The organism is Lentibacter sp. XHP0401, from assembly GCF_025751535.1.
Taxonomy (GTDB): domain Bacteria; phylum Pseudomonadota; class Alphaproteobacteria; order Rhodobacterales; family Rhodobacteraceae; genus Lentibacter.
Map to the genome: position 1 here is coordinate 164,949 of NZ_JAOWLC010000001.1, position 54,718 is coordinate 219,666.

58 protein-coding genes (2 of these 58 only partly in view) are annotated in these 54,718 nt (G+C 56.5%); 25 read left to right on the forward strand and 33 right to left on the reverse strand.

Annotated features, from left to right (window positions below):
- On the forward strand, positions 1-228 hold the 3' end of the coding sequence (recN, locus tag OE750_RS00875; protein WP_263760401.1) for a DNA repair protein RecN. It extends 1,419 nt beyond the left edge of the window; 228 of the gene's 1,647 nt are visible here — the last part of the coding sequence; the start codon falls outside the window, past its left edge; it ends in the stop codon at positions 226-228.
- Here the strand turns inward: recN and OE750_RS00880 are convergent, their stop codons facing one another.
- Positions 229-1,605: an FAD-binding oxidoreductase gene (locus OE750_RS00880; RefSeq protein WP_263760403.1), complete on the reverse strand. Its 1,377-nt coding sequence runs from the start codon at positions 1,603-1,605 to the stop codon at positions 229-231. It abuts the gene before it with no gap.
- A gap of 111 nt (positions 1,606-1,716) precedes the next feature.
- On the opposite strand from OE750_RS00880, the gene OE750_RS00885 reads away from it, so the two are divergent.
- Positions 1,717-3,396, forward strand: a complete 1,680-nt coding sequence (locus OE750_RS00885; protein WP_412176184.1) for a chloride channel protein — start codon at positions 1,717-1,719, stop codon at positions 3,394-3,396.
- A 6-nt stretch (positions 3,397-3,402) separates the two neighbouring features.
- Here OE750_RS00885 and OE750_RS00890 read toward each other — a convergent pair whose 3' ends face one another.
- From OE750_RS00890 to cobS, 4 genes are all read right to left on the reverse strand, one after another.
- Complete coding sequence (locus OE750_RS00890) at positions 3,403-3,747, reverse strand: DUF427 domain-containing protein (RefSeq protein ID WP_263760405.1); 345 nt, start codon at positions 3,745-3,747, stop codon at positions 3,403-3,405.
- 61 nt (positions 3,748-3,808) lie between these two features.
- Positions 3,809-5,611: an aminopeptidase P family protein gene (locus tag OE750_RS00895; protein WP_263760407.1), complete on the reverse strand. Its 1,803-nt coding sequence runs from the start codon at positions 5,609-5,611 to the stop codon at positions 3,809-3,811.
- Positions 5,612-5,774: 163 nt separating this feature from the next.
- On the reverse strand, positions 5,775-7,652 hold the full coding sequence (gene cobT, locus OE750_RS00900) for a cobaltochelatase subunit CobT (RefSeq protein ID WP_263760409.1): 1,878 nt from the start codon (positions 7,650-7,652) through the stop codon (positions 5,775-5,777).
- Between the two features lie 9 nt (positions 7,653-7,661).
- A complete protein-coding gene (gene cobS / locus OE750_RS00905) occupies positions 7,662-8,648 on the reverse strand; it encodes a cobaltochelatase subunit CobS (RefSeq protein ID WP_263760411.1) in 987 nt (328 codons plus the stop codon).
- A 132-nt stretch (positions 8,649-8,780) separates the two neighbouring features.
- Here cobS and OE750_RS00910 point away from each other — a divergent pair, with 132 nt between their 5' ends.
- The 5 genes from OE750_RS00910 (at position 8,781) to OE750_RS00930 (ending at position 11,761) form a co-directional block, all read left to right on the forward strand.
- Positions 8,781-9,329: a sigma-70 family RNA polymerase sigma factor gene (locus OE750_RS00910; protein WP_263760413.1), complete on the forward strand. Its 549-nt coding sequence runs from the start codon at positions 8,781-8,783 to the stop codon at positions 9,327-9,329.
- Positions 9,326-9,997, forward strand: a complete 672-nt coding sequence (locus OE750_RS00915) for an anti-sigma factor domain-containing protein (RefSeq protein WP_263760415.1) — start codon at positions 9,326-9,328, stop codon at positions 9,995-9,997. Before OE750_RS00910 ends, OE750_RS00915 begins: the two co-directional genes overlap by 4 nt.
- Before the next feature lie 133 nt (positions 9,998-10,130).
- Positions 10,131-10,676 (forward strand): fasciclin domain-containing protein, encoded by a 546-nt coding sequence (locus OE750_RS00920; RefSeq protein WP_263760417.1) that lies wholly within the window; start codon positions 10,131-10,133, stop codon positions 10,674-10,676.
- 90 nt (positions 10,677-10,766) lie between these two features.
- The gene (msrB, locus tag OE750_RS00925; RefSeq protein WP_263760420.1) at positions 10,767-11,234 is read left to right on the forward strand and encodes a peptide-methionine (R)-S-oxide reductase MsrB; all 468 of its coding nucleotides are present in this window, start codon (positions 10,767-10,769) and stop codon (positions 11,232-11,234) included.
- A gap of 95 nt (positions 11,235-11,329) precedes the next feature.
- Positions 11,330-11,761, forward strand: coding sequence for a hypothetical protein (locus OE750_RS00930; RefSeq protein ID WP_263760422.1), 432 nt, complete (start codon positions 11,330-11,332; stop codon positions 11,759-11,761).
- Here the strand turns inward: OE750_RS00930 and OE750_RS00935 are convergent.
- Complete coding sequence (locus tag OE750_RS00935; RefSeq protein WP_263760424.1) at positions 11,754-12,377, reverse strand: J domain-containing protein; 624 nt, start codon at positions 12,375-12,377, stop codon at positions 11,754-11,756. The genes OE750_RS00930 and OE750_RS00935 overlap by 8 nt on opposite strands.
- 75 nt (positions 12,378-12,452) lie before the next feature.
- Here OE750_RS00935 and OE750_RS00940 point away from each other — a divergent pair, with 75 nt between their 5' ends.
- Complete coding sequence (locus OE750_RS00940; protein WP_263760426.1) at positions 12,453-12,704, forward strand: BolA family protein; 252 nt, start codon at positions 12,453-12,455, stop codon at positions 12,702-12,704.
- Here OE750_RS00940 and OE750_RS00945 read toward each other — a convergent pair.
- The 4 genes from OE750_RS00945 to OE750_RS00960 all read right to left on the reverse strand — a co-directional run bounded on the left by OE750_RS00945 (position 12,677) and on the right by OE750_RS00960 (position 16,503).
- The gene (locus OE750_RS00945; RefSeq protein WP_263760428.1) at positions 12,677-13,051 is read right to left on the reverse strand and encodes a DUF4177 domain-containing protein; all 375 of its coding nucleotides are present in this window, start codon (positions 13,049-13,051) and stop codon (positions 12,677-12,679) included. The two genes, OE750_RS00940 and OE750_RS00945, sit on opposite strands and share 28 nt — an antisense overlap.
- A 79-nt stretch (positions 13,052-13,130) precedes the next feature.
- The gene (locus OE750_RS00950) at positions 13,131-13,646 is read right to left on the reverse strand and encodes a thioesterase family protein (RefSeq protein ID WP_263760430.1); all 516 of its coding nucleotides are present in this window, start codon (positions 13,644-13,646) and stop codon (positions 13,131-13,133) included.
- Positions 13,615-15,129, reverse strand: coding sequence for an Asp-tRNA(Asn)/Glu-tRNA(Gln) amidotransferase subunit GatB (gene gatB / locus OE750_RS00955; protein ID WP_263760432.1), 1,515 nt, complete (start codon positions 15,127-15,129; stop codon positions 13,615-13,617). The genes OE750_RS00950 and gatB overlap by 32 nt, the downstream gene beginning before the upstream one ends.
- An 87-nt stretch (positions 15,130-15,216) precedes the next feature.
- Positions 15,217-16,503 carry a hypothetical protein gene (locus OE750_RS00960; protein ID WP_263760434.1) on the reverse strand — a complete coding sequence of 429 codons (1,287 nt, stop codon included), beginning with the start codon at positions 16,501-16,503 and terminating at the stop codon, positions 15,217-15,219.
- Between the two features lie 185 nt (positions 16,504-16,688).
- Between OE750_RS00960 and OE750_RS00965 the strand changes: the two genes are divergently transcribed.
- Positions 16,689-17,642 carry a transglycosylase SLT domain-containing protein gene (locus OE750_RS00965; RefSeq protein ID WP_263760436.1) on the forward strand — a complete coding sequence of 318 codons (954 nt, stop codon included), beginning with the start codon at positions 16,689-16,691 and terminating at the stop codon, positions 17,640-17,642.
- Here OE750_RS00965 and OE750_RS00970 read toward each other — a convergent pair.
- Genes OE750_RS00970 through pepN form a run of 3 tightly spaced genes read right to left on the reverse strand, consistent with a single transcriptional unit; the run spans position 17,639 to position 21,158 of the window.
- Positions 17,639-18,073 carry a hypothetical protein gene (locus OE750_RS00970; protein WP_263760437.1) on the reverse strand — a complete coding sequence of 145 codons (435 nt, stop codon included), beginning with the start codon at positions 18,071-18,073 and terminating at the stop codon, positions 17,639-17,641. The two genes, OE750_RS00965 and OE750_RS00970, sit on opposite strands and share 4 nt — an antisense overlap.
- A complete protein-coding gene (locus tag OE750_RS00975; protein ID WP_263760439.1) occupies positions 18,070-18,600 on the reverse strand; it encodes a hypothetical protein in 531 nt (176 codons plus the stop codon). Before OE750_RS00975 ends, OE750_RS00970 begins: the two co-directional genes overlap by 4 nt.
- A 5-nt stretch (positions 18,601-18,605) precedes the next feature.
- On the reverse strand, positions 18,606-21,158 hold the full coding sequence (gene pepN, locus OE750_RS00980; protein ID WP_263760441.1) for an aminopeptidase N: 2,553 nt from the start codon (positions 21,156-21,158) through the stop codon (positions 18,606-18,608).
- Between the two features lie 198 nt (positions 21,159-21,356).
- Between pepN and OE750_RS00985 the strand changes: the two genes are divergently transcribed.
- A complete protein-coding gene (locus OE750_RS00985) occupies positions 21,357-23,498 on the forward strand; it encodes a malate synthase G (RefSeq protein ID WP_263760443.1) in 2,142 nt (713 codons plus the stop codon).
- Here OE750_RS00985 and OE750_RS00990 read toward each other — a convergent pair.
- From OE750_RS00990 to OE750_RS01015, 6 genes are all read right to left on the reverse strand, one after another.
- On the reverse strand, positions 23,495-24,823 hold the full coding sequence (locus OE750_RS00990; RefSeq protein WP_263760446.1) for a lyase family protein: 1,329 nt from the start codon (positions 24,821-24,823) through the stop codon (positions 23,495-23,497). The two genes, OE750_RS00985 and OE750_RS00990, sit on opposite strands and share 4 nt — an antisense overlap.
- Positions 24,823-25,611, reverse strand: coding sequence for a 3-oxoadipate enol-lactonase (gene pcaD / locus OE750_RS00995; RefSeq protein WP_263760448.1), 789 nt, complete (start codon positions 25,609-25,611; stop codon positions 24,823-24,825). Before pcaD ends, OE750_RS00990 begins: the two co-directional genes overlap by 1 nt.
- The gene (locus OE750_RS01000) at positions 25,608-26,825 is read right to left on the reverse strand and encodes an endonuclease/exonuclease/phosphatase family protein (protein WP_263760450.1); all 1,218 of its coding nucleotides are present in this window, start codon (positions 26,823-26,825) and stop codon (positions 25,608-25,610) included. The genes pcaD and OE750_RS01000 overlap by 4 nt, the downstream gene beginning before the upstream one ends.
- 69 nt (positions 26,826-26,894) lie before the next feature.
- A complete protein-coding gene (locus OE750_RS01005; protein ID WP_263761176.1) occupies positions 26,895-27,866 on the reverse strand; it encodes a threonine/serine dehydratase in 972 nt (323 codons plus the stop codon).
- Positions 27,863-28,681: an alpha/beta fold hydrolase gene (locus OE750_RS01010; RefSeq protein ID WP_263760452.1), complete on the reverse strand. Its 819-nt coding sequence runs from the start codon at positions 28,679-28,681 to the stop codon at positions 27,863-27,865. The genes OE750_RS01005 and OE750_RS01010 overlap by 4 nt, the downstream gene beginning before the upstream one ends.
- Positions 28,674-29,372 carry a haloacid dehalogenase type II gene (locus OE750_RS01015; protein ID WP_263760455.1) on the reverse strand — a complete coding sequence of 233 codons (699 nt, stop codon included), beginning with the start codon at positions 29,370-29,372 and terminating at the stop codon, positions 28,674-28,676. The genes OE750_RS01010 and OE750_RS01015 overlap by 8 nt, the downstream gene beginning before the upstream one ends.
- Before the next feature lie 175 nt (positions 29,373-29,547).
- Here OE750_RS01015 and OE750_RS01020 point away from each other — a divergent pair, with 175 nt between their 5' ends.
- Together OE750_RS01020 and OE750_RS01025 are read left to right on the forward strand one after the other, a co-directional pair.
- The gene (locus OE750_RS01020; RefSeq protein WP_263760457.1) at positions 29,548-29,976 is read left to right on the forward strand and encodes an FKBP-type peptidyl-prolyl cis-trans isomerase; all 429 of its coding nucleotides are present in this window, start codon (positions 29,548-29,550) and stop codon (positions 29,974-29,976) included.
- 112 nt (positions 29,977-30,088) lie between these two features.
- Positions 30,089-30,784: a DUF1223 domain-containing protein gene (locus tag OE750_RS01025; protein WP_263760459.1), complete on the forward strand. Its 696-nt coding sequence runs from the start codon at positions 30,089-30,091 to the stop codon at positions 30,782-30,784.
- On the opposite strand, the gene OE750_RS01030 is transcribed toward OE750_RS01025, so the two are convergent.
- The 3 genes from OE750_RS01030 to OE750_RS01040 are packed head-to-tail and all read right to left on the reverse strand — an operon-like array spanning position 30,785 to position 32,662.
- Entirely contained in the window at positions 30,785-31,837 is a 1,053-nt protein-coding gene (locus OE750_RS01030) for a YeeE/YedE family protein (protein WP_263761178.1), read from the reverse strand. It abuts the gene before it with no gap.
- A gap of 44 nt (positions 31,838-31,881) precedes the next feature.
- Positions 31,882-32,220: an ArsR/SmtB family transcription factor gene (locus OE750_RS01035; RefSeq protein WP_263760460.1), complete on the reverse strand. Its 339-nt coding sequence runs from the start codon at positions 32,218-32,220 to the stop codon at positions 31,882-31,884.
- 34 nt (positions 32,221-32,254) lie between these two features.
- Positions 32,255-32,662, reverse strand: coding sequence for a thioredoxin family protein (locus OE750_RS01040; protein ID WP_263760461.1), 408 nt, complete (start codon positions 32,660-32,662; stop codon positions 32,255-32,257).
- 72 nt (positions 32,663-32,734) lie between these two features.
- Here OE750_RS01040 and OE750_RS01045 point away from each other — a divergent pair, with 72 nt between their 5' ends.
- The 7 genes from OE750_RS01045 to soxB all read left to right on the forward strand — a co-directional run bounded on the left by OE750_RS01045 (position 32,735) and on the right by soxB (position 38,252).
- Complete coding sequence (locus OE750_RS01045) at positions 32,735-33,475, forward strand: cytochrome c biogenesis CcdA family protein (RefSeq protein WP_263760462.1); 741 nt, start codon at positions 32,735-32,737, stop codon at positions 33,473-33,475.
- 49 nt (positions 33,476-33,524) lie between these two features.
- Positions 33,525-34,088 carry a thioredoxin family protein gene (locus OE750_RS01050; RefSeq protein ID WP_263760463.1) on the forward strand — a complete coding sequence of 188 codons (564 nt, stop codon included), beginning with the start codon at positions 33,525-33,527 and terminating at the stop codon, positions 34,086-34,088.
- 159 nt (positions 34,089-34,247) lie between these two features.
- Positions 34,248-34,724, forward strand: coding sequence for a sulfur oxidation c-type cytochrome SoxX (gene soxX / locus OE750_RS01055; protein WP_263760464.1), 477 nt, complete (start codon positions 34,248-34,250; stop codon positions 34,722-34,724).
- 44 nt (positions 34,725-34,768) lie between these two features.
- Entirely contained in the window at positions 34,769-35,185 is a 417-nt protein-coding gene (gene soxY / locus OE750_RS01060) for a thiosulfate oxidation carrier protein SoxY (RefSeq protein WP_263760466.1), read from the forward strand.
- Positions 35,186-35,203: 18 nt separating this feature from the next.
- Entirely contained in the window at positions 35,204-35,533 is a 330-nt protein-coding gene (soxZ, locus tag OE750_RS01065) for a thiosulfate oxidation carrier complex protein SoxZ (protein WP_263760468.1), read from the forward strand.
- A 61-nt stretch (positions 35,534-35,594) separates the two neighbouring features.
- The gene (gene soxA / locus OE750_RS01070; RefSeq protein ID WP_263760470.1) at positions 35,595-36,446 is read left to right on the forward strand and encodes a sulfur oxidation c-type cytochrome SoxA; all 852 of its coding nucleotides are present in this window, start codon (positions 35,595-35,597) and stop codon (positions 36,444-36,446) included.
- Positions 36,447-36,554: 108 nt separating this feature from the next.
- Positions 36,555-38,252 (forward strand): thiosulfohydrolase SoxB, encoded by a 1,698-nt coding sequence (soxB, locus tag OE750_RS01075; protein ID WP_263760472.1) that lies wholly within the window; start codon positions 36,555-36,557, stop codon positions 38,250-38,252.
- 193 nt (positions 38,253-38,445) lie between these two features.
- On the opposite strand, the gene OE750_RS01080 is transcribed toward soxB, so the two are convergent.
- Positions 38,446-39,285, reverse strand: a complete 840-nt coding sequence (locus OE750_RS01080) for an AAA family ATPase (protein ID WP_263760474.1) — start codon at positions 39,283-39,285, stop codon at positions 38,446-38,448.
- A gap of 182 nt (positions 39,286-39,467) precedes the next feature.
- Between OE750_RS01080 and dksA the strand changes: the two genes are divergently transcribed.
- Complete coding sequence (gene dksA / locus OE750_RS01085) at positions 39,468-39,890, forward strand: RNA polymerase-binding protein DksA (RefSeq protein WP_263761180.1); 423 nt, start codon at positions 39,468-39,470, stop codon at positions 39,888-39,890.
- A 74-nt stretch (positions 39,891-39,964) separates the two neighbouring features.
- Entirely contained in the window at positions 39,965-41,152 is a 1,188-nt protein-coding gene (locus OE750_RS01090) for an FAD-dependent oxidoreductase (RefSeq protein WP_263760476.1), read from the forward strand.
- A 147-nt stretch (positions 41,153-41,299) separates the two neighbouring features.
- Here OE750_RS01090 and eno read toward each other — a convergent pair whose 3' ends face one another.
- From eno to OE750_RS01110, 4 genes are all read right to left on the reverse strand, one after another.
- A complete protein-coding gene (gene eno, locus OE750_RS01095; RefSeq protein ID WP_263760478.1) occupies positions 41,300-42,574 on the reverse strand; it encodes a phosphopyruvate hydratase in 1,275 nt (424 codons plus the stop codon).
- Positions 42,575-42,778: 204 nt separating this feature from the next.
- The gene (locus OE750_RS01100; protein WP_263760480.1) at positions 42,779-43,669 is read right to left on the reverse strand and encodes a DMT family transporter; all 891 of its coding nucleotides are present in this window, start codon (positions 43,667-43,669) and stop codon (positions 42,779-42,781) included.
- Positions 43,670-43,794: 125 nt separating this feature from the next.
- Positions 43,795-44,208, reverse strand: coding sequence for a Fur family transcriptional regulator (locus OE750_RS01105; RefSeq protein WP_263760482.1), 414 nt, complete (start codon positions 44,206-44,208; stop codon positions 43,795-43,797).
- 267 nt (positions 44,209-44,475) lie between these two features.
- Positions 44,476-45,258 (reverse strand): DUF4394 domain-containing protein, encoded by a 783-nt coding sequence (locus tag OE750_RS01110; protein ID WP_263760484.1) that lies wholly within the window; start codon positions 45,256-45,258, stop codon positions 44,476-44,478.
- Between the two features lie 256 nt (positions 45,259-45,514).
- Between OE750_RS01110 and OE750_RS01115 the strand changes: the two genes are divergently transcribed.
- Both OE750_RS01115 and OE750_RS01120 read left to right on the forward strand, forming a co-directional pair.
- A complete protein-coding gene (locus tag OE750_RS01115) occupies positions 45,515-46,084 on the forward strand; it encodes a sigma-70 family RNA polymerase sigma factor (protein WP_263760485.1) in 570 nt (189 codons plus the stop codon).
- Entirely contained in the window at positions 46,081-46,800 is a 720-nt protein-coding gene (locus tag OE750_RS01120) for an anti-sigma factor domain-containing protein (RefSeq protein ID WP_263760487.1), read from the forward strand. Before OE750_RS01115 ends, OE750_RS01120 begins: the two co-directional genes overlap by 4 nt.
- A gap of 34 nt (positions 46,801-46,834) precedes the next feature.
- Here the strand turns inward: OE750_RS01120 and OE750_RS01125 are convergent, their stop codons facing one another.
- The 6 genes from OE750_RS01125 to OE750_RS01150 are packed head-to-tail and all read right to left on the reverse strand — an operon-like array spanning position 46,835 to position 53,532.
- A complete protein-coding gene (locus OE750_RS01125) occupies positions 46,835-47,590 on the reverse strand; it encodes an ATP-binding cassette domain-containing protein (RefSeq protein ID WP_263760489.1) in 756 nt (251 codons plus the stop codon).
- Between the two features lie 38 nt (positions 47,591-47,628).
- On the reverse strand, positions 47,629-48,498 hold the full coding sequence (locus OE750_RS01130; RefSeq protein WP_263760491.1) for an ABC transporter ATP-binding protein: 870 nt from the start codon (positions 48,496-48,498) through the stop codon (positions 47,629-47,631).
- A complete protein-coding gene (locus OE750_RS01135) occupies positions 48,495-49,346 on the reverse strand; it encodes an ABC transporter permease (RefSeq protein ID WP_263760493.1) in 852 nt (283 codons plus the stop codon). Before OE750_RS01135 ends, OE750_RS01130 begins: the two co-directional genes overlap by 4 nt.
- Positions 49,339-50,349, reverse strand: a complete 1,011-nt coding sequence (locus OE750_RS01140; RefSeq protein ID WP_263760495.1) for an ABC transporter permease — start codon at positions 50,347-50,349, stop codon at positions 49,339-49,341. The genes OE750_RS01135 and OE750_RS01140 overlap by 8 nt, the downstream gene beginning before the upstream one ends.
- 60 nt (positions 50,350-50,409) lie before the next feature.
- A complete protein-coding gene (locus tag OE750_RS01145) occupies positions 50,410-51,936 on the reverse strand; it encodes an ABC transporter substrate-binding protein (protein ID WP_263760496.1) in 1,527 nt (508 codons plus the stop codon).
- Positions 51,937-51,963: 27 nt separating this feature from the next.
- On the reverse strand, positions 51,964-53,532 hold the full coding sequence (locus OE750_RS01150) for a phytoene desaturase family protein (protein WP_263760497.1): 1,569 nt from the start codon (positions 53,530-53,532) through the stop codon (positions 51,964-51,966).
- Positions 53,533-53,646: 114 nt separating this feature from the next.
- Here OE750_RS01150 and OE750_RS01155 point away from each other — a divergent pair, with 114 nt between their 5' ends.
- Complete coding sequence (locus tag OE750_RS01155; RefSeq protein WP_263760499.1) at positions 53,647-54,438, forward strand: cyclase family protein; 792 nt, start codon at positions 53,647-53,649, stop codon at positions 54,436-54,438.
- Between the two features lie 3 nt (positions 54,439-54,441).
- Positions 54,442-54,718: the beginning of a phytoene desaturase family protein gene (locus OE750_RS01160; protein ID WP_263760501.1), read on the forward strand. The gene runs 1,286 nt beyond the window's last position; the window shows 277 of its 1,563 coding nt (coding positions 1-277); the start codon lies at positions 54,442-54,444; its stop codon lies beyond the right edge, outside the window.

The window sequence follows — 54,718 nt, forward strand, 5'->3', positions numbered from 1 at the left end:
TTACGTGCCTTGGGTGAAGGCGGGCAGGTGCTTGTGGTGACACATTCACCGCAGGTGGCTGCCCTTGGCCAGCACCATTGGCGCGTGGAAAAGAACGTGAAAAACGGTCAGACACTGTCAACGGTGAAGCCGCTGGGCGAAGCCGAACGGGTGGATGAAGTCGCGCGGATGATCTCGGGTGATATTATCACTGCCGAGGCGCGCGCGGCAGCTAAAGCCCTGCTGTGATCAGTTTATCGGCGGAACGAGCTTGTCTGGATTCATTATGTTCTGCGGATCAAGCGCACGTTTTATATCGCCCATGATATTCCATGCGTCCCCGTGTTCACGTTCCATGTAGTTGAGTTTGCCGATGCCAATTCCGTGCTCTCCTGTGGCTGTTCCTCCCATATCCAAAGCGCGAGAGACCATGCGTTCCGAGGCCGCTTTTGCGGCCTCGAGCTCGGCGGGTTTGTTTGGGTCAAACATCAGGATCGCGTGAAAGTTTCCATCGCCGACATGGCCGAGGATGGGACCATAAAGGACCGAAGCAGAGATATCGGCTTGTGCCGCAGACACGGCTTCGGCGAGGCGCGAGATTGGCACGCAAACGTCAGTTACAAGTGAACGGCAGCCAGGGCGGGATTGAAGGACGGACCAAAAGGCATGATGGCGCATGTGCCAGAGCGCTGCGCGATCTTCGGGGCGCGCGGCCCACTCAAAACCCATGCCGCCATGATCTGTGGCGATATCGCCGAAGGTTTCGGCCATTTCCTGAACGCTTGATTCTGTGCCGTGAAATTCCAGCATCAGGTGTGGCGTCTCGGGCATTGAGGCGCCTGCAACCGAGTTGAATGCGGCAACTGTAGCGGTATCGACGATTTCGATACGCGCCATGGACAGGTCCATCTGGATTGTGTCGGTGACGCAGGCGACCGCGTTGGCGACGCTGGGAAAGGCACAGATCGCGGCTGTGATGGCCTCGGGCTGGCCACGCAAGCGCAGGGTGAGCGCGGTGATAAGACCGAGCGTGCCTTCAGCGCCGACAAAGAGCCCCGTGAGGTCATAGCCCGCCGCAGATTTGCGTGCCTCTGTACCTGTGTGGATGACGCGACCATCGGCGAGAACAACCTCAAGGCCAATGACATTGTCACGCATGGTTCCATAGCGCACTGCGGTTGTCCCGGATGCCCGGGTTGAAGCCATGCCACCGAGCGAGGCGTTGGCCCCAGGATCAACAGGAAAGAAAAGCCCTGTGGCGCGCAGTTCTTTGTTGAGTTCTTCACGGGTGATACCTGCTTCGACGACGGCGACCATATCTTCCTGTGCGAGGCGTCGGATGGCTTTCATATGGGAGAAATCAACGCTGATGCCCCCTCGGGTTGGCTGGGTCTGGCCCTCAAGGGAGGTGCCCGCGCCAAACCCGATAACGGGGCAGCCTTCGTCTGCGCAAATGGTCACGATTTGCGCCACCTCATCTGTGCTGCGCGGAAAGGCGACAGCATCTGGCGGTGTTGGAGGGAAATATGTCTCGGACAGGCCATGAGTTTCAAGAACGGGCTTGGAGAGACTGAGACCTTCGCCTAGTAATGAAGTTAACCTGTGAATGGCGTGTGTGATACTCATATTGGCCCCTTGGCTGCACATCTGTCACAGGTTAGGGCTTTGGAGACGCTTGGGAAAGCGGAGTAAGTTAATATTTTACTAAAATGCTCCATAAATGAGTGAAGGCGTAAGATGGCCACGGAATTTTCCAAACAAAAGCTACGCGAGATGGGTGATGAACTTGCCCGCGCGCTTCGTGTGTTGCAGGAAAAGGGGCCGAGCCAGATCCAGTTTTGGTTTATTGCTCTTGCGATCGGGGTCGCGGCGGGTTTTGCCTCCCTGCTTTTCCGCAAGGGCATCGAAGGTTTACAGGCCTGGGCTTATGGCACAGCGCATGTTGGCCATCTTTATGGTCTGACCCGCGAGATCAGCTGGTATTGGGTGTTTCTTATTCCTGTGATCGGCGGATTGATTGTCGGGCAGATATTGCACCGTTTTACACCAGACGGGCGGGTGCGCACGGTTGCCGATGTGATCGAGGGGGCGGCCCTGATGGACGGACGGGTTGAGCGACGCGAGGGCATTGCCTCGGCATTCGCCTCTCTTATCACGCTAGGCACGGGTGGCTCTGCGGGGCGGGAGGGCCCTGTGGTGCATATGGCGGCGGTGATTTCGACTTGGGTGTCGGACAAGTTGCGAGCAGATGGCATCACCGGGCGCGATTTGTTGGGCTGCGCCGTTGCGGCGGCTGTTTCGGCCTCCTTCAACGCGCCGATTGCAGGAGCGTTGTTTGCGCTTGAGGTGGTGCTACGGCACTTTGCGGTGCATGCTTTTGCACCAATTGTTATTGCTTCTGTCGCAGGCACTGTGATCAATCGGCTGGCTTTTGGTGATGTGACAGAATTTACTTTGCCTGTTAGTTCGGCGCTGGCGTTTTATGTCGAACTTCCTGCTTTCCTAATTCTCGGATTGTTGTGCGGCCTTGTGGCGGCAGTGTTTATGCGCGCGGTCTTTCTGGGCGAGGATATTGCCAGCCATATACAGGGAAAATACCGCATTCCGCGCTGGCTGCGCCCTGCGATTGCCGGTGCGATGCTGGGCGGATTGGCGCTTGGGTTTCCGCATATCATCGGCGTTGGCTACGAGACAACTTCGGCTGCGCTCACTGGACAGCTGCTCATGTGGGAGGCGGTTTTATTTGCTGTGCTCAAGGTTGTGGCCGTGGTCATCACGATGGCGGGGCGCATGGGGGGGGGCATTTTCTCGCCCTCTCTGATGATCGGGGCGTTGACAGGGTTGGCGTTTGGCTGGATTGCCACCAGCATTTTCCCCGAAGTGTCCGGGGCGAGCTCCCTCTATGCACTGGCGGGTATGGGGGCAGTGGCCGCGGCCGTTTTGGGCGCGCCGATTTCGACAACCCTGATTGTGTTTGAGATGACAGGAGACTGGCAAACCGCGATTGCCGTAATGGTGGCGGTGAGCATGTCAACGGCGCTTGGCTCGCGGTTGGTGGATCGCTCGTTCTTTCTCACACAGCTTGAAAGACGCAATGTGCATCTGGCCGCAGGGCCGCAGGCGTATTTGCTGGCAATGTTCCGTGTGGCCAAGCTGATGCGCGAGAAAGACGCCGAAAACTGCCCTGCAGAGGATGACCTGTGGGAGCTTGTTGAACAGGGTGTCTATGTAGATGGCAACGCCACATTGGAAACTGCGATGCCGCTGTTTGAACGCACGGGGGCACGCTTTTTACCTGTAGTCAGCCTGTCGGGAGAAGACGCGCCGCCCGAACTTTGGGGCGCACTTATGCAAGTGGATGCGCTTAAAGCCTATAACCGCGCTCTGGCAGCAACGGCAGCCGAGGAGCATAGCTGACGCGCTTCAGACACGCTCGACAGCAACGTCAGAGGATGGGTAAAATGCGAGGTAGCCTTTGATTTTGTCCACTGTGGCAAGTGGAGCTTCATAACTCCAAACAGCATTTTCGATCGTTTTGGATTTGGTCACAATAGAATAATAGCTTGCATCGCCTTTGTGAGGGCAATTGCTTGTGCGCTCGCTTGGATCGAGAAAGGCTGTCGCGATATCACTGCGGGGGAAGTAGATTACAGCGGGGTAATCGCCTTCACTCAGCTCCAGCGCGTTTTTGCTTTCGCCCAGAACAGCACCACCGGCGCGGACAACCCATGTGCCTGTGGCAGGTGTGATCGTTATTTTGGGCGGCATGGGTATATCCTTCGAATGCGGTTGCGCACCACAAATGGCGGCAAACTGTTACAACATCATGTCAAATTGCTTGAGTTGCGCGACTTAACCACATCTGCGCGTCATGTGAAAGTCTTGGCGCAACTTTCTCATAGCAGGCTGCGTGATAGGCGTTGAGCCATGCGCGCTCACCTGTGCTGAGCATGTCCGCTCGGATCAGGCGTAAATCAAGCGGCACGAATGTGAGCGTGAGGAAGTCAAACATGGGCCTGTCATCTGCGCCTGAAAGCTCGGCGGCCTCTTGAACGACGATCAGGTTTTCAAGGCGAATACCGAAAGCGCCTTCACGGTAGTATCCAGGTTCGTTTGAGAGGATCATGCCAGCCTCAAGTGGCACCTCAGAGACACGTGAGAGCCGCTGCGGCCCTTCGTGAACGCAGAGATAAACCCCGACGCCATGGCCTGTGCCATGGTTGAAATCCAACCCAGCAAGCCAAAGCGGATAGCGCGCGATGGCATCAAGATCGCGGCCAGCGAGGCCCTGAGGGAAGCGGAGGCGGGAGATACCGATCATACCTTGCAGCACCCGGGTGAAAGCGGTTGTTTCTTCTTCCCCAACCTGACCCACAGGCAAAGTGCGGGTGATATCGGTTGTCCCGTCAAGATACTGCCCCCCTGAATCGAGCACAATGATCTGGCCGTCTTTGAGCGGTGCGTCTGTTTCACGGGTCACGCGGTAGTGCATGATTGCGCCGTGAGGGCCTGTGCCTGCGATAGTTTCAAAGCTGATGTCGAGAAGTGCACCGCTGTTACGGCGAGTTTCTTCTAGCTTGGTCACCACGTCGATTTCAGTGAGTGTCCCTGCAGGTTGGGCATCAAACCATGCGAGGAACTCGACCATAGCCGCAGCGTCGCGTAGGTGTGCCTCTTGTGTCCCCGCAATTTCGGCTTTTGTTTTGCGTGCCTTGGGCAAGATGCAAGGGTCATCCCCCCAAGCCGGGGTGGCGTGGCTTTCAGCCAATTCCAGAGACAATTTGACAGGAGCGGTCTTGGCATCAATGCGCACCGTGCCTTGCAGAGAGTGCAGCGCGGGTAGAAAGGCTGAGGGCGGGCGCAGAGTGATGTCTGGACCGAGATGTGCTCGGAGTTCATCGCTTGTCTTTTCGGGTGCGACAAAGAGCGTTAGCTGGCCCGTGGCGAAGAGAATGGCGAAACTGTGGGGGACAGGGTTACGGGGGATATCCGAACCACGAATATTGAGCAGCCAGGCAATAGAATCGGGCAGGGTTAAGACAGTGGCGGATTGGTTGGCTGCCTGCAAGGTTTTGGCTATTCGCGCGCGTTTTGAGACGTGGCTTTCGCCTGCCAGAGCCTCTGGATAAGGCGTGATGGGGCCTTGGGGCGGGGCAGGTTGATCAGGCCAGATTTTGTCAACCAGATTGGTTGTGGGATGAAACGTGAAACCTCTGGAGGCGAGCGCCTCTTCGAGGTCTTCAATCTCGCTCGCGGTGTGAAGCCATGCGTCATAGCCTATCACGCCGCCTTTTGGCAGAGCCTCTGCGAGCCAGTCTTTAAGCTTTACCTCGGGCCATGGAACGGGTGTGAAAACGGCCAGATCAACTTGTTCCTTTACTTGCGTGCGATAGCGACCGTCGATGAATACGCCGGCTTTTTCATTGAGAACAGCGCAGAATCCGGCAGAGCCTGTGAACCCGGTGAGCCAAGAGAGCCGTTCGTCATGCGGGGCACAATACTCGCCCTGGTGGGCATCGGCACGGGGAACGAGAAAGCCGTTTAACCCCTCTTTTTCCATGATGCTGCGCAGGGCCGACAAGCGGGGGCGGCCTTGGCTCGGATCTGCGCGATTTTCGAAACTTTGGAACATGTTATCTCCCTCAACTTATCTGTCAGGTTAAGAGAGAAAACGCGGTGTGGAAAGAGCAATGACGATCAAATTCTGCTTTGCAAAGTTCGACCCGTTGGGGGCTCTGCCCCCCAAGCCCCCAGGATATTTTGGGCAAAAAGAAAGGGCAGATTTGGAGTCTTGATTACATAGCCCGTTTGATACCCAAGAAGCGGGCACGGGCGCGCGGGTCGCTATCAAAGAGCGAGGCGAGTTGTTCTGTCATGGCGCCTGCGAGTTGCTCGACATCTGTGATGGTTACGGCGCGGTTGTAATAACGCGTTACGTCATGGCCGATGCCGATGGCCAGCAGTTCGACCTGGCGCTTTTTCTCGACCATGGCGATCACATCGCGCAGGTGCTTTTCGAGATAATTTGCAGGGTTAACCGACAGAGTTGAGTCATCCACGGGGGCACCATCGGAGATAACCATAAGAATTTTGCGCGCTTCGGGGCGCCGGTTCATGCGGCGGTGCGCCCATTCTAGGGCTTCGCCGTCGATGTTTTCCTTGAGCAGCCCTTCTTTCATCATCAGGCCGAGGTTTGGCCGTGTGCGGCGCCACGGGCTGTCGGCACTTTTGTAAATGATGTGGCGCAGATCATTGAGACGGCCGGGCTGTTGCGGGCGTCCGTCGGCAAGCCATTTTTCGCGGGCAAGTCCACCTTTCCAGGCACGTGTGGTGAAGCCTAGAATTTCGACCTTCACTGAACAACGTTCGAGCGTGCGGGCCAGAACATCGGCGCAGATGGCTGCGATCGAGATCGGGCGGCCGCGCATGGAGCCGGAATTATCGATGAGCAATGTCACAACAGTATCGCGGAATTCTGTGTCTTGCTCGACCTTGAAGCTGAGTGGAGTTGTCGGGTTGGCCACAACGCGGGCGAGGCGGCCTGCGTCGAGGATACCTTCTTCCTGATCGAACGACCACGAGCGGTTCTGTTGCGCTTGCAGACGGCGCTGGAGCTTATTAGCAAGGCGGCTCACCGCGCCTTTAAGTGGCTCAAGCTGCTGGTCGAGATAGGCGCGCAGGCGCTCGAGCTCGGCGGGTTCGGCCAGTTCTTCGGCGAGAATTTCTTCGTCGTGGGTATCATCGTAAATGAGGTAATCCGGGTCTGCATCGGAGACAGGCTGTGGGGGCGGCGGCTCAAGCGGTGCCTCTCCATCAGGCATTTCTGCCTCGTCGCCAAGCTCTTCATCGGCCATGTCGTCCATGGATACCTGCGCTTCAGCGGCGTCTTGGGTCTCTTCCTGCGATTGTTCGGCACTGGCTTCGGACTGGTCATCATCAGACTCGTCCTGCCCTGTGCTGTCGGGCTGGTCTTCGTCTTGTTCGGCCTCGTCCTGGCTATCGTCACTTTCCTCGTCGGGCGCGTCAGGGTCATCGCCGAGTTGGTCGGCGTAGCCAAGATCGGAGATCACACGGCGGGCGAAGCGGGCGAAGTCTTGCTGGCTTTCAAGCCGCTCGGATACATCCTCGAGCGCTTCGCCGGCTTGTTCTTCCATGAAACCTTGCCAAAGCTCCATCACATTGCGCGCCCCTGCGGGCAAGTCACGGCCCGTCGCGAGGTGACGCACGAGGTAGCCTGCGGCTGTGGCCAGAGATGCATCGGCGCGGTCGGTGATTTCGGCGTAGCCTGCGCGGCGCGCGTCTTCGGCTATTTTGGCATCAATGTTACCAGCCGTTCCGGGCATGTCGCGCGCGCCCATGGCTTCGCAGCGAGCAGTTTCCATGGCTTCGTAAATGTCGCGTGCCAAGTCTCCTGCAGGCGCATAACGGGCGTGGGTGGCTGTGTCGTGATACTTATGTTTGAGTGCCAGAGCGTCGGCTGTGCCGCGGGCCAGCAATACTTCCTCGCGGCTCATGCGCCGTGAAACCTGCGGCAAGCGCATGTTATCGCCCGACATGCCTGAGGGATCGACCGAATAGCTGACCGTCAGTTCGGAATCGTTTGCCATGACCTTGGTGGCCTCGGCAAGTGCCTTTTTGAACGGATCGGCGGGGTTATCGGCGGGCTTTGACATCTCGCACGATTATCCCAAGCTCAAGCTTGCGGCGCTTTCGGGCAGTTCTTCGTCAAAAAGGCGCTGGTAGAACTCGGCCACGGTCTGGCGTTCGAGTTCGTCGCATTTGTTCAGGAACGTCAGACGGAAAGCGTAGCCGATGTCGCGGAAGATTTCGGCGTTTTGGGCCCATGCGATGACCGTGCGAGGGGACATGACGGTGGAAAGATCGCCGTTCATGAAGGCGGTGCGCGTGAGATCGGCGACCTGAACCATGTGTTTGACAGTCTTGCGGCCCTTGTCGGTGTTGTAATGCGGGTTTTTGGCCAGAACGATGGATGTTTCGGCATCTATCGACAGGTAGTTGAGTGTCGCGACAAGCGACCAGCGGTCCATCTGGCCCTGGTTGATCTGTTGTGTACCGTGGTAGAGGCCCGTTGTGTCGCCGAGGCCGACAGTGTTTGCTGTTGCGAAGAGGCGGAAGTAGGGGTTGGGTGTGATCACTTCGTTTTGGTCAAGAAGCGTCAGCTTGCCGTCAACTTCCAGCACGCGCTGGATGACAAACATTACATCGGCGCGACCTGCGTCGTATTCATCAAACACAATCGCGGTCGGGTTGCGCAGGGCCCAAGGCAGGATGCCTTCGTGGAACTCTGTCACCTGTTTGCCGTCTTTCAGTTTGATTGCATCTTTGCCGATCAGGTCGATCCGGCTGATGTGACTGTCGAGGTTTACGCGCACGCAAGGCCAGTTGAGACGGCTTGCGACCTGTTCAATGTGAGTCGATTTACCTGTGCCGTGATAGCCTTGGATCATGACGCGTCGGTTATGCGAAAAACCAGCAAGGATTGCCATCGTCGTGTCGGGATCAAACTTATAGGTGTTGTCATTTTCTGGCACGCGCTCGGTGCGCTCGGCAAAGGCCGGCACTGTCATATCCGTGTCGATGCCAAACACGTCACGGACAGAGACCTTCTCGGTGGGTTTCGCATTGATGTCGATCATACCGTCGGCCATTGCCAGATTCCTTCATATCTCGAAAAATGTTGTAGGTGTGGTGCATCAATTTGCGGGCGAGGGCAAGTCAAAGCCAGAAGATTGCTGTTCTGGCTTGGCGAATCCGTTAGGCTGGCCATAAGGCGGCATAAGATGACAACACGAGACGCGTTAGAAAACTGGATTGCACAGCTGCCTTTGGGCAGTCGGGATGCCTTTGACGCGTTATATTCTGCAACCTCGGCGAAACTTTTCGGAGTAATCCTGCGTGTCTTGAATGACCGTGGCGAGGCCGAAGATGTTTTGCAGGAGGTGTTTGTGAAGATCTGGCACAATGCGGGGCGCTATCAGGCGGGAGGCTATAGCCCGATGACCTGGCTGATCACGATTGCCCGCAATGCGGCGATTGACCGGTTGCGGAAGCGTCAGCGCAGGGAGGCAGACATGACAGGGGCTATTGAGGACACGCTCGTTGACCCGCGGCTGGGCCCCGAAGCTTTGGCCGTTAACGCATCAGGGCGCGAGCAGCTCGTTGCTTGCATGGGCGAGCTTGAGGCAAAGCGTGGTGAAGCGGTGCGCCGCGCGTATTTGCAAGGCGAGACATATGCCGAGTTGGCCGCGCATTTTGACGTGCCGCTCAACACGATGAGAACGTGGCTGCGCCGCAGCCTGATAAGCCTGAGGGAGTGTCTGACCAGATGAGTGACACACCAGATCATGATGACGAGCGCGTCCTTGCGGGGGAGTATGCTCTTGGCTTGATGGAGCCTGAAGAGGCCCAAGCTTTCGCAGTGCGCCTCAAACAAGAGCCTGCTTTGGCGGCGCTTGTGGCGGGTTGGCACGAAAACCTGGCAGGGCTGACTGACGAGATTGACCCGGTAGCGCCGCCTGCGGCTGTCAAACAGGCGCTAGATGCGCGGCTCTTCGGGGGGCGGACAAGTGCGCCAAAGCTTGGCTGGATGCGTCGCGTTTTGGGCGGACTGGCCCTTGTAGCGGCTCTTTTCGTCGGAGTGTTGTTTTTTAGCCCTGACGACAGCGCTGACATGCTGGCCGAGATTGCGGCGGACGATGCGTCGTTTGTTTTGGTGGCGAGTTACTTTGAAGAAGAAGGCTATTTGCAGCTTGAGCGCAGAACCGGAGAGGCCCGCGAAGGCCGTTCGCTGGAACTCTGGCTGATCGAGGGAGATAATCCGCCTGTTTCTCTGGGGGTAATGGCGCAGACAAGCCGCAGTATTCTGACCGTGCCTGAAGAATTCCGTGCGAAGTTGGCCGGAGCCGTTCTTGCCGTTTCGGACGAACCAAGCGGCGGCTCGCCGACGGGTGCGCCAACAGGAGATGTTCTGGCAACTGGACTAGTTTCAGGTGTCTGATATTTTACTTATTCTTGTCAGTGGCTTAGAAGAAAACTTCAACTTTTTTCGGAGTATTTGAAACTCTTGCGAAGCGCGCTGCGTGTCTTTCGTAGCTTTGGCACTCAGGCCAGAGAGAAAACGGAGATATGATATGCTTAAGACAGTTATGACGAGCGCCCTTGCTTTGGGTATTGCAACATCGGCTATGGCCGAGAACCCTATGGTTGGCGGGGCAGAGATGCTTGAGACACGCAACATTGTCGAAAATGCTGTAAACTCGGAAGATCATACAACCCTTGTTGCAGCTGTTAAAGCAGCAGGCCTTGTCGAAACTTTGCAAGGCGAGGGGCCATTCACCGTATTTGCGCCAACCAACGCAGCCTTCGCTGCGCTTAAAGCCGGCACAGTTGAAGACCTGCTCAAGCCCGAAAACAAAGACATGCTGACAAAGGTTCTGACCTGTCACGTTGTGGGCGCCGATGCTATGGCCAGCGCAATCAAAGGAATGATTGATGATGATGGCGGATCCCATGTTGTGCCGACGGTCGGCGGGTGCAAGCTGAACGCGACTTATTCGGGTGATAAAATCATGCTCGAAGACGAGCGCGGCCGTACAATTAACGTGACGATTGCGGATGTTGCGCAATCCAACGGTGTCATTCATGTGGTGGACACGGTGATCTTGCCTGCAATGTAACGGCCCGATCACGTGAAGTTGCGGGCCGTCGCCTGTCAGGCGGCCCGCAATTAAGGTATGTTAAACCCAAGCAAACGAAAGGAATGACTGATGAAAAGACGGATGTTCATGGCAGTAGCTCTGGGTGCGGGAGCGAGCCTTCCGTTTGTGAGGGGCGCTTGGGCAAAGAGTTTTGAAGTGAGCCGGAGCGATGCTGAATGGCGCGCAATGCTGACGCCTGCACAATACAAAGTCATGCGAGAAGAAGGAACAGAGCGTGCAGGCTCTTCTCCGCTCGATAAAGTTTATGACGCGGGCACATATCACTGCCGCGGCTGCGATCTGGCTGTTTATTCTTCGGAACATAAATTCGATAGCGGCACAGGCTGGCCTAGTTTTTATCAAGCGCTCCCCGGTGCGATTGAAACAAAGACTGATTATAAAATGATTTACCCGCGAACGGAGTGTCACTGCCGGCGCTGCGGGAGCCACTTTGGCCACATCTTCAATGACGGGCCGAAGCCGACAGGCAAGCGGCATTGTCTCAATGGGGTGAGCCTTGTGTTCAAGGCAGCCTAAAGCGCAGCCAAGTTACATAAAATCTGCACGAACGCCCTGCAAAACCTGCGGGGCGTTTTAGGTTTATGGAGGAGGATAAACCAAGGAGAATGAAAATGAGCAGTGTGATGAAACTGAAGGAACAGAACTGGAAACTTCGGGGGGCAATGGCGGCTGGTGTGGGCGGCGGCGGTGGCCTTGTTGCCATCGGGAGTGTACTTGGCTTTGGCCACATGATCACCCGACATGTTGATGCGCCTGTATTTGTCGCCGTGGCCCTGTTGAGCGCAGGATTGGCAGGATTTCTGCTTGGCCCGCTTATGGGCAGGAGTGGCTGGCGCGGGGCCCTTTTGTCATTTGTCGCATTTTTCGGCGCTACCATTATGGGCGCTTACGTTGCCGGTGCGCTGGCCTTGCCGTTTAGAGATATTGGCCTCGTGACAGTCTGGCTGTTGTTTAACTTTTTCACGCCCTTTTTTATCTTGTGGTTGCTGATTTGTGCTGGGCTGCATTGGTCAGGGCACAGCTTGCGCCGCCGCTTCACTTGAAGCTGCGGCTTGCTTTGATCTGATCCCAAGCCCAGACAACCTCTTGCAACTGTTCTTCTTGCGAGCGGTCCCCGCCGTTCATATCGGGGTGAAGGACCTTGATGAGCTTTTTGTAAGATTTGCGAATCTCGGTTTTGGACCAGTGATCCTTCGCTTCGAGAATTTCGACTGCACGGCGCTCGGTGGGGGGGAGGCGGCGTCCGCCACCGCCGCCTTTTCCGGGGTTCTTTGTCGCGTTTGCGCCCAAGACCTGATGAGGATCCTCGATGCCCAGACGTGCCCAAGCGCGGGCTTCGGGGTCGCCGATCGGCTTTGTCTCGCGTTCCCAAACTTTGTCTTTAGATTGCTGTGCGTTCATTTCGGCTTCTGTTGTGCCGTCAAAGAAGTTCCATTTGAGATTATATTCGCGGATGTGTTCTTTACAGAACCAAAGAAATTCGTCGAGCACATCGGGTGCGCGGGGGGCACGGTATTTGCCTGCTTCTTCACACCCCGGGTGCTCGCATACACGTGTCGAGGTTTCCGAGGCGCCGGACATACCACGGCGGCCACGCGGGTTTTTCTTTTTGGCGGATGACACTGACATGTCAAAACCGAAAGGATCGTGCTTGGGCATAGGAACTCTCTTTTCGTGACTGGCGTGGCAGTCTACCGTATTTGCAATCAGGGGAAAGAGGAAAGAGTGCAAAAAATGAAGATGGAAGCAAAAATCCGCGAAGCTTTAGAAAGTGTTTTTCAGCCGGAAATACTGGAGGTGATCAACGAGTCTTCTCAGCACGCAGGGCATGCTGGCGATGATGGAACGGGAGAGAGCCATTTTCGGGTACGTTTGAAGACAGCCGAGTTTGCCAGCATGAGCCGCGTGGCGCGACACCGGGCAGTCCATACGGCGCTTGGGCCGATTACCGAAGAGATTCACGCTTTGGCGCTGGAGCTTTCATGATCGTCTTGTTCCAAAGGCTCAGCCTCTGCTGCATCTTCGTCTAGAGGGGCTTCGTAACGCACAGGCGCTGGCTCAGGTGCCTGTTCGTATGCAGCTGCCTCATCCGCGGTGTCATTCGCCAGAAGCGGGCGGCGGAAGACCAGGACGGAGCGGTAGACTACATTAGTTGAGCGAAAGCCCGAGCGTTCTTCACTGGGGAGCGTTTCGGCACGGCAGAACTCCCAGCCCTCATAGGCCTCTGTGTTCATAAGCTCTTCAAGCGCATAGGAAAAGCGACTCTCCAGGGTTTTAAGCCCCTTGGCTTTTGTCCCTTTGCGGGGGGCTGGGATAACCTTATATTCAAACACTGCTCTGCCCTCTTTACTGTTTTTTGCCTGAGCGAACCTAACAGGCGCCCGCGACGGTTTCTATGTTTTGTCTGCTGGCTCAGGTTTTTCGGCGGATCCCCATCGGGCGGCCTACGAAATCCGGTACCGAAAGTTTGGCGTGTTCGGCCTGCATGGACCGGAACGATGCCAGAATATCTTCTGGCATCGGAGCTACGCGGGGGCCTGACTGATCAATATGCAGGCAAATCCCCTCGCCACCTGCCGAGCGCCAGCCATCTTCGTGAATGAGCTCCTGGCAGAAGTGAATGCGCTTCTCGTCCATGTCGAGGATTTGAAAGGTCGAGCACAGGCGCTCACCTTCATGAACTTCGCGAAAATAATGCATGTGGTATTCGGCAGAATAGGTCGTGAAACCAGTGCGCTTGAGGTAGTCGCCGCCAAGGCCAATCTCTTGCCATAGCGCATCTACACCATTGTCCATCAGCACGTTGTAATACGCCATATTGAGGTGACCGTTGAAGTCGATCCATTCGGGACGCACTGTCATCAACTCGGAGGTAAAAGGCTTTGTCATAATGCGTTCAGCCACCCAATTTGGCTTGGACCAGATCATTCACGGCTTTCGGATTGGCTTTGCCACCGGTGGCTTTCATGACCTGTCCGACAAACCAGCCAGCGAGCTTGGGGTTTTCACGGGCTTTCTCGACTTGCGCGGGATTGGCAGCAATGATCTCGTCAAGCGCGGTTTCGATTGCGCCTGTGTCTGTCACCTGTTTCATGCCACGTGCTTCGACGATCTCGGCGGGGTCCCCGCCTTCGGTGTAGACAATCTCGAAAAGGTCTTTGGCGATTTTGCCAGAAATCGTGTCGGCTGCGATGAGGTCGATGATACCGCCAAGTTGGGCAGGGGAGACGGGGCTTTCGCTGATGTCTTTGTCACCGTCTTTTTTGAGGCGACCGAAGAGTTCGTTGATCACCCAGTTGGCGGCGATTTTGCCATCACGGCCCGTGGCGACATCTTCAAAGTAGCTCGCGTTTTGCACTTCGGCGGTTAGAACCGAGGCGTCGTATTCTGTGAGTCCGTAGTCAGACATGAAGCGTGCGCGTTTGGCATCGGGCAGTTCAGGCAAGCTGGCTGCGATATCATCGACCCATGATTGCTCGATTTCGAGCGGCATCAGGTCAGGATCAGGGAAATAGCGGTAATCATGCGCTTCTTCTTTGGAGCGCATGGAGCGGGTCTCGCCTTTGTCCGGATCATAAAGGCGAGTTTCCTGAACAATTTCACCGCCTTCTTCGAGAATTTTGATCTGACGGCGCGCTTCATAGTCGATGGCTTGCTGGATAAAGCGCATCGAGTTCATGTTCTTGATTTCGCAACGTGTGCCGAGGTGGCTGAAGTCCTGCGTTTCCATGTATTTCTCATACTGGCCTGCGCGACAGACCGAGACATTCACATCGGCACGCAGGTTGCCGTTTTGCATGTTGCCATCACATGTTCCAAGATAGCGCAGGATCTGGCGCAGCTTGACCACATAGGCCGCAGCCTCCTCAGGCCCGCGAATATCGGGGCGCGAGACGATTTCCATGAGGGCAACGCCTGTGCGGTTGAGATCGACGAACGACATGTTCGGGTCCATGTCGTGGATGGATTTGCCAGCGTCTTGCTCAAGGTGAATACGCTCGACGCGTACGAGGCGTGCGACACCGGGAGCCATATCCACAAGAATTTCGCCTTCGCCCACGATCGGTTCGTAGAGCTGGCTGATTTGGTAGCCTTGCGGCAAGTCGGGATAAAAATAGTTCTTGCGGTCAAACGCGGATTTGAGGTGAATTTCGGCCTTAAGGCCCAAACCCGTGCGCACAGCTTGCTCGACGCAGAATTCGTTGATCACAGGGAGCATTCCCGGCATAGCGGCGTCAACGAAGGCGACGTTGGAGTTTGGCTCGGCACCAAACTTGGTGGAAGCGCCGGAAAAGAGCTTGGCCTTGGAGCTGACCTGCGCATGGACTTCCATGCCGATCACCAGCTCCCAGTCATATTTTGCACCGGCAATCACTTTTGGCTGCGGTGTTTCATAGGCCAGATCGAGCATCGCCCTCATCCTTTATACATTTGTGCAAAGTCGAGGTGCGTTTTAGGCCAGCCAAAGAGGCGGGGCAAGGGGGAGTTCCGCCAGTATCTAGCCTTGAGGAGAAAGCGTCAGCCCGTCTTTGCTGAAATCGAGGATTTTGCCACTGATGATATCGCTTTTGAAATGGATGGCGATTGCGTTGAGGGCTGTATCGCGTCCTTTGCGTAAAAGCGCGCCGCGTGGTGGCAGATATGTGCCCAGATCGGGACCAAGGTCGGCTTCAGCCCAGAGAAGCGGGTGAAGTTCGCGCAGGTTTTCGCGCAGGATATGGTCAAACATTGAATGAATTTCGCGGCGCACATCTCGTACAACGTCGGGAGCTTCAACAGGCGTGCGGGCCGGTGACATGGTAATACCAGTATAGGCCGCAAGCAAGTTGGCAATGTGTTGGTCGGGTTGCAAGTAGAGGATATCACGCAGGCCATCGACGAAGAAATCAACATCAAGCGCGCGGGATGCGCCCTGATCAACGCGCAGAGCGTCAAGAAAAACCCAAGTATAGCCGCCATTGCCCCAGACAGAACTGCAACGCGCGGCGGTACGGCGGGCCTCAAGTTCTAGCGCGTCATAAGTGCCAAACCAACGCGGCAGCAGGAAGTTGCCAAGGCTGCGCATAGGAGCCGTGTTGACAGGGTTTAGATCAATCAGGCGCTCGTAAGCATCGGCGATGTGCATTGCGGGCTTCGGCTTGGCCACAACCAGAGCACATTGTGCCGCGGCCAGAAGGGGAGAGGCCAAGGCTGTGCGTGAGAAGCAGCCGAGAATGTCTGAAGCACGCTCAAAATGGGCGTGAAACAGGGCAAGATTGCGCTCGGGGATTTCGTGAGACCAGTTGGAGCCGCGCCATGACCAGCCAATATCCATGTGGGACTGGGCAACAATCTCGGCAATGGCATAATCATCGGGAAACTCGGCCAATACGTCTTCGAGCGCTTCAATCCCTTGCAAGCCAGGAGTGAAACCGTCAGCTATGGCGTGTTCTGTTGCTAGCACCACATCGGTGCGCGCGCCGAGGCTCAGGAGATCGGCGTGCGGCATGCCGCAATGGGTTGCGGCTTTGCGATTGTCCGCCGCGCGTATCAGGCGGCTGAGTTCTTCCCAACGTTCCTGGCGAGCGAGAAACTGTCCTTTGTCCTGCACTCGCACGCGCGTGCTTTCTTCTGGAGGCTCCGAAGCTGTCGGGATGAGCAGTTGCTCCTGTATCCGGCTTGCCAGTTGGCGCGGAGCACTTCTTTCTTCGGAGGCGGCTTGGGCCGCACGCTTCGCGCGAGGGATCCGAACGAGATTGTCGCGGGCCTGTGCTGCAAGTTCCGGAAGATTGGACAGAAGAGCCATGTTTGATTCGTTCCTTATTCAGGCCCTCTTTTTGGTTGAGCATTCGGGCTAAAAGACGACAATTAAGCGATGAACCTTGGGAAAAACGGGCCAGATTTGGTGAAATGTCGCCGACCGCGAAACAATGGGGCTTCTGGGCGCGAAACGTTTGCATAAGGACAGTTAATCGGCTTATCTGCTGCGGGATGTTTAGTCTGCTGCGCCATAAACTCGTGTTTGCGGCTCTTTTGCTTGTTACAAGTAAGGGAGCTGTTCTGGCGTCTGAGACGGCTTCAGCCGAGGCCGCCGCTGCACAGATTGCTGCGCAAGCGCTTGAGGTTTTAACCCAAGATTCACTTGGTCGTGCGCCACAGGCGATGACAGAATCCTCGTCTGAGGAGGCAACTGGCGAACTTGTGGCGATGAAGCCTGAAGCTATGGACGAAGACGTAAGCCCGCCGGGAGCAGAGTTTGCCAAAATCCGCCCCAAGGCGCGCAAGGCGTCTTACAGCTCTGCCGCCGAGGCACGGTTGTCGCGGATTAGGCCCAAAGGACGGCCCTATGAATTTGTGCTGCCCAACACTCGTTGGGAGCACCGCCCCGGCAATGAGAAGTGGACGCATGTGGCCATGAAGGCAGTTTTGTCGCACGGCAAACCGTTGACCAGGACGGTGCCGTCCGATTACCGCGAGTGGTGCCCTGCTTATGCAGAGAATGACGAGTTTCGCCGTGCAATGTTTTGGGTCGGGTTTATGTCGGCTTTGGCCAAGCATGAAAGCACCTATCGCGCCGATGCTGTTGGCGGAGGCGGGCTTTGGTACGGGCTGCTTCAAATTTTGCCGTCAACGGCACGGCTTTATAAGTGTCAGGCCAAGACGGGTGAAGCCCTCAAGGATGGCGGCCTAAATCTGAGCTGTGCGACGCGCATCATGAGTAAAACCGTTGCGCGTGACCAAGTGATTCACGGATTTTACCCCAACAAAAAGCGTAAATATCAAGGTGTAACTCAAGATTGGGGGCCGATGCACTCCTCGAGTAAGCGTGCAGAAATGGCCGCTTGGACCCGTAAACAAGCCTATTGTGTGTCTCATAAGACGCTTCGGCCAAAGCTGCGCCCTGATAATAGCCCGGTGCAAAAAAAGGCTAAGACTTCGATCTAGCCAATCAGTGAGAAATGGTGCCGCTCGGTTTTTATTCCGAGCTTTTGAAAGGCATCTTCCAGTGCTTCATGGGGCGGGGTACAGGCATGGGGCAGGCGCAGCTTACGGTTATCCTTGAGAAAAAGTGTGACCTTGACGGAAAGATCGAGCCGCGTGTCAAACCTAGCGCGCAAAATGAGGAGCGGCGGGATGGCGTCATTGATCGCGGGCGTGCTCCAGCGCATCTGATTTTCTGTCAGTTCAAATGTGCTGACAGGATTTGACCAAGCTTCCCAAAGCGCTGGCAAAGTGAAAAGGGCAAAGAAGGCTGCGATAAAAGGGCTGAGGTCAATCAAAAAGACCAGAGTGACAAGCGTGCCGTAAACGCCAGCAAGCGTTAGAAGTGCTGCGCGTGAGCGCCCATAGCTCGTGTGCCTCAGCGGCAAGTTCATTTGATACGGAAAGCGCGCTTTACATCATCGAGCGCTTCAGTTTGCTTGAGGTTGAGCCCGCCTGAAGACGATTTTGCGACCGTGTTACTGACAAGCGCAAGGAGCGGGCTGAGACCTTGCGGGTCAAGGCGGTAAAGCTTGCGGCATAGCCGCGAGATGGCAGCATCGGCCCCGCCACATTCCGACACCATCCAGCGGCCCAGAATGCAGAGTTCATCTGCGTCGGCCTTGCTGACTTTGAGCGTTTCTGTCATCTCCCAAGCCAGTGCTTCGCGTTGGTCCGATGTGGGCAGATCATCCAGCTCGAGAAAAGCCGAGGCAATACCGGAAATAGCGATGTTGGGCTCCTCGATGCTTTCGGCGGGATGCAGATTGGTTTGCCTTCGAAAACCGAAACGGCGGGCAGCGAGCCGCACATCATTGGCTACATCGAACAATTCTACAGCCGCGTTAGAGGCGTTGCGCGCCCTGAGAATGAAAAAGAGAAGGCCGGTTATTGCAGCGACAACAGCGAGGATGACGGGCATGAACGTTAATCTTTCAAAATACGGGTAACCATTTCTTCAGTATCGCGGCTGAGACCTTTTGTGGCAAGGATACGTTCCAGCTGTGCTTTGGCAAGTGTGCTGTGGGGCGCGTCATAGCGCGCATAGGTTTGGTAAGCAGCACACATGCGGGCGGTTGTTTGCGGGTTGATCGCATCAAGCTTGATAAGCCAGTCTGCCAATAGCGCATAACCTTTGCCGGATGCATGGTGAAAGCCCGCGTGGTTCATTGCCAATGCCCCAAAGACTGCGCGGAAGCGGTTGGGGTTTTTCATGTCAAAAAGCGGGTGGGTGGTTAGGGATTGGGCCACCAGTGCGGCTTTTTCTGGTGCTGCAAATGCGACTTGGGTTGAAAACCACTTGTCCATGACAAGCCTATCGCCTTTCCACTGCTCAAAAAAAGCGAGAGTTTCTTGGGAGCCTGTGTCTTGTGCAAGCAGTGCGTTGAGTGCGGCAAGTTGTTGGGTCATGTTGTCTGCCGCGCTAAACTGTGCGCGTGCTCGTGTGCCACCGTCCATCCGCGTGATCATGGATAGAATGCGTGCATTGAAAGCGCGTTTTCCTGCGCCCTCTGCATCAGGTGTATAGGGGCCACTCAAAGTGCTGTCCGCATAGAGGCGTGGGAGGCTATCGGCGAGATGATGGGCTAGGCTCTGGGCCATTGTTTCGCTGGCGTCATAGATCGCCTGAGGATCGGGGGTATTTCCAATGCTGTGCAACTCCTGCGCGAGATCATCCTGCCCGACGGATTGCAAAACGAGCGCGCGGAAGGCTGGCTCAAGGCTGTCATCGCGCGCCACACGGGCCGCGGCATCGAGAAATGCGCTGTCGGGCGCTGAGCCGGTAGTGATGCTTGCTATCAGGCTTGCGCGGCGCAGAGCTTGACCTGCTTCCCATTTATTGAACGGGTCGGTGTCATGCGCCAGAAGGAAGGCGCGTTCAGTGTTGCTGGTTTCTCGCTCGAGGATAACAGGCGCCGAAAAATCACGCAATATTGATGGGATAGGCTTTGAAGTTAATCCATCAAATGAAAATTTTTGCTGGCGCTTGGTCACCTCCAGCACGGTTGTTGGCTGCACCTCGTCGCCATTTGGGCCGAGCAATCCTAGGGCGATTGGAATGACGCGCGGCTTCTTTTGCTTCTGGCCGGGCGTTGGTGGTGTTTCTTGTTTGAAAGTAAGGGTATAGCGTCCATTCTTGAACTTCTCTTTTACCTTAAGACGTGGTGTGCCTGCTGACGTATACCAACGCTTGAAACGTTTAAGGCTGCGCCCGGTGACGTCTTCAAAAACTTTAAGCCAGTCTTCAATCGTGGCAGCGTCGCCATCGTGGCGGGTGAAGTAGAGGTCGAGCGCTTTGTAGTAATCCTGATCGCCCACAAGACGCTTGAGCATGCCGATGATCTCGGCCCCTTTTTCATAGACGGTGGCGGTGTAGAAGTTGTTGATTTCGACAAAGCTGTCAGGCCGCACCGGGTGTGCCAGCGGGCCGCCATCTTCGCGGAACTGGCGCCCGCGCAGGTCAATCACATCGTGGATGCGTTTGACGGGGGCGGAGCGCATATCGGCGGTAAACTGGCTGTCACGGTAAACGGTGAGGCCTTCTTTGAGGCAGAGCTGGAACCAGTCGCGGCAGGTGATGCGGTTGCCTGTCCAGTTGTGGAAATATTCATGCGCAATGATTGCTTCAATGCGCTCGAAGTTGTCGTCTGTGCTGGTTTCAGGGGATGCCAGAACGCAGGAAGAGTTGAAAATGTTGAGGCCTTTGTTTTCCATGGCGCCCATGTTGAAATCATCAACCGCAACGATGTTGAAGATGTCGAGGTCATACTCGCGGCCATAGACCTTCTCGTCCCAGAGCATCGAGGCTTTCAGAGCCTGCATCCCGAAAGCACACTTGCCTTCGTCGCCTTTACGGACCCAGATGTTGAGTTCGATATCCTTGCCCGAACGGGTCGTGAAGCTGTCGGGGTGATTGACAAGATCACCCGCCACCAGCGCAAAGAGGTAAGCGGGCTTTGGCCAAGGGTCATGCCATTCTGCAAAGCCGTCGCCGTTTGAGCTTTTGTTGCCGTTGGAGAGAAGCACAGGCTCGCTCCCTTCAACGCGCACCGTAAAGGTGCTCATCACATCCGGGCGGTCGGGGTAAAAGGTGATCTTGCGAAAGCCCTCTGCCTCGCATTGGGTGCAATACATGCCGTTTGACATATAGAGCCCTTCAAGTGCTGTGTTGGTCTCGGGGCTTATCTCGACTTCGGCCTCAAACACGAAGCGGCCCGCTGGAGCTTCGACGGAAAGCCCCTCGGCCGAAAGGTCCGGTGCGCAGGGCTGCCCGTTGATCATTGCGCTTACGAGTTTGAGGTTTTCACCATTCAAGAAGAAGTTTTGCATAGGCGCATCAGGATTGGGGGCAAATGTAATGCGGCTGATGACACGCGTTTCTGTCGGATGCAGGCGGAAAGTCAGGTGCACGTTTTCCACGATCCAGCCGAAAGGCGTGTAATCCTTGAGGTAAATCGTTTCCGGGCTGGATTGTGTCATGGTGCTGTCCTTCTGGCTATGTTGCGACGGTATGCGCCTGTGCTTGGGGCTTCAATAGGGGATCCCGCACCTTGGCAAATTGATTATCTTGAAAATCCTGAAGGTTTTTATGGCCTTCTTGATCATCCGGAAGATTGCGCGCTCTCGCCTGTGCGCGTTACAATTGACAGGATAGAACTTTGAAAGCAGGGGCATGGCATGACCAAGCGTGTGGAACGGGCAGGACTACAAGTGGATGCGGTGCTTGCGCGCTTTCTTGAAGATGCGGCATTGCCCGAAACAGGGATAAGTGCTGCGGCGTTCTGGAGTGGATTTGCCGCGATGCTCGCTGATTTGACGCCAAAGAACCGTGCGCTTCTGGACACACGCGAGAGCCTTCAAAACCAGATAGATGCCTGGCACATGAAGCACCGCGATGTGCCGCATGATCATGAAGCCTACAAGGCGTTTCTAATCGATATCGGCTATCTGCTGCCTGAGGGTGAAGATTTTGAGATTGATACACAGAATGTAGACCCCGAGATTGCTTTGATACCGGGGCCGCAGCTTGTGGTTCCGATCACCAATGCGCGCTATGCGCTGAATGCGGCCAATGCGCGTTGGGGCAGCTTGTATGATGTGCTCTACGGCACCGATGCGATGGGCTCAGAGCCGCCATCGGGCGGATACGAGCGCGGGCGGGGCGCAAGGGTTGTTGCGAAGGCGCGCGTGTTTCTGGATGAGGCCTTTCCTATCGAAGGTACATCTCACGCAGATGCGCGACGCTATCATGTGCAAGATGGCCAGCTTTTGGTGGATGACAGGCCGCTGCAAAGCCCCGAGAAATTTGTGGGTTACAAGGGTAACCCGAAAGCGCCAGACGCGGTTTTGTTGAAAAACAATGGCTTGCATGTGGAGCTGGTATTTGACCGCGCTCACCCAATTGGCAGCCACGATCAGGCGCTTTTGGCTGATATTCAACTTGAAAGCGCCCTGTCGGCGATTATGGATTGCGAAGATTCGGTGGCCTGTGTGGATGGTGAGGACAAAACGCTCGCCTATTCAAACTGGCTTGGGCTGATGAAAGGTGATCTCTCCGCTGAAATTGCCAAAGGCAGCAAAACAGTGAGCCGCCGCCTTGCGGAAGACAAGAGTTTTACCGCGCCTGACGGCAGCGAACTTGTGCTTAAAGGGCGCGCGCTGATGTGGGTGCGCAATGTCGGGCATCTGATGACCAATCCCGCAATACTCGACGCTAAGGGCGATGAGGTTTTCGAAGGCTTGATGGATGCGGCGATCACCACTCTGATCGCGATGCATGACCTCAAGCGCGAGAGCGGAAACTCGGTGCATGGTTCGGTTTACATTGTGAAACCGAAGATGCACGGGCCAGCAGAAGTGGCCTTTGCCGACGAAATATTCGCCCGCGTTGAAGCTTTGCTTGGCTTGCCTGCGAATACCGTCAAAATTGGAGTAATGGATGAGGAGCGCCGCACTTCGGTGAACCTAAAAGAATGTATCCGCGCGGCGAAGTCGCGGATAGCTTTCATCAACACGGGTTTTCTCGACCGCACAGGAGATGAAATCCACACTTCGATGGAAGCTGGACCGTTTAGCCGCAAGGATTTCATCAAGCGCAAGGGCTGGATCGGGGCGTATGAGAACCTAAATGTCGATATCGGCCTCGAATGCGGCTTGTCGGGCAAGGCCCAGATCGGCAAGGGCATGTGGGCGATGCCTGATTTGATGGCGGCGATGTTGGAGCAAAAAATAGAACACCCGAAAGCGGGCGCAACCTGCGCTTGGGTTCCTTCTCCCACGGCGGCCACGCTGCATGCGCTGCACTATCACAAGATTGATGTGCTCGCGGTGCAAGCGAAGCTACGTAAAGGTGGGCGGCGAGCGCATGTGGACGGGATTCTGGAAATCCCGCTGGCGACGCATCGAAAGTGGACGAGCGATCAAATAATGCGCGAGGTTGAGAATAATGCGCAGGGCATACTCGGCTATGTTGTCCGCTGGATCGATCAGGGGATCGGTTGCTCGAAAGTGCCTGATATCAATGACGTAGGCTTGATGGAAGACCGTGCAACCTGCCGCATTTCGGCGCAAGCGCTGGCTAATTGGCTGCACCACAGCGTTGTGGATGCGCAGGCCGTAATGGTGGCCATGCGCAAGATGGCCGAGGTGGTAGACGGACAAAATGCCGGGGATGCTTCATATACCCCGATGGCGCCGGGCTTTGACGGAATTGCCTTTCAGGCGGCTTGCGATCTTGTTTTCAAAGGGCGCCAGCAGCCTTCCGGCTATACCGAACCAGTGCTTCATGCGCGCCGTATTGAGCTGAAAGCCTCGCTCTAAAGCGCGCGGACAGCCGCTGCAAAAGCGCGGGCCTCCTGCGGGGCCGCGCCAAGCTGTGCGCTCATGTTGAACACTTCTCCGAGCTCGACCTCTGGGTAGGCCTCTGCCGCGACTTGAGCGAGGTTTTTGCCTGTTTTGAGAGCAGTCGTGCAGAGTTCTTTGGTTTTATTCTGGGCTTCGGGCCGCGGCATATGGTCGGCGAGTGCGAAGGAGAGCGCCTCGGCAAAGATCATGCCTTGGCCGCTCTCAATATTGGCCTTCATCCGCTCGGAATTGGGCGATAAATCAGAGGCAAGCCGTTCAGCATGAACCAGCGCAGCTCCTGTGCCAAGCACGAGTTGGGGCAGCGTAAGCCATTCGGAGATCCAAGCTGCGCCATCGCGCTGTTGTTTGTGGGCTGCGGCACCTTGCAGAACGGAGTTGAGGGCGGTCACATGGGCGGCGAGTGCCATGATGGCCCCCGCACCAACAGGATTTTGCTTTTGCGGCATGGTTGAAGAGCCACCAGCGCCGCCAAGCTGCACTTCGCCAAGGTCCGTCATTGTGAGTTCTGCGAGATCGGCGCCCATTTTCGCGAGCGTGTTTGTCAGCCGTGTGGCCCATGCCGCGAGGGTTGTGACGGGTGTTCTGTCATTGTGCCAGCTATAGGCAGGGTTGTGCAGCCCGAGGGCTTCGGCGAGGCCGGCCCGTATCTGTGCTGCCTTTGGGCCAAGCGCGCTGCTGGTGCCTGCCGCACCCGAGAGAGAGACCCAGAAGCCTGCGTCTTTCCGCGCGTCCATTTCATTGTAAAGCGCAAGCAAAGGGCGCCCCCAAGTCGCTGTGAGAGCGCCGAAACTCGTAGGGGTAGCGTGCTGCCCCCATGTGCGGGCAGGAAGTATGGTTTCACTATGCTGTTCAGATAATTCAGCAATGATATTAAGCTGGCGCTTTAATGTGGATAAGATGTGGGTAAATGCCCTTTTGAGGCGCAACATCAAGGCCGTGTCGATGATATCTTGCGAGGTTGCCCCCCAGTGCAAATATTGCGCGTGCTCGGGGGCTTCGAGAGTTTTCCTCAAGGCGGCGACAAAGGCGGGAATGCTGACACCGTTTTGCGCGGTGGCTTCTGCAAGCCCCGCAGGGTCAATCTGCACTTCCATCGCAGCTCGGTGCAAAAACGCGCCACTGATTTCCGGGATCACGCCAAGTTCGCCTTGCACCTTGGCAAGTGCGCCCTCGACCAAAAGCAAAGCACGCATTTCGGCGCTGTCGGTGAAGAGTGCGGCAAGATCGCCTGTTTGGAAGAGTTTGGAGAGGTGCAGGCTGTCAAAGACGGAAGCGGCCATTAGATGTGTCCGATTTCGGTTAGGAAGGTCGATAGAAGGGCGGCGTAGGCCTCGGGCTGCTCGACGCAAGGTAAATGCCCTGCGCGACGGATGATCTCGAAGCGCGAACCCGGAATGAGCGCGGCTGTTTCGCGTACGAGGTCTGGGGGCGTTGAGCCGTCTTCCGAACCCGCAATCGCCAATGTGGGGAGGCGCAAACCTGATGTGGGGGTGATGAAATCAGTTCCCGCGATAGCCGAGGAGCAACCGATATAGCCAGCTTGTGGCTGACGAATGAGCATGTTGCGCCAAGCGGCGAAGGCATCGTTTTTGCGAAACTCGGGGGCAAACCAGCGTTCAAGGATATTATCGGCCAGCGCCTCTATTCCTCCGGAACCAACTGCTGAAATGCGGTCCTGCCACATCTGGCGTGTGCCGATTCTGGCCGCCGTGTTGGAAAGCACAAGCCCGCGCACCAGATCAAGCCGCTTGACGGCCAGCCCCTGAGCGATCATTCCGCCTATCGAAAGGCCGACGAAAACGCAATCTTTCACTTCCAGATGATCGAGCAGCGCCTCGGCATCACGTACAAGCGTGCCCATAGCGTAGGGCGCGGGCGGGCAATCGGATAGGCCATGGCCGCGCTTGTCATAGCGGATGAGGCGCAGGCCAGCGGGCAGAAGGGGGAGAACATCGTCCCACAGCCGCAGGTCGGTTCCGAGGGAGTTCGAAAAGACAACGGCAGGGCCATCGCGTGGGCCTTCGTCTTTATAGTGCAGGTTGATCTCGTCGAGTCTTGCAATTCTCATGACTGTTGGTCTTCCTCAAAGAGCGACATATGGGCGATAATCTGGCCGTGGTCCGAAGCTAGTTTGTTATAGGGCGCTTCGGCGTGGGAGCCATCGGTGATGTGGTCATTGAAGACAGAGAAATATTCCATCTGTCCTATCTGGTCGTGACCCCCGGTGACAAAATGACGGGACATATAAATCTGGTCGATCGATTCATAAACGCCGGCAAAGGCAGAAGTATAGACCATGTCACGCAGGCTTTGGCGCACGAAGAGTTTCTCGGCGGAATGAAGGCGCATTTGCTCGACTTGGGCGGTGATGGCCGCGTGTTCCTCAGCGGAGTAGCGGTCGCCATAGTCCTTGGCGTCGTGGCGCAACATCCATTGGTAGTTTTTAAAGGGCACTTCACCTGAAATTATCTCGGAGCTGACAGCATGTTCGCCATCGTTAAAGTCGCCTAAGACCATAACGGGGTTACCAGCCTTAAGTTCTTCAATGATCTCGCGGCGTAAGACCCAAGCCTCGGCCATGCGTCGAGTGGCAGCACGCAAAGAGCCGAGCGCGCGGCCGATTGGGTCATAATCCGTCAGGTTTTCCTCAGGCGCAAACTCGGCCCCTTTGGGGCGGATAAACTCGCCAAGCTTTGACTTGAGGTGGGAGTTGAACACGGTGATGATTTTGTCACCAATCGGGATGCGTGCCTTGATTACAGGGCGGGAAAGGCGGCGGATACGAAAGTAACCAGCATCGCCTGCCTCCAGCCCGCGCAGAGGCTGAAAAGGAATATCGAGCGGCGTTTCAAGGTCTTGCAGCACTTCGGGTTGTCCGACAAAGCCGAAGCGTGACAGAATCGCGAGGCCTGGGCGGCGCTGGCCTGGTGTGCCGCTGTCAGCAGAGTTGGGTGCAAAGGCCAGCGTGCCGCTTGCATAGGTCTCAACCGCGAGTTTTCGAAAGATGACTTTACGGTGATAACGCTTTGATTTATCAGGGATTGTGGCAGCATTGAGCGCGGTGGCGCGGGCATTGGCTTCCTCGATCACGGCTTGCAACGCGTCTTCGTCGAAAATTTCCTGAAAGCAGACAATATCGGCGTCCATTGATAGGAGCTGATCCGCGAGCCAGTCTTCCTTCCAAGCGTATTCCTCAGGCGTATAGGTCTGGAATTCGTAATATTCCTGATCAGGGCCGATAAGGTTTTTGACGTTGAACGAAGCGATTGTGAAGCGGGTCATGGTCGGCCTTTATGTGCGCAAATGCCTGCCCATGGTTGGGCAGGGTTCAGGCTGTGTCAAGTCAAGGGCTTAGCTGAGGGTCGCGAGCGCTTGTGAGAAGACGTCAGCATCGACATTACCGCCTGTGGCCACGGCGATGAGCGCGGGGGCGTCTGTTTTATCGGCGTGAAAGAGCGCCGCCGCGAGGCCGACCGCACCACCAGGTTCAACCACAATTTTGAGGCGCTGATAGGCGAGGGCCATAGCTTTGAGCGCTTCTTCCTCACTCACAACCATCCCTGCGCCGCAGTGTTCGGCCATGATCGGGAAGGTCAAATCACCGGGCTGCGGCGTGATGATCGCATCACAAAGCGAGCCTGAAAGCTGCGCGTTACGCTTGATTTCTCCAGAGGCAAGCGAGCGGGTGACATCGTCAAAGCCTTTGGGTTCGCAGGGGCGCACTTTAAAGGCAGGCGCATCTGCCGCCAAAGCCAGCGCAATGCCAGAGGTAAGGCCACCACCGCCACAGCAGACCAGCACTTCAGCTTGTGTTATGCCTTCCTCCGTTGCTTGTTCGGCAATTTCGAGCCCTGCTGTGCCTTGGCCTGCAATGACCAATGGCTCATCGTAGGGCTTGATCAATGTCAATCCGCGCTCCTTGGCCAGTCGTGCTCCGATAGCGTCGCGGTCTTCTGTCGCGCGTTCATAAAGCACAACTTCAGCGCCTAAAGCACGGGTGTTGGCGATCTTTAGGCGCGGGGCGTCAGAGGGCATGATGATGACGGCAGGAACGCCATGAAGCGCTGCGGCGTAGGCGACTCCCTGAGCGTGGTTGCCCGACGAAAATGCAATGACACCGTTCTTGCGCTCGTTTACGGGCAAGCCTGATAAGGCTGACCAGCCGCCACGAAACTTGAAAGACCCTGTGTGCTGGAGGCATTCGGCCTTCACAAAGACAGGCTTGCCAGCGATTTCGTCAAGGAACGGAGAGGAGAGCAGGGGCGTGCGGCGGCCATGGCCTTTGAAACGCTGTGCTGCGGCGCGGATCATGTCGATGTTCATAACAGGTCTGTCCATTTTAGAAGGGTGGTGAGGGATTCTGGCTCGTCAAGATACGGCACATGGCCGCGATCGGGGATCTCCGCGGCAATCATATCTGGGCGACGATCCTGCATTTTGAGGAAGGTAGTCTTGGCGAGCAGGTTCGAGTTTTCTCCGCGCAGGGCGCAAAGTGGCAAGCCTGCAAGCGCTTCAAACATTGGCCAAAGATCGGGCAGTTCTGCATCAAGGGCGGCAAGGACGCCCGTGCGCAGGGCGGGGTCATAGGTCAGCTCAAGACCCGTATCACCTTGGGTGTAGAGCCGCGTTATTTCTTCCCGAAACCGGCTGGTAGGGACATTGTAAAACCCCTGAGCCAAGTCGGGCCAGATTTCGAGTAAGGCATCATAGCTTTTGAAGGCTGGCCTTTTTCCGATATAGCTTGAAATGCGCTCAAGTCCCGCGCGATTTAACTCGGGGCCGACATCGTTAAGCGCGACGCCAAGCAGTCTGTCTTTGACCGTGGCGGCAAGGGTCATAGCGATGAACCCGCCGCGCGATGTGCCAAGAATTGCGACTTTGGGGAGGGCGAGATGGTCTATGAGTTCAACAACATCACGCGCCTCGATGAGGGGGGTATAAGTTGCAGGGTCGGCCCAGTCTGATTGTCCGCGACCGCGATAATCAAGCCGTATCATGCGCAGATGCGAAAGATGAGGCGCAACAAAATCAAAGTCGCGCCCGTCGCGTGTAAGGCCTGCGAGGCACAATAGCGGCGTACCTGTTCCTTCGTCCGTATAGTGAAGCGCAAGCCCGTCTGATGTCTGAAAGCTAGGCATGGTTTCTTTCGGCGACCAAAGCGGCGAGTGTGCTGAGATCTGATAATGTGTGTTGGGGCGTGCCTGCAAGCCTATCCATCGGAGCCTTGAGACGGTTGACCCATGCGGTTTCAAATCCAAAGCCCGAAGCACAGCCTGCATCCCATCCGTTGGAGGAGACAAACAGCACTTCGTCACGCGCCACATCAAGCGCGGTTTCGATCATAGCGTAGACTTTGGCGGCAGGTTTGAAGATGCGCACGTCTTCAACCGAGAGCACAGCGTCAAACTGACCTGTGAGGCCTGCCGAGACGATCGCGCCGCCAAGCATATCGGGCGAGCCGTTTGAGAGAATCGCGGTTTTCAGGCCGCTTGCGCGCAAATCTGCCAGCATGGCAGGCACCTCGGGGTAAGCTGTGAGATTGAAATAAAGCTGCAAAAGCCTCTCGCGCAACTCGAGGTGTCCAGCTAGGCCCGTGGCCTCAAGCGCATAGTCGAGGCCATCTTGGGTGACCTGCCAGAAATCAATATGATCGCCAGTGACAGCGCGCAGCCATGTGTATTGCAGCTGCTTGTCACGCCAGAGTTCAGCAAGGCTTTGCCAAGTGCCGGCAAGCTCGGGGTAAGCTGGCTCGTTCGCAGCTTCTCTTGCGGCGGCCGATACGTCAAATAATGTTCCGTAAGCGTCAAAGACGCAGGCTGAAACTGGCATCGCATCCCCCCAAAAAGATGTGCTGGATAAACTCTCGCGCAGGGGCCGGTAAAGGTCAATGCCAAGGGCTGTTTGCAATCAGGCGCTTGGGTGTTTATCTTGCGCCAGAGCCTGAGAACCTGCGCAAAAGAGCGCGGCCTCTAAATTCACATTCCCCAATAGAACTGGATATACGATGAGCGAAGTTAAGAGCGGTGATACCGTGCGTATTCATTATACTGGCACATTGAGCGACGGCTCTGTGTTTGATTCAAGCCAAGGCAGCGAGCCTTTGGAATTTGTAGTCGGATCCGGCCAGATCATTCCTGGCCTTGATGTTGCTTTGCCCGGTATGACCGTCGGCGAGGAAAAGCGTGTCGAGATCGCAGCAGATGATGCTTATGGCCCGCACCACGCAGAAGCACGCCAGGAAGTGTCACGCTCCGAGATTCCTGCGGATATTCCGCTTGAAGTTGGCTTGCAGCTTCAGGCCAAAAACGAGCGTGGCGAGATTATGCCCCTCACGGTTGCCGAAGTGAGTGAAGAAACCGTTGTGCTGGATGCCAATCATCCGCTGGCGGGCAAAGACCTGGCGTTCGAGATTGAACTCGTCGCTATCAACTGACGAATACGGGCGGGTTTGAAACAAAACCCGCCCAAGTCTCGCGAAACCTTGATTGGTGAGTGAGAGCCTCTTTGCGCTATGTCTTTCGGGACCAGACCAAAGGAGGCGGCCCATGTGGCGCAGCATAGCACTCGCACTTTTGATGCTCTCAGGAATTGCCGCACAGGCTGACGCCCAAGAGCGTAAGCTTATTGTTGTGGAACTTTTCACCTCGCAGAGTTGTTCAAGTTGCCCGCCTGCCGATGCTTTCTTACATGAGTTGGCGGGGCGCAATGATGTGCTCGCTCTGGGGCTGCATGTTGATTACTGGGATTATATCGGCTGGAAAGATACATTCGGCCAGCACGCCTTTTCCGAGCGTCAGCGGGCCTATGCGAAAGTCGGCGGGCGGCGCTCGGTTTACACTCCTCAGATGATTGTGAATGGCGAACAACATGTTGTGGGAAACCATCCTAAGGAAGTGAATGCGCTGATCAAGCTGCATCAGTCGCAACCCGAGAGAGCCCGCATCGAGGTGCGCCGCGATGGCGGCCGTGTGCAGATTGCAGCGCAAGCGGAAGGAAACGGGCAGGCGGCAGTCTTGCTGGTGAGTTATATGTCAAATGGTGTCGCCAATATTCATAAGGGCGAGAATGAGGGTAAAGAACTCAACTACGCAAATATCGTTACTGACATTAAAGTGCTCGAAATCTGGGATATGAAACGTCCGCTTGAATTGAGTGCTCGCGCGCCTGACGCCGAGAACCTTGCCGTTGTCTTGCAAAGCCGTGGCCACGGACCAATCCTTGCCGCAGCGCGCGTAAAATAACTATTCGGCGGGCTGAAAGCCTACGATCAGCTGTCTGAGGCCAAAAGCGGCGCCTGCGTAGATGGATACAAAAGTTACCGGAGCTGAAAAACTGAGCGTAGAGAATGCCGAGAGGCCTTGTCCGACTGTGCATCCCATCGCCAGAACCGCACCGATGCCCATACAGACCGCGCCAACAATCTGGCGGCGCAGCTCGCGCGGGTCTTCGCAGGCTTCCCAGCGGAAGTGGCCCTTGATTAGAGAGCCGATAAACGCCCCGATGAGGACACCGCCGACAGAGCCAACTGCAAATGACGGCATGCCGACCGAAGCGGTCATTGTGTAAAGCAGCGCTTCGCCCACGGGTGCGCTATAGCTGTGTGACACGACAGGAAATGCGCCAAATCCGTAGTTGGCAATATAGCCCGAGGCGGCCCAGCCGCTGACGATTGCCGCGGCAACGACAAGCGCCCAAAAGGCAGAGGCGGGGCTTTTGCGAAAGGCGGGAGAGGCCAAAGCCACCGCTGCTATAACAAGGCCAAGGATGATGCCGAGCGCGTGCACGCCAAAGCCTGTTTGCGCAGCAATTAAATGTGCAATGCCGGGAGGTGTTACTGCATCAGTCTGAGGGAAGGCCAGCGCACGCAAGTAGGCCAACGGACCTGAAAGCACCGCATAGGCTGACACGCCCATCACAAGCACCACAACGAATGCTCGCATATCGCCGCCGCCAAGCCGCGCGAGCGCGCCGTATCCGCAGCTGCCGGTGAGCGCCATACCATAGCCGAACAACAAGCCCCCGAGAACAGAAGCAAGCGGCATCCATGTGATGGAAAGATAGAAGCTTTGCTCCAGCGGGACCAGCCCTGCGCCGGCCAGCGCAAATGTCCCTGCAATCGCCGCTCCGATGGCGAGAATCCACATCCGCAATCGAAGGGTGTCCTCTCCGTAGAGTGTGTCTTCGATCGCGCCTAATGTGCAGAAACGGCCAAGGCGTGCGGCAAGCCCCAAGAGGACCCCTCCGAACACACCCGCAAGTGTCACAAATGTGCTTTCCGACATATATTCCAGCATCATCAGCCCTCCCAGCGTCGATGCGTTTCTCTTTTAGTGACGCCTTAGCTATCGTCGTCGCAGAATAACTCGTAGACAAGCTCCAAGATGCGCTTGGGGCGGTTGTCTGCGAGGCGATAGAAGATAGCTTTGCCGTCACGGCGTGGCACAACGAGACCTTCCATGCGCAAGCGCGAAAGCTGCTGGCTGACGGCAGCCTGACGCGCGGACAGGAGGCTTTCAAGCTCGGTTACAGATTTTTCGCCCGTCACCAGGTGACACAAGATCATCAAGCGCCCTTCGTGGCTGACTGTTTTGAGGAAATTCGACGCTGTGGTGGCATTGTCCATGAACTTGTCGAGTTCAGCGTCGCTAAGATCGTCGGTGAATTGTGGAAGTCCCATTGGGTATCCTTCTGGTGGGGCTTGTCGCCTTCTTTTAATTGCTGACAGCCGCTTTGTCAGGCTTTTCAAAGTCTGTTTTGGCTTTTAGCATCATTCCGAGCAAACCCCAGAAGAAATCTTCCCCCGGGTAGCCTTCAATTCTGCCGATTTCGGCACCTTCATCCACAAGGATGAAGGTTGGTGTAAAGGTCGCAGGGCGGGCAAATGTGATGCCCTCGGGGGCGCCAGCCGAAATGTTTACTATACGCAGCGGTGCAAATGCGCCCTCAGGGGATTTTGGGTAGATCGGGCCGATTTCGCTGAGCCACTGCTCGCAATACTGACAGCCCTTTTGCTCGACCATAATAAGCTCGACGGCAAAGGCCTGACTGGTGGACAAAATGGCGAAGGCCGCAGCGCTGGCCGCGGCTCTGGCTGTTGAGGAAAAAAGACGCGTTAGCATGGTCTTATCATTGACTGTTTGAGTTACCCACAACATAATCTGAATATGTTAATTTGACAAGGATTGCGGGCCATGCTCGGAGAGATTACATACTGGGGCGCGGCGCTGGCAGGGTTTGTTGCGTTTTTCACGCCCTGCATCTTGCCCATGGTCCCGTTTTACCTGAGCTATATGGCGGGCATTTCGATGTCGGAGCTGAGAAGCGACGGCGATATTGCGCCGGGTGCACAAAAGCGCCTCGTTATATCAGCCATTATGTTTGCACTGGGTGTCACGACGATCTTCATGCTGATGGGGATGGGGGCGACGGCACTCGGCACTGCCTTTGCGCAATGGAAAGGCGTGCTAACCTATGTGGCGGCGGCTGTGATCTTTGTTTTTGGTCTGCACTTTCTGGGGGTTATCCGTATCGGCTTTCTGTATCGCGAGGCACGAATGGAGAGCAAGGCGGACCCTTCAACCGTGTTTGGGGCCTATGTTATGGGACTGGCTTTCGGGTTTGGCTGGTCGGCTTGTGTTGGCCCGGTCCTCGCATCAATCCTAATGGTTGCAAGTGTGATGGGTGAGGTCTGGCGCGGCGGGTTGCTGCTTGCGTTTTTTGGAATTGGGATGACCGCCCCTTTCGTTGTGGCGGCTTTGTTTGCCAAGCCGTTCCTGAGTTTCATGGCAAGGTTCCGCAAATACCAAGGCCACGTCGAGAAAGTTATGGGCGTTATGCTGATTGTCTTTGCGATACTGATTGCCACCAACACCGTAAATGTAATTGCCAACTGGATGCTCGAGGTTTTCCCCAGCTTTCAGTCACTGGGTTAAACACACCGGGTTAAACTCACTGGGCTAAATACAAAAAAGGGAGAAGAAGATGAACAAGCTACTCGCAATCGTGACAGCGCTTTTTGTAGCGCTGCCTGTCTATGCCGCCGAACTGGGCGATGATGGCCTGCACAAGGCCGAGTGGATGCGTGACACCTTCAAGGATCTTCGCGAAGATCTCGCCGAGGCCAATGCGGAGGGGAAGCGTCTTGCCGTTATCGTTGAGCAGCGCGGTTGCATTTACTGCAAGCAAATGCACGAAGAGGTTTTTGTTGACCCGGCCATCGACGCTTACATCAAAGAGAACTACTTCTTTGTTCAAATTAACATGTTTGGCGATGTTGAGGTGACGGACTTTGACGGCGAAACTCTTCCCGAGAAAGATATGGTGCAGAAGTGGGGCGCTATGTTCACGCCACTGATCATCTACTTCCCCGAAGAAGTTGCCGAGGGTGTCAGCGCGCCGCGTGCCGCCGTTGCTCAAGTGCCCGGTGCGTTTGGCAGGGGGACCACTTTGAGCATGCTGACATGGGTCAGGGAAAAAGGCTACGAAAGTGAGGAACCTTTCCAGAAATATCTCGCGCGCAAGCTTGCCGAGCAACAATCGGATTGATTTTTCGGCGTATAACGAAAGAGAAGAACGCCCAGACCAGAGAGGCGCGTAAAAAGGTAAATTCATTTTCGTGAATTTGTTGTTGCGAGTCTTTCTGGGGTCCACTACGGTATACAGAGCTAACCTAGCTTGAGAACACGGGTAGCCAAGGGAGGAAATATGAGGTTCACAACACTCGCATTGGCGGCAACGCTGACAGCCGGAGCGGCTTATGCCGATATGGTTTCGCCAGCAGATGTCGTCTTTACCGAATACGGTGCGGTCGAAACGTCGCTCAGCGGCACGGCTGGTAATGTAGAAGGTGGCATCGATGTTTATGCCAACCGTAGCAAAGGCAACTGTGTAGCGTGTCACGTTATCAGCTCGCTGCCGGATGTTGCGTTTCCAGGCAACGTAGGTCCTGCGCTTGATGGCGTTGGGGACCGTTGGAATGAAGCCGAATTGCGCGGTATTCTGGCGAACTCGAAGATGACTTACGACGGCACCGTTATGCCAAGCTATTACCGCGTTGACGGTTATACGCGACCAGGCAACGCCTACACGGGCAAAGCGCCTGAGGGCCCGCTTGAACCACTGTTGAGCGCACAGCAGATCGAAGATGTTGTTGCGTTCCTCATGACACTGAAAGACGAGTGATCCGGCTTGCTGGATTGCTTTGAGAGAGACCGAAGGAGATAAACATGGAATTCTCAAGACGTGATACGCTTGCCCTTGGGGTTGGCGCTGTTGCTCTGACAATCCTGCCATTTCAAGCCTCAGCGGCTGCGGATGACCTGATTGCAGCGTTTACAGGTGGCGCAGATGTGGCTGAAGGCGGTGTAACGCTGACAGCTCCTGAAATCGCTGAAAATGGTAATACTGTTCCCGTAAGCGTATCGGCTGAAGGTGCTGAAGCTATCTTGCTTCTTGCTTCAGGCAACCCGACACCCGACGTGGCGACATTCAAGTTTGGCGAGCTCGCAGGCAGCCAGAGCGCATCAACACGTATCCGTCTTGCGGGCACGCAGGATGTTGTGGCCGTGGCCAAGATGGCTGACGGATCGTTCGCACGGGCAAGCGCGACTGTTAAAGTAACAATCGGCGGCTGCGGCGGCTAATCAGAGGAGACTAAGAACATGGCAGATGGTGTAAAACCTCGCGTCAAAGCGCCGAAATCGGCAGCGGCTGGCGAAGTTGTAGTGATCAAGACTCTGATCAGCCACAACATGGAATCAGGCCAACGCAAAGACAGCGATGGCAATGTGATCCCGCGCTCAATTATCAACCGTTTTACGGCAGAGTATAACGGTAAGATGGTGATCGATGTTGAACTCGCGCCTGCGATTTCGACAAACCCATACTTCGAATTCGAAGCAATTGTTCCTGAAGCCGGTGACTTTAAATTCACTTGGTATGATGATGACGGTTCGGTCTACGAAGACGCAAAATCAGTCGCAATCGCCTGATAAATACGCATAGGCGTCTTGCCCCGCAGAAGGGCAAGGCGCTTTCCAAGGGAGGAAATGCATGAACTTCAAGACACTTTCACTGATCAGCGCTGTCGCTTTGGCACTGCCCACTCTGGGCATGGCCGATCCGGACAACGACACGCTTGTGATCAACGAAGAAATCGAAATCGTAACCAAAACAGAACCAGCACCGCATGTTGCTGATGCGCTGCCTGAAGTTATGTCAGGCTGGCACTTCCGTGAGGATGAAACGCAATCCATGCAGATGGATGACTTTGACAATCCCGGCATGATCTTTGTGGAGAAGGGTGTTGATGTCTGGAACACAGTGGAGGGCAGCGAAGGCAAGTCTTGCGCAAGCTGTCACGGAGCACCTGAGGAAATGGCTGGCGTGCGCGCTGTCTATCCAAAGTGGAACGAAGCTGCCGGCGAAGTTCGCACGATCCAGATGCAAATGAACGATTGCCGCGAGAACCGCATGGGCGCCGAGCCTTGGGCTTATGATAAAGGCAACGCTACCCCTGTTGAAGCTTTGCTGGCGTCTGTTTCCCGCGGTTTGCCTGTTAACGTGGCCATCGACGGCCCCGCGAAAGAAACCTGGGAAAAGGGTAAAGAGATCTACTATACCCGCTACGGCCAACTGGAACTGTCCTGTGCAAATTGCCATGAACAAAACTATGGCAACATGATCCGCGCCGATCACCTTAGCCAGGGCCAGATCAACGGTTTCCCGACTTATCGTTTGAAAAATGCACGCTTGAACGGCGCTCACAACCGCTTCAAAGGCTGCATCCGCGATACACGCGGCCACACCTTCAGTGAAGGCAGCCCCGAGTTCGTGGCGCTTGAGCTTTATGTTGCGAGCCGCGGCAATGGTCTGTCGGTCGAAGGCCCGTCAGTCCGTAACTAAATCAACCGAGGCCCGCAGCTTGACGAGAGCTGCGGGCTTCTTTTTGTCATAACGCATTAGGTTTTGTGCATATGTTGCCGCTGATGCCAGAAGAAGGGTTCCCAAGCCATGATCTCCCGTCGTGATTTTCTGCAAGTCTCAATGGCCGCCTCGGCACTTTACGGTGCAAGCGGTTTTGGCAACTGGGGCCGTCTGGCCGCGCAGCAGGCGCTGACACAAGACCAACTTCTCGAGTTTGAAACATTCGGCAACGTCAGCCTTATTCACGTCACGGACATTCACGCACAGATGAAACCGATCTATTTCCGCGAGCCGGAAGTAAACATCGGTGTTGGGGGAAACAAAGGCTTTGTGCCGCACATCACAGGTGCTGATTTCCGCAAAGCTTATGGCATTGCCGATGGCAGCCCCTCGGCTTACGCCCTGACATATAACGATTTTACTGCGTTGGCGCAGGAATACGGACGCGTTGGCGGGCTTGACCGTGTGGCCACAGTGGTCAACGCGATCCGTGCCGACCGCCCTGACGCGCTGCTGCTCGATGGCGGCGATACATGGCATGGCTCCTACACCTGCTATCACACCGAAGGGCAGGACATGGTCAATGTCATGAACGCCTTGAAGCCTGATGCGATGACTTTCCACTGGGAGTTTACGCTTGGCTCAGAGCGGGTGAACGAGTTGGTGCAGAGCTTGCCGTTTACCTCCCTTGGCCAAAACATTTTTGACGCCGAATGGGACGAGCCCGCCGAGCTTTTCAAACCTTACAAGTTCTTCGAGCGCGGCGGAGTGAAAGTTGCCGTGATCGGGCAAGCCTTCCCTTATATGCCGATCGCCAACCCGGGCTGGATGTTCCCTGAGTACTCCTTCGGTATCCGTGAAGACAACATGGCCGCGATGGTGCAGGAAGTGCGCGGCATGGGCGCCGAGCTTGTTGTTGTCCTGAGCCACAACGGCTTTGACGTGGACAAAAAGATGGCGGGTAATGTTGAAGGCATTGACGTGATCCTCTCGGGCCACACACATGATGCGCTGCCCGAGCCTGTGCTTGTGGGCAAGACACATGTCATCGCCTCAGGCTCGAACGGTAAGTTTGTCAGCCGTATCGACCTTGATGTGCGGGATGGCGAGCTGAAGGGGCTCAAGCATAAGCTGATCCCGATTTTCTCGGATGTTATTGCGCCTGATATGGAGGTGGCCAAGCTTATCGACGCGCAGCGTGCGCCCTATGAGGACAAGTTGAAAGAAGTGATCGGCACGACAGATTCACTGCTTTACCGCCGTGGTAACTTCAACGGCTCGTGGGATGATCTAATTTGTAACGCCTTGATTTCAGAGCGTGAAGCCGACATCGCGATGAGCCCTGGTGTGCGTTGGGGACCAAGCATTCTACCGGGTCAGGATATCACGCGGGAAGATATTTGGAACGCAACTTCAATGACTTACGGTGAAGCATACCGCAGCGAAATGACTGGCGAGTTCATCAAGGTGATCCTTGAAGACGTGGGCGACAACCTGTTTAACCCTGATCCCTATTATCAACAGGGCGGTGACATGGTGCGCATCGGCGGCATGGGTTACAAGATCGACGTGACCAAGCCGCAGGGCGAGCGCATTTCTGATATGACGCTTCTCAAAACAGGCGAAGCGATTGACCCGTCGAAAAATTACGTTGTTGCCGGCTGGGCCAGTGTCAACGAAGGCACGGAAGGCCCGCAGATCTGGGATGTGGTGGAAGATCACATTCGCAAGCAGGGCACGATCAAGCTTGAAGAGAATAACTCGGTTCAGGTTACTGGCGCGTAAACGGTCCGAACCGGAATTATTTGACCGAAATAGAAATAAAAACGCCCGCGTGATTTACGCGGGCGTTTTTGTCTTTGCGAGAGAGGTTTTTCGGCTGACACCGACCCGCTGGGGGGCCAGCCCCCCTGGTGCAAAACCTGCAATTTTGCCCCCCCCCGGGATATTTGAGGCAATAAGAAAGGCCTAAAGCGGATTAACGTTTCTGGCGGGCCATGAAGGCGAGACGTTCGAAGAGGTGCACGTCTTGTTCGTTTTTGAGCAAGGCTCCATGGAGTTTTGGCAGAGCGTTTCCTGCGTCGCGTTTGAGGTCTTCGGGAGACAGATCTTCGGCGAGCAGGAGCTTTAGCCAGTCGAGCACCTCGGAGGTTGACGGTTTTTTCTTGAGGCCCGATTGATCGCGAATTTCGTAGAACTGCGTGAGTGCTGTTGTTAGCAGTTGTTCCTTGATTCCTGCGTGATGGACTTCGACGATCTGGCGCATGGTGTCCATGTCGGGGAAGCGGATGTAGTGAAAGAAGCAGCGGCGCAGGAAGGCGTCGGGCAGTTCTTTTTCGTTGTTCGAGGTGATGATGATCACGGGGCGGTTTTTTGCGCGGATCGTTTCGCCTGTTTCGTAGACGTGAAACTCCATGCGGTCGAGCTCTTGCAGGAGATCGTTCGGAAATTCGATATCGGCTTTGTCGACTTCGTCAATCAGCAGCACCACACGCTCGTCGGATGTGAAGGCCTCCCAAAGCTTGCCTTTTTTGATGTAGTTGCTCACGTCATGCACGCGTGCATCGCCTAGCTGGCTGTCGCGCAGGCGGCTGACGGCATCGTATTCGTAGAGGCCTTGCTGGGCCTTGGTGGTGGATTTGATGTTCCACTCGATCATTCTCATGCCCAACGCTTTGGCCACCTGGCGGGCCAGCTCGGTTTTGCCTGTGCCGGGCTCGCCCTTGACCAGGAGGGGGCGTTCCAGTGTCACGGCGGCGTTGACGGCGGTCTTTAGATCATCCGTGGCGATATATGCGTCGGTTCCGTCAAATCTCATATGAACGTGGCCCTGTTGTTTATTGATTTCATTCGCAAACTAACCGAGACGCAAATTCACCGCAATCGGATGTTATCGGGTAGTGACAATCTGCTTTCTTCAGAGTATTAGCCCCCCAGAAGCAGCGCTCAGTGAAGGAGATACCCATGTCAATGACGCGCTCAACAGCAGAGGAAAAGGAAATGAAAGCAGAGCTTTTTCTGCCTGATGACTATCGTCCCGCCGAGGATGAACCTTTTATGAACGAACTCCAGCTCGAGTATTTTCGGCGTAAGCTGATCACATGGCGTGAAGAGCTTCTGGAAGGCAGCCGCGACACGATCGAAGGGCTGCAGGAAAGCACGCGCAACATTCCGGATTCAGCCGATCGTGCCTCTGAAGAGACCGATCGCTCGCTTGAACTGCGCACGCGTGACCGCCAGCGCAAACTCGTTTCAAAGATCGACGCAGCTTTGCGCCGTATCAGTGAAGGAGAGTTTGGATATTGCGAGAAAACCGGTGACCAGATTTCGCTGAAACGCCTCGATGCGCGCCCGATTGCGACAATGACGCTTGAGGCGCAGGAACGCCATGAGCGCCGTGAAAAAGTTCATCGCGACGACTGAGCAGGCCTTGCAAAGGTGAAGAAATACAGGGCGTCGGAGCGTGAGTTCCGGCGCTTTTTGTTTGGGAGAAAACCATGGTCAAAGGGCTGAAAATTCTGATTGTCGGCGCGGGTATCGGCGGGCTGGCTTTGGCCCGTGTTCTTGCGCTGCGCGGGGCCGATGTGACGGTGCTGGAACAGGCTCCCGAGATTGCCGAAGTGGGCGCGGGTTTGCAGATTTCGCCCAACGGGCTTGCAGTGCTGCGCGCGCTCGGGCTTGCGGGCGCGCTTGAGGCCAGCGGGGCTGTTCTGGCGGACACCGTGCAGCTCAAGGATTATCGCGGTGCGGGGGTGCTCAAGCTTGATTTGACGCAGCTTTCGCCGCAGAAATATTACTTTGTTCATCGTGCTGATTTGATTGAGCTTTTGGCGGAGGGTGCGCGTGCGGCAGGTGTGAAAATCCAGTTGTTGCAGAAGGTTGAAAGCGTAGAAGACGGGCCGCTTGCGCGCATCATTTTGGCCAGTGGCGAGGTGCGTGAGGCCGATCTTATCGTGGGGTGTGACGGGGTGCATTCGGTGGTGCGAGGGGCGCTGAACGGGGCTGAAAAACCTTTCTTTACAGGCAATGCCGCGTGGCGGGCCACTGTGCCGAACCTTTGGGGGCGCAGGAGTGATGTGCAGGTGCATATGGGGCCGCGGCGGCATTTGGTGAGCTATCCGCTGAAGGGAGGTGCGATGGTTAATCTGGTGGCTGTGGAGGAGCAGCGAAAGTGGCTGGCCGAAAGCTGGATGCAGGAGGACGACCCCGCCAATTTGCAGGCTGCTTTTGACGACTTCGGGGCCGAGGCGAAAGCCATGCTGGCCGAGGTGAGAGAGGTGAAGCAATGGGGCTTGTTCCGCCATCCTGTTGCGGTGCGTTGGCATGGTGAGAGCCTTGCCCTGTTGGGCGATGCGGCCCATCCGACGCTGCCGTTTCTGGCGCAGGGGGCGGTTATGGCGCTTGAAGATGCCTGGGCGATGGGCGTGGCTTTGGACAGAGCGGAGCGCCTGAGCCAAGGCCTTGAAACCTACCAGCTTTGGCGGCGCGCAAGGGCGGAAAAAGTGATCAATACCGCAACGGGAAATGCGTGGAAATATCACTTGAGTTTTGGCCCGCTACGTTTTGCGGCGCACAGTGTTTTACGGCTTGGCGGGGCCGTTGCGCCGATGCAAATGCTGAAGCAGTTTGACTGGCTTTACGGCTATGATGTGACCACAGATTTGCCCGTTCAAAACCAGCGTTAACTTTTGCAAAATGTGCTGATTCCAGGGGGGTGATATGAGTGCACAATGCGTGCACCCCCCGTGCACCGCCAAAACGGTTTTCTGATGCTCATAAAAAAAGCAGCCGTTCGTGAAGAGTGCGAACGGCGGCTTCATGTGTTGGTAAGCTTACTTCAGGATCGAGCGGCCTGCATATTGGGCCGACTCGCCGAGGGCTTCCTCGATGCGGATGAGCTGGTTGTATTTGGCCAGCCTGTCGGAGCGCGCCAGCGATCCGGTTTTGATCTGCCCACAGTTGGTGGCGACAGCGAGGTCGGCGATGGTTGCATCTTCGGTCTCGCCCGAGCGGTGCGACATCACGTTTGTCATGCGCGCGCGGTGGGCCATATCAACGGCCTTGAGCGTCTCGGAGAGCGTGCCGATCTGGTTTACCTTTACCAGCATCGAGTTGGCGCAGCCCTTCTCGATGCCCATGGCCAAGCGTTCGGGGTTTGTGACGAAGAGATCGTCGCCGACGAGCTGGATTTTGTCGCCCAGTTTGTCGGTGAGGGCTTTCCAGCCTTCCCAGTCATCTTCCGAGCAGCCATCCTCGATCGAGATGATCGGATAGTCGGCGCAGAGGGCTGCGAGGTAGTCGACGTTTTCTTGCGGGGTGAGGGATTTGCCTTCGCCTGCCAGTTCGTATTTGCCGTTTTTGAAGTATTCTGTCGCGGCGCAGTCGAGCGCGAGGTAGATATCTTCGCCGGCTTTGTAGCCTGCTTTTTCGATCGACTTCAGGATGAAATCAAGCGCTTCGCGGGTAGAGGCAATGTTGGGGGCAAAGCCGCCCTCATCGCCGATGCCTGTTGAGAGGCCTGCGGCTGTCAGCTCTTTTTTCAGGGTGTGGAACACTTCGGCACCCATGCGGACGGCATCGCGGATGTTTTCCGCTGACACGGGCATGATCATGAATTCCTGAATGTCGATGGGGTTGTCGGCATGTTCGCCGCCGTTGATGATGTTCATCATGGGCACGGGGAGCGTGCGGGCAGATGTGCCGCCGACATAGCGGAAGAGGGGTTGGGAGCAAAAGTCTGCTGCGGCTTTGGCCGCGGCGAGGGACACGCCGAGGATGGCGTTTGCGCCGAGGCGGGATTTGTTGGGTGTGCCATCCAGCTCGATCATCACCGCGTCGAGGAGTTCCTGTTCTGTTGCGTCCATGCCGATGAGGGCTTCGGCGATTTCGCCGTTGACGGAGGCGCAGGCTTCCAGCACGCCCTTGCCCATGTAGCGGGACGTGTCGCCATCGCGTTTCTCGGAAGCTTCGTAAGCGCCTGTGGAGGCCCCAGAGGGGACAGCAGCGCGCCCCATGGTTCCGTCTTCGAGGATCACATCGACCTCGACTGTCGGGTTGCCACGGCTGTCGAGGATTTCGCGGGCGTGAATGTCGATGATGGTGCTCATGGTGTGATGTCCCTCTGATTGCGTTGTGCTGTTCATAGGGGCCTCAGCGTCATGCGCAAGGACGGTAGCGCCAACATTGGCGCAACTTCCTCGGAATGCATGAGCTTTGATCTTTTTTCTTGCCGGAAATATCCCGGGGGGAGCGCGAGGGGGGCTGGCCCCCCTCGCATGGATCGGATTGCGCACAGCGCAATTCGAAACTGATCAGACCGCCGCCGAGGAGGCTGGCGCGTGACCGCGGGCGAGTTTGCGCTCGCGCAGGAAGGTATAAAGGCCCGAGGCGATGATGAGGGCCGAACCTGCGTAAGTGAGTGCATCGGGAGATTCGCTGAAGACGATGTAGCCGAGGATGATCGAGAAGAGGAGCCGTGTGTAGCGGAACGGCATGATGGCCGAGGCATCGCCCAAGCGCATGGCAACGACGATCATGTAATAACCGATGATGCCGAAAAAGACGCCGATGGCGAGGTAGAGGCCTGTTGTGGGTGTGAGCGAAACAAAAGGCTCGCCTGAAAGCATCAGGAGCGGCACGGCAAGAACGAAGGAGCTTGAGCCGTAAAACGATACGACCATGGAGGAAGTGTTGGGCGGCACGAGGCGGGTGAGCAGATCGCGCGCGGCGATGCCTGCGACGGCGATGAGAACGAAGAGGGCGGAAGGATCAAACCCCGCGAGGCCCGGGCGGATGATGATGAGCACGCCGATGAAGCCTGTGATGATTGCGGCCCAACGCCGCCAGCCGACTTGCTCGCCCATGAAGAGCGCCGCGCCAAGGGTGATAGCCAGAGGCGTGGCCTGGAACACGGCGGCAACTGTCGACAGCGGGACGAGCCAGAGCGCTGTGATGAAGGCCGAAGCGGCCACCGTATCGGAGAGGGTGCGCCAGAAGATGATTTTGGTGCGGTAGCGGCGGGCAAAGACATTGACGCCCTGCGCACGGGCCAGAAGGCCGAAGACAACCACGGAGGCCCCCCCGAGGCAGAGGAAAATTTGCCAGCGTGGCAAAAACAGTGTGAGGTGCTTGATGAAGCTGTCCTCAACCGCAAAGGCCGCCATGGCCGCCGTGAGAAGGAGGATTCCGCGCAGGTTGTTCATTGGATGTGCGTCCGTAAATGTTACCCGACACCTTTCGGGGAAAGCGGGCAGGGGTGCAAGGTGTTTCGCTTGTTAAGAATGTGGAGACTGGGCGCGCACGGACATAAGGCCACCGAAAGCGCGCATTATTCCTTCTTGAGCGGCACGCCGTAGAGCTCGAGGCGGTGGCCCTTCAGCTTGTAGCCGAGCTTTTCGGCGATGCGCTCTTGCAGGGCTTCGATTTCTTCATCGACAAATTCGATAACCTGCCCCGAGTTCATATCAATCAGGTGATCGTGGTGTTCACGCTCGGCATCTTCATAGCGGGCGCGGCCATCGCCGAATTCGAGCTTGTCGAGGATGCCGGCTTCTTCAAAGAGCTTCACCGTGCGGTAGACTGTGGCGATGGAAATACCTGCATCAAGGGCCGAGGCGCGGGCGTATAGCTCTTCCACATCGGGGTGGTCATCACTCTCTTGCAGCACTGTTGCGATGATACGGCGCTGGCCTGTCATGCGCAGGCCTTTGGCTTCACAGCGGGAAATGATTGTATCGGTCATGGCATGGCTCATCTTGTCTGCACGCGGGTTTAACCGAGCGGCGCTGAGTTGGCCAGAGTTAAGGGCCAAACGGGGGCTAAACAGTGAGCTGGCTTTGTATGAAACTGCCTTGATGCCGGCCAATCTTGGTGTGCTCGGACGATGTTTGCAGGAATGGCAAACGGTTGAGCGCTGGAACACGGGCACGCGAGCAAGGCGCGGTCTGAACTGGCGGCAACGCGACGCCTGTTGGGTCGCGTTGCCGTTTGGCTTTGGCTTTGGGTTTGTTTACATCGCAGGGAGGATGGCGACATCGCGGATCATGCCGTCGAGGCCTTCGATCATGCCTGCTCCGGTGGCGACCCCTGTTTTGAGATCAACCGAATACAGCATGTTGCCGTTGATCAACCATGCCATGTTTTCCATTTCGGCTGTGGTCTGGATATCGAAGGCATAGTTGGCCTCGGGGGCTTCAAGGCCCAGCTTGCCGATGGCGCCCAGTGTTCCATCGTTCGGTGAAACCTGCTGGATCACGGCAACGATGGTGGAATCGATATCAAACATCGCGGTGCTTTCGGGTTTGCCATAGCTGTTGATGTAAGCGGCGGCGGCTATGGCGGGTGTCTCGCCTGCGTGCATGTCGTCTGATTTCCAATCAAGGCTGCCATCCACGGTCACAGCGCCGGAATCGACATCGACGCGGTGGTTGGTTGTTCCTGTCATGAAGCGCAGTTTGTCGGCCATCGGGTTGAAATCAACGATTACCGGCTGGTCTGTTACAGGCAGGGGGGTGTCCATTGTGGACATTTCCGTTGTGTCGCCTGTGGCCGGATCAATGCTGACGATGCGCATGTCGGGGGTGACGCCGACCAAAGTGTTGTTGGACGGGCGCAGATCAAGGCCAAGCAGGCTGTCAACGCCCTTCACATCCATTGTGCCGGAAACGGCAAGCGTTTCGGTGTCAAACATCACCAGTGTCTTGTCGCCGACGAGGCCAACGGCGGGCGCGGCAAAGGCGGCTGAAAGAGATAAGGTCAGTGCGGTTGTCGAAAAAGCTGCGATACGAAGCATGATTAAATTTCCTTAGTTTGGACTGCAAAAGCACGGCGGTTGTCGCCGTCCATACCTAGAGGACACGCAAGCTGCGCAACTGGATGCAAAAATTTTGAAAAACATGCATCCGTATCGCTTCGCCGCGTGTCTTCCCCAGTGAAAGAGATTAGTTTGTTGGCGTGTTTGACAGGTGCAGCAGCCCGGCCATGACAGGTTTTCTCTTTTCCGATAGAGAGGAGGTATGTTTGCGCACGGCTTCAGGAAGGATAGTGCTTTGAGCGAAGATTTAGATGCGCGTGCACGGGCTAATCTGCTTTTTCGTGCGATTGCCGATTGCACTGCGGGCAAAGGGGCAGGTGTTGATGCTATTCTGGCCAGTGAAGGCGCGCAGCTTCTGGGGGTTGCACAGCGTATCCTGGGCCGACGTGATCTGGCGGAAGAAGCGCTTCAGGATGCGATGCTTCAGGTTTGGCGCAAGGCAAAGCAATTTGACGCGCAAGCCGGATCGGCGCGCGGCTGGATCTACGCGATCTTGCGCAACCGTTGTCTGAACATTCTGCGCGATGGCAAACGGCTGAGCACCTTGCCACCCGCCGAGCTTGCAAGCTTGCTGGAAGCCCGCCAAGGAATCGTGCCTGATGAGGGCTGGGAAATTCTTGCGGGACCAAGCCGCATCCGTGATTGCCTGAGCGGGCTCGACAGCCAAAGCCGCCATATCATTCTGCTCGCGCATGTTGCTGGCTTCAGCCACGCAGAAATATCAACCCGTCAGGATGTGCCGCTCGGCACGATCAAATCCCTGATCCGCAGAGGGCTGCAAGCCCTGAAGGAGTGTCTGACATGACCCGTTTATCAGACGAAATCATCGCCCTGTCAGATGAATATGTCCTTGGTTTGTTGTCTCCGACGGAAGCGGCCCTTCTGGAAGAGATCATGGTGCGTGATACCGAACTTGCGCAACGGGTCGGACGTTTGCGTGACCGGTTGTTGCCGCTGGACCTCTCTGCGGAACCTGTCGAGCTGCCTGACGGGTTTGAACAGCGGCTTTCGGGCAGGCTGAGCACAGAACCACAACTCGCCGCGATTGAAACCAGCCGTGTCACCGCTGCACAGCCCGCCAACCTGCCTGTAGCCCCGAAAAAATGGGTGGCCGGTTTGATGGCCGCGTCGATTGCGGGGCTTGTTGCGGGGATTGGTCTTGGCGGGATGCAAGAGGCGCCCGACCCAAAGGTTGTGGCCGTTCTTGTGGATGCGGCAGGCGTGCCGCAGGCGGTTATTGACGACTATGGTAATGATACGGCGATGGTTCGTTTTGTGGCGGATATATCTGTTCCTGCTGACCGGACCTTGCAGGTCTGGACGCTTCCGTCGGCAGATATGGGGCCGGTTTCGCTTGGCGTGCTCGACGGCGTGGCGGCGTCCCGTCTGTCATTTGAGGACTTGCCTGACCCCAATGCAGAGCAACTTTACGAGGTTACGCTTGAGCCTCTCGGCGGATCACCAACCGGCCGCCCGACGGGGCCGATCATCGGCAAGGGCTTTGCTGCGGATCAGATATAAGCGGACCCCGGGAGGCGGCGCTGGTGATCGCAGTTTACACATCCCATTTCTGGTAGGGGTCGGGCAGGGGGATGGCGGCCAGCAACTCTTTTGTGTAGGCCGCTTTGGGGCTTTCAAAGAGTTCTGTTGTTTCGCCTTCTTCAACGATTTCGCCTTTGTGGAGTATGAGCACACGGCTGCACAGCCGCCGGATGACGGACAGATCGTGGCTGATGAACGCCAGTGACAGCCCCAGTTCGCGCACCAGATCGGCGAGGAGATTGAGCACTTGCGCTTGCGAGGAAACATCCAGCCCCGATACGATTTCGTCGGCTAGAATAAAGTCGGGGCGAAGGGCGATTGCTCGGGCAATGCCGACCCGCTGGCGTTGCCCTCCGGAGAGTTCGTGCGGATAGCGCCTGGCGAATGTTGTGGGCAGGCCGACCATGTCCAGCGCCTCATTGACCTTTGCGGGAAGGTTCTCCACCCCGTGCAAACGCAGCGGACCGGCGATTATTCCGCCCACACGGCGGCGCGGATTGAGTGATGACATCGGGTCCTGAAAGATCATCTGGAACTGCTGGCGCATTCCGCGGAGCTGGTTCTCGTTCATGTGGGTGATGTCGATTCCTTTGAATTTGATCTGGCCGCCTGTTGGCTCTAACAGCCGCAACATGGCGCGACCCAGTGTCGACTTGCCGGAGCCCGAGCCGCCCACGATCCCCAGCACGGCGCCTTTTGGCACATCAAAGCTCAGCCCTTTGAGGATTTCGATGCGTGGCGTTGCCCCGAGAAGGGGTTTGCGTGTCATATCAGGCAAGGACAGGTGGAGATCCCGTATTTCGTAGATCATCGGCTTGCCCTTATGTCATGTTCCAGAACTTCCTGTTCGACAGCTTCAATCACCGTCTCCGAGACAGGCAACAGGCTGTCTATCGGGTTGGTATATGTTGGTGTCGCGGCCAGCAGCGCGGCGGAGTATGGGTGAACGGGATGCATGAAGAAACGGTGCATGCGCGCCTCTTCAAGAACCTTTCCCGCATAGAGAACCGACAGGCTATCGCAGACTTTGGACACCACGCCCAAATCATGGGTCACAAACAGAAGCGCCGTTCCGTGATGGGACTGCATTTCCGCAATCAGTCGCAAGATCTGTTTTTGCACGGTCACATCCAAAGCGGTTGTGGGTTCGTCGGCTATGATGAGTTTGGGCTCTGCTGCAAAGGCAGACGCGATCAGAATGCGTTGGCGCATCCCGCCTGACAACTCATGCGGATAGCTGCGCATCACGCGCTCGGGGTTGGGGATATGCACCTCGTCGAGCAGTTCGAGCGCCCGGGCCTGGGCGTTTTGTTTGCTCCAGCCGAGAATATCGACCAGGCGCCGTGTGATTTGTGGCCCGATACGCTTTGAGGGATTGAGGGCGGTCAGCGGATCTTGGGGGATCAGTGCTGCGGTGGCCCCGATCTGTTTGCGCCGCGCCGCAGGGCTGAGCTTTAACAAGTCCACGCCATCCAGCCAGATTTCACCGGATATGACATGCAGGGCCCTTGGCAGTGTGCCCAGAACCGCTTTGCCGATCATGGATTTGCCAGCGCCGGATTCGCCAACAAGCCCGTGAACCTGCCCCGCCGCTACATTCAGCGAGACGGAGCGCAGGATCGGCTCGCCTGTTTGCAAGGCAACGGTCAGGTTGCGAACGGAAAGATAGCCACTCATCTCAGCACCGGATCAAAGCGGTCTTTCAACCCTTCGCCAAGTTGGGAAAAACTGAGCACCGTGAGAAAGAGGGTGATCAGTGGAAAGACGAGAACCCACCATGCCTGATGGACGCTGGTCCGGCCCTCCGAGATCATCCCGCCCCATGTGGGGCTGTCTGTTGAAATTGAAAGGTTCACAAAACTCAGGATAGCTTCGACGATCACGGCGATTCCCATCTCAAGTGTCAACAAGGCCACAATGGTTGGCAATACGTTGGGCAGGATTTCGGCCAGCATCGTGCCAAACCGCGTGCGCCCCGCGACCTGCGCACTGGCGACATAATCCATCGCCCCCTGCGACATGGCTTCGGCCCTGATGACGCGGGCAAAACGGGTCCAGTCGATGATGACAATGGCGATGATGATCGACAGAAGGCCCGGACCAAGCACCGCGATGAGCAGGATGGCAAACAACACTGGCGGGAAGGCCATCCAGATGTCTACAAACCGGCTGATGATCCGGTCGGGCCAGCCACGGTAAAAGCCTGAAACCAGCCCCAAAGTTGCTCCAGCTACGCAAGTCAGCGTGCCTGCGACCAGTGCCACAACCAGCGCCAGACGTGCGCCATAGAGGATGCGGGACAGCACATCCCGGCCCAGTGAATCTGTGCCGAGCAGATACCCCGGCTCTGCGCCTTCCATCCAGAAAGGCGGCATGCGACCGAGGAACAAATCCTGCATCAGCGGGTCTTTGGGTGCGATGAGGGGTGCGCAGATGGCGGCAAGCGCCAGCAGTGTCAACCAGCCACCGGAGAGCCAGAGGCGCGCACCGATGGGGCGCCGTATGTTGCCGCGCGCATCACGCATGGCGCAACCTCGGATTGAGCACTGCGTAGAGCATATCGACAACCAGATTGACGAGGGTGAACAGAAGCGCAAACAGGATCACAATGCCCTGTATCAGCGGCAGATCACGGTTGATCACGGCATCAATGGCCATATTTCCCAATCCTTCATAGCTGAACAGCCGCTCAATGATGACAGTGCCACCGATCAGAAAGGTGAACTGGACCCCCACCAATGTCAGTGTCGGCAATATCGCATTGGGCAGGGCCTCGCGGGTGATGATGTGGTTTTCGTTGTAGCCTTTGGTGCGGGCCAGGGTCACATAATCCAGATGCATTGTTTCTTTCAGAGACTGTTTCAAAAGTTGCGCAATGATTGCGGCGAGCGGGATTGCCAGTGCCAAAGCCGGCATGAACATATGTGCGATCAGGTCGGCGACGACATCGAATTTCAGGCGCAGGATGGCTTCGAACAGGTAGAAGTTGGTTGCGAAGTCCGTGTTGAGCGCGGGCGAGATACGGCCCGAGATGTGAAAGACCGGCCAGAGCACCCCGAACAACAGGATCAGCACCAGTCCCCACAGGAAATCGGGGATCGAGAGGGCCATTCCGGCGCTTATGTCAACCGCGCCTTCGGTTCGTGTTCCGCGATAGAGTGTGCCGAGCAAAGCGAGAGCACCGCCCATGACCACGGCGATCATCAGGGCGACAACCGACAGTTCCAGTGTGGCAGGCAAACGGCCCAGAACCAGCGAGGATACCGGCTGGCGCAGTGATATAGACTGGCCGAAATCGCCTTGCATGACGCCGCCGAGCCAGATCAGGAACTGTTCGAATATGGATTTGTCAAAGCCGTATTGCGCCTGCAAGCGGGCGATGTCGGCGTCTGTTGCTCCGGGGGGCAACATCATGGCGATCGGGTTTCCGGGAACAACCCTGATTACGATAAACACGATGACGGCGACACCAAAAAGGGTGACGGCGGTTGTTATCAGCCGGAGGAGAAATTTGCGTAATAGGGTCATTGGGGTCCACTGGAAAGGATGGGCTGGCCTGTGCCAGCCCATCGGTCGGAAGGATGATCCTTAGCTTCGGGTCATCAGGTGCGGCAGGAGAGCGCCCGAGCGATGCGGTGTTACTTTGACACCTGCAGCGTGAACGATCGGCTGAACATATTGCATCAGCGGTATAACCTCTGCGTTCTCGGCGACCCTGCGGTCGACTTCTTTCCAGCCTGCGATGCGTTTGGCCTCGTCCGCTTCGCCCCAGAGTGGCAGGATCGCTTCAAAGGTTTCCTTGCCATCCCAGACAGAGTGAGGGGAGGGGCCGAACATCGCAAACCCTGTTGAGGTTGTCGGATCGCCCACAGAGTTGCCCCAGTTGTAGAAGGCAGCGGGTGCGAGCTGGTCGGCTGCGCGCAACTCGAAGTGCTTGGCGATTTCGTATACTTCGATCTCGGCCTCGATCCCGACGCGCCGCCACAGGCCGACGATGGCCTGAACCATTTCATAATCCTTGGGCTTGAAGCCCTTTGTGGTCTGGATTTTGAATTTGACGGGGTTTTCAGGGCTATAGCCGCTGTCTGCCAGTAGCTGTTTTGCCAGCTCGGGGTCATAGGGCACTTTGATGCTGTCGTCATAGGCCAGATAGTCGGGTGTTTGCATCGTGTCGATGGGAACGCCGTAGCCCGACAGAAGCCGGTCGATGATCAACTGTTTGTCGATGGCATGTGCCGCCGCTTTGCGCACGTTGGGGTCTGTCATGACCTCGATATCGTTGATGAAAATCATCGCGATATCAGACACGGGCTCGGCCACGCCAGCCAGCCCGTCTTTGGCTTTCAAGCGGTCGAATTCCTCGTAGGGGATTTCGAGTGTGACATGGCTGTTGCCGGATTCGACCTCGGCGACACGCGACGCGGCATCGGTGACGAACTTGATCGTGACAGTCTTGAATTCCGGTGCGCCGCCCCAGTAATTCTCGTTGGCCTTGAGGCGGACAAACGCGTTGCGTTCGAACTTTTCTACCATATAGGGGCCGCTGCCGATCGGGGCGGCTTCAAACCCGTCTGCGCCGACTTCTTCATAATATTTTTTGGGCATCACATAGCCCGTCAGGAAGGACATCCATTTGAAGAATGTCGGCTCGTATTCGGGCATGTCGGCGGTGACACGGTTGCCGTCGGCCTTGATGTTGGTGATCTTGCCCCAGATGAACTGGATCGGGCTGCCGGTTTCGGGGTTTCCGACACGGGCGAGCGACCATGCCACATCTTCAGCGGTGAGCGGATCGCCGTTGTGCCAGGTTACGCCTTCACGCACATCCATCCAGATGCTCTTGTTGTCATCTGACCAGCCGTAATCGGTTATGATGCCCGAGCCGAAGGACAGGTCGGGGTTTTGCGGGATGTAGAGATCAAAAACCGATTGGTAGAATCCTTGAATGGTCGGGTTTACGCCTGACAGGCCCACGGTGGGGTCCCAGCTGGGCAGGTTGACGTTATAGGCGATGACCAATTCGTCGATTGCCTGTGCGAAAGATGGCAGGCCGGCAAGCGCAAGGCTTGTGGCCGCAGCCGAGGTTTTCAATAGGCTTCTTCTGGACAGTTTCATTTTGTTTCTCCCTTGTTGGTGTCGGACTTATTTTCCTGCAAGTTTTTTGGCGAGCATCGTTCCGGGGCCCGCGCCGGTTCCTCCACCGGGCCAGACTGCGGCGCCGGTGTGGTAGAGGTTTTTGAGGGGGGTCGTGCCGTCCGCAAATCCGCGTGCGGGACGGTTCATGAAATGTTGGTGGAGTTGATGACTTCCGCAAACCTGATCGCCACCGACGAGATTTGGATTGTCGGCCTCCAGCATGGCGGGCGTTACGATGTGTTTGCCCAATATGTTGGCGCGCGTGCCGGGGGCGTAGCGTTCCAGAATATCCAAGGCGCGGTTTGCGAAGGGCTCGGCGGCATCGGCCCAGTCGGTTTGGGCAATTGTGCCCGCCGCATCGCCCTTGATCTGGCCCGGAGCCATGCGGACTTGCAGCCATAAAACATGCTTGCCTGCGGGTGCGCGTGACGGGTCAACCACTGTCGGCTGGCCGCAGACGATTACCGGTTCATCAGGCAGAAGCCCCGCCTTGGCCTGTGCATAGGTGCGTGCCATCTGGTCCATCGAGGGGGCCATGTGAACATAGGCAAAGCGTTTGAGTTCGGGTGCTGTCCAGTTGGGGAGGGCATCCATTGCCAGATGGATCATCATGGTGCCGGGGGCATGTTGAAAGCCCTGCATCGCTTGGTCATGGCGTGGTGCGTTGGTTCCGCCTGTCAGCTTCAGCAACGCTGACGGAGAAACATTGGCGATCACGGCTTTGCGGGCTTCTACCACGGTGCCGTCGGACAGAGTGATCCCGCTTGCCTTGCCGCTCGCGTGGGTGATTGCTGTGACGGTCTGCCCGCAATGCACCGTGCCGCCGCGCGCGTGGAGCATCTTGACCATGGCGCGTGTAATCGTATCGGCCCCGCCTTGCCCCAGGACCATTCCGAAGGCCTGACCCGCCATCGCCTCCAGATAGGGAAAGACAGCGCCACCCGCGATATCGGGGGCAAAATCCAGATGCATCCCCCATGCGGCGAGGGTTGCTTTGACATGCTCGGATTCAAATGTCTGATCAAGCCAGGCGCGCGGCGACATCATGAGAAAGCGCGCCAGATCAAGCGTACCGCCGCCCCCGCGCTTGCGCCATGTCTTCCAGCCCAAAGATGAAACCGCGCGCAAATTCATGGGGGTGCCTAGAACTGCAAAAACGGATTCTGCCTCTTCGGGGAACGCCTCGGTCAGGGCGGCCCAAGCCGCTGCGTCAGCAACGGAAAAGCCGCGCACGCGGGCCGTGTTTAACGCGGTATCGTTTGAAATACCCAGCCAGCGTCCGTCAGGAAACACCGAGGCAAAGGGATTAGCCGTCGGGGCAAAGGCGAGCCCGTTTTCGGCCAGTTCTCCGGCATATCCGGTGTGAAATGCCGAACCGGCAAACAGCGACAGGTTCATCGCGGCCCAGTCATGGCGGAAGCCGGGAAGGGTGTATTCACCGGTCTTTACGGCACCGCCCGGAGTGTCTGATTGTTCATAGACCGCGACCTTCCAGCCTTGTGCAGCAAGGTGACATGCGCAGGCCAGAGAATTGTGGCCCGCTCCGATTATGACTGCGTCCGGTGAGTTTGACATAGGTTCCAGCATCCTTCGCTTGCAAGATAATTGCAAACGCATATAAGTTTGTCTAGTAATGTTTCATCATTCAATCGCGATGCAGAAATACGCGAAGATCAGGGAGATATTCAGATGAATGCAACAGATGTAGTAACCAATCTGGGGGCCATGCTGGCCTCCGGGGCTGTCGAAGTTGTGGATTGCACAGGTGTGCTGGGCCCGAACACGCCGATTCTGCAACTTCCGCCGGATTTTGCCAAAAACACACCCAAAGTCGAGATTCACAAAATCAGCGAATACGACAATGACGGCCCGTTCTTTGCCTGGAACTGGATGGTTCTGGGGGAGCACTCGGGCACGCATTTTGATGCGCCCCACCACTGGATCACCGGCAAGGACTATGAGGACGGTTATACTGACAAGCTGGATGTCCAGCGGTTGATCGCGCCTGTGAATGTCATTGATTGCTCAAAGCAAAGCGCCGAGAACGAAGACTTCCTGCTCACGGCCGACGCTGTGAAGGCCTGGGAAAAAGAACATGGTGATATCAATGCAGGTGAATGGGTTGTGATGCGCACCGATTGGGACAGCCGCGTTGACGACGAGGACAAGTTTTTGAACGCGGATGAAAACGGCCCGCACTCACCCGGGCCGACACCTGATTGCATCGAATATCTTCTGAGCAAGAAAATCGTGGGTTGGGGCACGCAGTGCATCGGCACGGATGCGGGGCAGGCGGGCGGGATGGAACCGCCTTATCCTGCGCATAACCTGCTGCACCGCGATAATTGCTTCGGCCTTGCTTCACTGGCCAATCTGGACAAGCTTCCCGCGAAGGGCGCTATTTTGATTGCCACGCCACTCAAGATCAAAAACGGCACAGGCAGCCCGATAAGGGCGCTGGCTCTGGTTCCCAAGGGTTAGGATATGGCACAGTTCGATCACCTGATTATCGGGTCGGGCATAAATGCTCTGGTGGCTGCCGCGATGTTGTCAAAGAAGGGCGACAGTGTTCTGGTGGTCGAACGTGAAAACAGGATCGGAGGATGTTTGTTCACCTCCGATCAGGTGACATTGCCGGGGTTTCATCATGATGTGATGGCTGCGACCTTTGTTTTGTTTCTCACCGGACCTGCGCACGGGGTGCTGGGCTCTGATCTGGCGAAGCACGGTCTGGAGTTTTGCCATTCGCCACATCCGACTG

What these genes read in the sequence shown, in the direction of transcription:
- OE750_RS01005 (WP_263761176.1), bottom strand. Translation starts at nt 27,866, where the DNA reads ATGAACATCGACATGATCCGCGCCGCAGCACAGCGTTTCAAAGGCCAT.
- OE750_RS01120 (WP_263760487.1), top strand. Translation starts at nt 46,081, where the DNA reads ATGACCCGTTTATCAGACGAAATCATCGCCCTGTCAGATGAATATGTC.
- OE750_RS00885 (WP_412176184.1), top strand. Translation starts at nt 1,717, where the DNA reads ATGGCCACGGAATTTTCCAAACAAAAGCTACGCGAGATGGGTGATGAA.
- OE750_RS00975 (WP_263760439.1), bottom strand. Translation starts at nt 18,600, where the DNA reads ATGCCCGTCATCCTCGCTGTTGTCGCTGCAATAACCGGCCTTCTCTTT.
- cobT (WP_263760409.1), bottom strand. Translation starts at nt 7,652, where the DNA reads ATGTCAAAGCCCGCCGATAACCCCGCCGATCCGTTCAAAAAGGCACTT.
- OE750_RS01040 (WP_263760461.1), bottom strand. Translation starts at nt 32,662, where the DNA reads ATGCTAACGCGTCTTTTTTCCTCAACAGCCAGAGCCGCGGCCAGCGCT.
- pcaD (WP_263760448.1), bottom strand. Translation starts at nt 25,611, where the DNA reads ATGAGAATTGCAAGACTCGACGAGATCAACCTGCACTATAAAGACGAA.
- OE750_RS01030 (WP_263761178.1), bottom strand. Translation starts at nt 31,837, where the DNA reads ATGCTGGAATATATGTCGGAAAGCACATTTGTGACACTTGCGGGTGTG.
- OE750_RS01125 (WP_263760489.1), bottom strand. Translation starts at nt 47,590, where the DNA reads ATGACACGCAAACCCCTTCTCGGGGCAACGCCACGCATCGAAATCCTC.
- OE750_RS00895 (WP_263760407.1), bottom strand. Translation starts at nt 5,611, where the DNA reads ATGTTCCAAAGTTTCGAAAATCGCGCAGATCCGAGCCAAGGCCGCCCC.
- soxA (WP_263760470.1), top strand. Translation starts at nt 35,595, where the DNA reads ATGAACTTCAAGACACTTTCACTGATCAGCGCTGTCGCTTTGGCACTG.
- OE750_RS01050 (WP_263760463.1), top strand. Translation starts at nt 33,525, where the DNA reads ATGAACAAGCTACTCGCAATCGTGACAGCGCTTTTTGTAGCGCTGCCT.
- gatB (WP_263760432.1), bottom strand. Translation starts at nt 15,129, where the DNA reads ATGCTCGATCTGGCCTATGAAACACCGCAGCCAAAAGTGATTGCCGGT.
- OE750_RS01135 (WP_263760493.1), bottom strand. Translation starts at nt 49,346, where the DNA reads ATGCGTGATGCGCGCGGCAACATACGGCGCCCCATCGGTGCGCGCCTC.
- OE750_RS00930 (WP_263760422.1), top strand. Translation starts at nt 11,330, where the DNA reads ATGAGCAGTGTGATGAAACTGAAGGAACAGAACTGGAAACTTCGGGGG.
- OE750_RS00985 (WP_263760443.1), top strand. Translation starts at nt 21,357, where the DNA reads ATGACCAAGCGTGTGGAACGGGCAGGACTACAAGTGGATGCGGTGCTT.
- OE750_RS00960 (WP_263760434.1), bottom strand. Translation starts at nt 16,503, where the DNA reads ATGGCTCTTCTGTCCAATCTTCCGGAACTTGCAGCACAGGCCCGCGAC.
- OE750_RS01015 (WP_263760455.1), bottom strand. Translation starts at nt 29,372, where the DNA reads ATGCCAGTTTCAGCCTGCGTCTTTGACGCTTACGGAACATTATTTGAC.
- OE750_RS00915 (WP_263760415.1), top strand. Translation starts at nt 9,326, where the DNA reads ATGAGTGACACACCAGATCATGATGACGAGCGCGTCCTTGCGGGGGAG.
- OE750_RS00970 (WP_263760437.1), bottom strand. Translation starts at nt 18,073, where the DNA reads ATGAACTTGCCGCTGAGGCACACGAGCTATGGGCGCTCACGCGCAGCA.
- OE750_RS00965 (WP_263760436.1), top strand. Translation starts at nt 16,689, where the DNA reads ATGTTTAGTCTGCTGCGCCATAAACTCGTGTTTGCGGCTCTTTTGCTT.
- OE750_RS01130 (WP_263760491.1), bottom strand. Translation starts at nt 48,498, where the DNA reads ATGAGTGGCTATCTTTCCGTTCGCAACCTGACCGTTGCCTTGCAAACA.
- OE750_RS00890 (WP_263760405.1), bottom strand. Translation starts at nt 3,747, where the DNA reads ATGCCGCCCAAAATAACGATCACACCTGCCACAGGCACATGGGTTGTC.
- OE750_RS01090 (WP_263760476.1), top strand. Translation starts at nt 39,965, where the DNA reads ATGGTCAAAGGGCTGAAAATTCTGATTGTCGGCGCGGGTATCGGCGGG.
- OE750_RS00950 (WP_263760430.1), bottom strand. Translation starts at nt 13,646, where the DNA reads ATGATCTGGTCCAAGCCAAATTGGGTGGCTGAACGCATTATGACAAAG.
- cobS (WP_263760411.1), bottom strand. Translation starts at nt 8,648, where the DNA reads ATGGCCGACGGTATGATCGACATCAATGCGAAACCCACCGAGAAGGTC.
- soxY (WP_263760466.1), top strand. Translation starts at nt 34,769, where the DNA reads ATGGAATTCTCAAGACGTGATACGCTTGCCCTTGGGGTTGGCGCTGTT.
- OE750_RS01045 (WP_263760462.1), top strand. Translation starts at nt 32,735, where the DNA reads ATGCTCGGAGAGATTACATACTGGGGCGCGGCGCTGGCAGGGTTTGTT.
- OE750_RS01155 (WP_263760499.1), top strand. Translation starts at nt 53,647, where the DNA reads ATGAATGCAACAGATGTAGTAACCAATCTGGGGGCCATGCTGGCCTCC.
- OE750_RS01100 (WP_263760480.1), bottom strand. Translation starts at nt 43,669, where the DNA reads ATGAACAACCTGCGCGGAATCCTCCTTCTCACGGCGGCCATGGCGGCC.
- OE750_RS00935 (WP_263760424.1), bottom strand. Translation starts at nt 12,377, where the DNA reads ATGCCCAAGCACGATCCTTTCGGTTTTGACATGTCAGTGTCATCCGCC.
- OE750_RS00940 (WP_263760426.1), top strand. Translation starts at nt 12,453, where the DNA reads ATGAAGATGGAAGCAAAAATCCGCGAAGCTTTAGAAAGTGTTTTTCAG.
- soxB (WP_263760472.1), top strand. Translation starts at nt 36,555, where the DNA reads ATGATCTCCCGTCGTGATTTTCTGCAAGTCTCAATGGCCGCCTCGGCA.
- OE750_RS01035 (WP_263760460.1), bottom strand. Translation starts at nt 32,220, where the DNA reads ATGGGACTTCCACAATTCACCGACGATCTTAGCGACGCTGAACTCGAC.
- eno (WP_263760478.1), bottom strand. Translation starts at nt 42,574, where the DNA reads ATGAGCACCATCATCGACATTCACGCCCGCGAAATCCTCGACAGCCGT.
- OE750_RS01150 (WP_263760497.1), bottom strand. Translation starts at nt 53,532, where the DNA reads ATGTCAAACTCACCGGACGCAGTCATAATCGGAGCGGGCCACAATTCT.
- pepN (WP_263760441.1), bottom strand. Translation starts at nt 21,158, where the DNA reads ATGACACAATCCAGCCCGGAAACGATTTACCTCAAGGATTACACGCCT.
- OE750_RS00910 (WP_263760413.1), top strand. Translation starts at nt 8,781, where the DNA reads ATGACAACACGAGACGCGTTAGAAAACTGGATTGCACAGCTGCCTTTG.
- OE750_RS01025 (WP_263760459.1), top strand. Translation starts at nt 30,089, where the DNA reads ATGTGGCGCAGCATAGCACTCGCACTTTTGATGCTCTCAGGAATTGCC.
- dksA (WP_263761180.1), top strand. Translation starts at nt 39,468, where the DNA reads ATGAAAGCAGAGCTTTTTCTGCCTGATGACTATCGTCCCGCCGAGGAT.
- OE750_RS00920 (WP_263760417.1), top strand. Translation starts at nt 10,131, where the DNA reads ATGCTTAAGACAGTTATGACGAGCGCCCTTGCTTTGGGTATTGCAACA.
- OE750_RS00990 (WP_263760446.1), bottom strand. Translation starts at nt 24,823, where the DNA reads ATGGCCGCTTCCGTCTTTGACAGCCTGCACCTCTCCAAACTCTTCCAA.
- OE750_RS01000 (WP_263760450.1), bottom strand. Translation starts at nt 26,825, where the DNA reads ATGACCCGCTTCACAATCGCTTCGTTCAACGTCAAAAACCTTATCGGC.
- OE750_RS01010 (WP_263760452.1), bottom strand. Translation starts at nt 28,681, where the DNA reads ATGCCTAGCTTTCAGACATCAGACGGGCTTGCGCTTCACTATACGGAC.
- OE750_RS00880 (WP_263760403.1), bottom strand. Translation starts at nt 1,605, where the DNA reads ATGAGTATCACACACGCCATTCACAGGTTAACTTCATTACTAGGCGAA.
- soxZ (WP_263760468.1), top strand. Translation starts at nt 35,204, where the DNA reads ATGGCAGATGGTGTAAAACCTCGCGTCAAAGCGCCGAAATCGGCAGCG.
- msrB (WP_263760420.1), top strand. Translation starts at nt 10,767, where the DNA reads ATGAAAAGACGGATGTTCATGGCAGTAGCTCTGGGTGCGGGAGCGAGC.
- soxX (WP_263760464.1), top strand. Translation starts at nt 34,248, where the DNA reads ATGAGGTTCACAACACTCGCATTGGCGGCAACGCTGACAGCCGGAGCG.
- OE750_RS01140 (WP_263760495.1), bottom strand. Translation starts at nt 50,349, where the DNA reads ATGACCCTATTACGCAAATTTCTCCTCCGGCTGATAACAACCGCCGTC.
- OE750_RS01110 (WP_263760484.1), bottom strand. Translation starts at nt 45,258, where the DNA reads ATGCTTCGTATCGCAGCTTTTTCGACAACCGCACTGACCTTATCTCTT.
- OE750_RS01020 (WP_263760457.1), top strand. Translation starts at nt 29,548, where the DNA reads ATGAGCGAAGTTAAGAGCGGTGATACCGTGCGTATTCATTATACTGGC.
- OE750_RS01080 (WP_263760474.1), bottom strand. Translation starts at nt 39,285, where the DNA reads ATGAGATTTGACGGAACCGACGCATATATCGCCACGGATGATCTAAAG.
- OE750_RS01145 (WP_263760496.1), bottom strand. Translation starts at nt 51,936, where the DNA reads ATGAAACTGTCCAGAAGAAGCCTATTGAAAACCTCGGCTGCGGCCACA.
- OE750_RS01105 (WP_263760482.1), bottom strand. Translation starts at nt 44,208, where the DNA reads ATGACCGATACAATCATTTCCCGCTGTGAAGCCAAAGGCCTGCGCATG.